Annotated in this window: 54 protein-coding genes (2 of these 54 only partly in view); 27 read left to right on the top strand and 27 right to left on the bottom strand. The window is 66.7% G+C overall.

The genetic code is table 11. From position 1 onward, the window contains the following. From ACOZ4N_RS09245 to ACOZ4N_RS09235, 3 genes are all read right to left on the bottom strand, one after another. Positions 1 to 224, bottom strand: partial view of a DUF7504 family protein gene (locus tag ACOZ4N_RS09245; protein ID WP_424019638.1) — the 5' portion only. Its footprint begins 433 nt before the window's first position; the window shows 224 of its 657 coding nt (coding positions 1-224); its start codon is at positions 222 to 224; its stop codon lies off the left edge, out of view. Then, positions 221 to 1117 (bottom strand): GAF domain-containing protein, encoded by an 897-nt coding sequence (locus tag ACOZ4N_RS09240; protein ID WP_424019637.1) that lies wholly within the window; start codon positions 1115 to 1117, stop codon positions 221 to 223. The genes ACOZ4N_RS09245 and ACOZ4N_RS09240 overlap by 4 nt, the downstream gene beginning before the upstream one ends. Positions 1118 to 1259: 142 nt before the next feature. Continuing rightward, positions 1260 to 2033, bottom strand: a complete 774-nt coding sequence (locus ACOZ4N_RS09235) for an enoyl-CoA hydratase/isomerase family protein (protein ID WP_424019636.1) — start codon at positions 2031 to 2033, stop codon at positions 1260 to 1262. A 93-nt stretch (positions 2034 to 2126) separates the two neighbouring features. On the opposite strand from ACOZ4N_RS09235, the gene ACOZ4N_RS09230 reads away from it, so the two are divergent. Then, positions 2127 to 2603, top strand: a complete 477-nt coding sequence (locus ACOZ4N_RS09230; protein ID WP_424019635.1) for a DUF5797 family protein — start codon at positions 2127 to 2129, stop codon at positions 2601 to 2603. A 268-nt stretch (positions 2604 to 2871) separates the two neighbouring features. Here the strand turns inward: ACOZ4N_RS09230 and ACOZ4N_RS09225 are convergent, their stop codons facing one another. After that, positions 2872 to 3936: a DUF5787 family protein gene (locus ACOZ4N_RS09225; RefSeq protein WP_424019634.1), complete on the bottom strand. Its 1065-nt coding sequence runs from the start codon at positions 3934 to 3936 to the stop codon at positions 2872 to 2874. Between the two features lie 61 nt (positions 3937 to 3997). Next, positions 3998 to 4423: a bis(5'-nucleosyl)-tetraphosphatase gene (locus ACOZ4N_RS09220; protein ID WP_424019633.1), complete on the bottom strand. Its 426-nt coding sequence runs from the start codon at positions 4421 to 4423 to the stop codon at positions 3998 to 4000. Positions 4424 to 4540: 117 nt separating this feature from the next. Between ACOZ4N_RS09220 and ACOZ4N_RS09215 the strand changes: the two genes are divergently transcribed. Together ACOZ4N_RS09215 and ACOZ4N_RS09210 are read left to right on the top strand one after the other, a co-directional pair. Further along, positions 4541 to 4864 carry a 30S ribosomal protein S10 gene (locus tag ACOZ4N_RS09215; RefSeq protein ID WP_424019632.1) on the top strand — a complete coding sequence of 108 codons (324 nt, stop codon included), beginning with the start codon at positions 4541 to 4543 and terminating at the stop codon, positions 4862 to 4864. A gap of 33 nt (positions 4865 to 4897) precedes the next feature. Further along, on the top strand, positions 4898 to 6178 hold the full coding sequence (locus tag ACOZ4N_RS09210) for an amidohydrolase (RefSeq protein ID WP_424019631.1): 1281 nt from the start codon (positions 4898 to 4900) through the stop codon (positions 6176 to 6178). Between the two features lie 25 nt (positions 6179 to 6203). On the opposite strand, the gene ACOZ4N_RS09205 is transcribed toward ACOZ4N_RS09210, so the two are convergent. After that, complete coding sequence (locus ACOZ4N_RS09205) at positions 6204 to 6749, bottom strand: type IV pilin (RefSeq protein ID WP_424019630.1); 546 nt, start codon at positions 6747 to 6749, stop codon at positions 6204 to 6206. A gap of 170 nt (positions 6750 to 6919) precedes the next feature. Further along, positions 6920 to 8332, bottom strand: coding sequence for a geranylgeranyl reductase family protein (locus ACOZ4N_RS09200; protein ID WP_424019629.1), 1413 nt, complete (start codon positions 8330 to 8332; stop codon positions 6920 to 6922). A 146-nt stretch (positions 8333 to 8478) separates the two neighbouring features. Between ACOZ4N_RS09200 and ACOZ4N_RS09195 the strand changes: the two genes are divergently transcribed. The 7 genes from ACOZ4N_RS09195 to ACOZ4N_RS09165 all read left to right on the top strand — a co-directional run bounded on the left by ACOZ4N_RS09195 (position 8479) and on the right by ACOZ4N_RS09165 (position 15248). After that, positions 8479 to 8805, top strand: coding sequence for a 2Fe-2S iron-sulfur cluster-binding protein (locus tag ACOZ4N_RS09195; RefSeq protein ID WP_424019628.1), 327 nt, complete (start codon positions 8479 to 8481; stop codon positions 8803 to 8805). A gap of 74 nt (positions 8806 to 8879) precedes the next feature. Beyond that, complete coding sequence (locus ACOZ4N_RS09190) at positions 8880 to 9227, top strand: hypothetical protein (RefSeq protein ID WP_424019627.1); 348 nt, start codon at positions 8880 to 8882, stop codon at positions 9225 to 9227. A gap of 116 nt (positions 9228 to 9343) precedes the next feature. Next, positions 9344 to 11032 carry an AMP-binding protein gene (locus tag ACOZ4N_RS09185; protein WP_424019626.1) on the top strand — a complete coding sequence of 563 codons (1689 nt, stop codon included), beginning with the start codon at positions 9344 to 9346 and terminating at the stop codon, positions 11030 to 11032. Positions 11033 to 11185: 153 nt separating this feature from the next. Further along, positions 11186 to 12340: a hypothetical protein gene (locus ACOZ4N_RS09180; RefSeq protein ID WP_424019625.1), complete on the top strand. Its 1155-nt coding sequence runs from the start codon at positions 11186 to 11188 to the stop codon at positions 12338 to 12340. A 64-nt stretch (positions 12341 to 12404) separates the two neighbouring features. Then, complete coding sequence (locus ACOZ4N_RS09175; RefSeq protein ID WP_424019624.1) at positions 12405 to 13475, top strand: ABC transporter permease; 1071 nt, start codon at positions 12405 to 12407, stop codon at positions 13473 to 13475. Continuing rightward, the gene (locus ACOZ4N_RS09170) at positions 13472 to 14224 is read left to right on the top strand and encodes an ABC transporter ATP-binding protein (RefSeq protein WP_424019623.1); all 753 of its coding nucleotides are present in this window, start codon (positions 13472 to 13474) and stop codon (positions 14222 to 14224) included. The genes ACOZ4N_RS09175 and ACOZ4N_RS09170 overlap by 4 nt, the downstream gene beginning before the upstream one ends. An 85-nt stretch (positions 14225 to 14309) precedes the next feature. Then, positions 14310 to 15248 carry a ribonucleoside-diphosphate reductase gene (locus ACOZ4N_RS09165; protein WP_424019622.1) on the top strand — a complete coding sequence of 313 codons (939 nt, stop codon included), beginning with the start codon at positions 14310 to 14312 and terminating at the stop codon, positions 15246 to 15248. A 21-nt stretch (positions 15249 to 15269) separates the two neighbouring features. Here the strand turns inward: ACOZ4N_RS09165 and ACOZ4N_RS09160 are convergent, their stop codons facing one another. Both ACOZ4N_RS09160 and ACOZ4N_RS09155 read right to left on the bottom strand, forming a co-directional pair. Further along, the gene (locus ACOZ4N_RS09160; RefSeq protein ID WP_424019621.1) at positions 15270 to 16718 is read right to left on the bottom strand and encodes an amidase; all 1449 of its coding nucleotides are present in this window, start codon (positions 16716 to 16718) and stop codon (positions 15270 to 15272) included. A gap of 165 nt (positions 16719 to 16883) precedes the next feature. Beyond that, the gene (locus ACOZ4N_RS09155) at positions 16884 to 17915 is read right to left on the bottom strand and encodes an NAD(P)/FAD-dependent oxidoreductase (RefSeq protein ID WP_424019620.1); all 1032 of its coding nucleotides are present in this window, start codon (positions 17913 to 17915) and stop codon (positions 16884 to 16886) included. Between the two features lie 240 nt (positions 17916 to 18155). Here ACOZ4N_RS09155 and ACOZ4N_RS09150 point away from each other — a divergent pair, with 240 nt between their 5' ends. After that, on the top strand, positions 18156 to 18749 hold the full coding sequence (locus tag ACOZ4N_RS09150; protein WP_424019619.1) for a DUF7110 family protein: 594 nt from the start codon (positions 18156 to 18158) through the stop codon (positions 18747 to 18749). A gap of 26 nt (positions 18750 to 18775) precedes the next feature. Here the strand turns inward: ACOZ4N_RS09150 and ACOZ4N_RS09145 are convergent, their stop codons facing one another. Beyond that, positions 18776 to 19897, bottom strand: coding sequence for a hypothetical protein (locus ACOZ4N_RS09145; protein ID WP_424019618.1), 1122 nt, complete (start codon positions 19895 to 19897; stop codon positions 18776 to 18778). 66 nt (positions 19898 to 19963) lie between these two features. Further along, positions 19964 to 20209, bottom strand: coding sequence for a hypothetical protein (locus ACOZ4N_RS09140; protein ID WP_424019617.1), 246 nt, complete (start codon positions 20207 to 20209; stop codon positions 19964 to 19966). A 143-nt stretch (positions 20210 to 20352) separates the two neighbouring features. Here ACOZ4N_RS09140 and ACOZ4N_RS09135 point away from each other — a divergent pair, with 143 nt between their 5' ends. After that, complete coding sequence (locus tag ACOZ4N_RS09135; RefSeq protein WP_424019616.1) at positions 20353 to 21321, top strand: phosphoadenosine phosphosulfate reductase family protein; 969 nt, start codon at positions 20353 to 20355, stop codon at positions 21319 to 21321. A 162-nt stretch (positions 21322 to 21483) separates the two neighbouring features. Here ACOZ4N_RS09135 and ACOZ4N_RS09130 read toward each other — a convergent pair whose 3' ends face one another. After that, a complete protein-coding gene (locus tag ACOZ4N_RS09130) occupies positions 21484 to 21693 on the bottom strand; it encodes a hypothetical protein (RefSeq protein WP_424019615.1) in 210 nt (69 codons plus the stop codon). Between the two features lie 147 nt (positions 21694 to 21840). Between ACOZ4N_RS09130 and ACOZ4N_RS09125 the strand changes: the two genes are divergently transcribed. After that, on the top strand, positions 21841 to 22485 hold the full coding sequence (locus ACOZ4N_RS09125; RefSeq protein WP_424019614.1) for a hypothetical protein: 645 nt from the start codon (positions 21841 to 21843) through the stop codon (positions 22483 to 22485). A 12-nt stretch (positions 22486 to 22497) separates the two neighbouring features. Here the strand turns inward: ACOZ4N_RS09125 and ACOZ4N_RS09120 are convergent, their stop codons facing one another. After that, positions 22498 to 22917 carry a VOC family protein gene (locus ACOZ4N_RS09120; protein WP_424019613.1) on the bottom strand — a complete coding sequence of 140 codons (420 nt, stop codon included), beginning with the start codon at positions 22915 to 22917 and terminating at the stop codon, positions 22498 to 22500. 36 nt (positions 22918 to 22953) lie between these two features. Further along, positions 22954 to 24453 carry a DUF790 family protein gene (locus ACOZ4N_RS09115; protein ID WP_424019612.1) on the bottom strand — a complete coding sequence of 500 codons (1500 nt, stop codon included), beginning with the start codon at positions 24451 to 24453 and terminating at the stop codon, positions 22954 to 22956. Between the two features lie 81 nt (positions 24454 to 24534). Here ACOZ4N_RS09115 and ACOZ4N_RS09110 point away from each other — a divergent pair, with 81 nt between their 5' ends. Continuing rightward, complete coding sequence (locus ACOZ4N_RS09110; RefSeq protein WP_424019611.1) at positions 24535 to 24957, top strand: hypothetical protein; 423 nt, start codon at positions 24535 to 24537, stop codon at positions 24955 to 24957. Here ACOZ4N_RS09110 and ACOZ4N_RS09105 read toward each other — a convergent pair. Then, a complete protein-coding gene (locus tag ACOZ4N_RS09105; RefSeq protein ID WP_424019610.1) occupies positions 24954 to 26351 on the bottom strand; it encodes a DEAD/DEAH box helicase family protein in 1398 nt (465 codons plus the stop codon). The genes ACOZ4N_RS09110 and ACOZ4N_RS09105 overlap by 4 nt on opposite strands. A gap of 110 nt (positions 26352 to 26461) precedes the next feature. Here ACOZ4N_RS09105 and ACOZ4N_RS09100 point away from each other — a divergent pair, with 110 nt between their 5' ends. The 5 genes from ACOZ4N_RS09100 to ACOZ4N_RS09080 all read left to right on the top strand — a co-directional run bounded on the left by ACOZ4N_RS09100 (position 26462) and on the right by ACOZ4N_RS09080 (position 32261). Then, positions 26462 to 27064: a hypothetical protein gene (locus ACOZ4N_RS09100; RefSeq protein ID WP_424019609.1), complete on the top strand. Its 603-nt coding sequence runs from the start codon at positions 26462 to 26464 to the stop codon at positions 27062 to 27064. 67 nt (positions 27065 to 27131) lie between these two features. Continuing rightward, positions 27132 to 27839, top strand: a complete 708-nt coding sequence (locus tag ACOZ4N_RS09095; RefSeq protein ID WP_424019608.1) for a nucleotide exchange factor GrpE — start codon at positions 27132 to 27134, stop codon at positions 27837 to 27839. A gap of 185 nt (positions 27840 to 28024) precedes the next feature. Beyond that, on the top strand, positions 28025 to 29959 hold the full coding sequence (gene dnaK, locus ACOZ4N_RS09090) for a molecular chaperone DnaK (protein ID WP_424019607.1): 1935 nt from the start codon (positions 28025 to 28027) through the stop codon (positions 29957 to 29959). 168 nt (positions 29960 to 30127) lie between these two features. Next, the gene (gene dnaJ / locus ACOZ4N_RS09085; RefSeq protein WP_424019606.1) at positions 30128 to 31282 is read left to right on the top strand and encodes a molecular chaperone DnaJ; all 1155 of its coding nucleotides are present in this window, start codon (positions 30128 to 30130) and stop codon (positions 31280 to 31282) included. Between the two features lie 280 nt (positions 31283 to 31562). Next, the gene (locus ACOZ4N_RS09080; RefSeq protein ID WP_424019605.1) at positions 31563 to 32261 is read left to right on the top strand and encodes a hypothetical protein; all 699 of its coding nucleotides are present in this window, start codon (positions 31563 to 31565) and stop codon (positions 32259 to 32261) included. 3 nt (positions 32262 to 32264) lie between these two features. Here ACOZ4N_RS09080 and ACOZ4N_RS09075 read toward each other — a convergent pair whose 3' ends face one another. The 5 genes from ACOZ4N_RS09075 to ACOZ4N_RS09055 form a co-directional block, all read right to left on the bottom strand. Next, positions 32265 to 34007, bottom strand: coding sequence for a histidine kinase N-terminal 7TM domain-containing protein (locus ACOZ4N_RS09075; protein WP_424019604.1), 1743 nt, complete (start codon positions 34005 to 34007; stop codon positions 32265 to 32267). A gap of 59 nt (positions 34008 to 34066) precedes the next feature. Next, positions 34067 to 36085, bottom strand: a complete 2019-nt coding sequence (locus tag ACOZ4N_RS09070) for an AMP-binding protein (protein ID WP_424019603.1) — start codon at positions 36083 to 36085, stop codon at positions 34067 to 34069. Between the two features lie 55 nt (positions 36086 to 36140). Further along, entirely contained in the window at positions 36141 to 36905 is a 765-nt protein-coding gene (locus tag ACOZ4N_RS09065) for a response regulator receiver protein (RefSeq protein ID WP_424019602.1), read from the bottom strand. A 113-nt stretch (positions 36906 to 37018) separates the two neighbouring features. Next, on the bottom strand, positions 37019 to 39169 hold the full coding sequence (locus ACOZ4N_RS09060) for a PAS domain S-box protein (RefSeq protein ID WP_424019601.1): 2151 nt from the start codon (positions 39167 to 39169) through the stop codon (positions 37019 to 37021). Between the two features lie 108 nt (positions 39170 to 39277). Beyond that, positions 39278 to 40132, bottom strand: coding sequence for a DUF7551 domain-containing protein (locus tag ACOZ4N_RS09055; protein ID WP_424019600.1), 855 nt, complete (start codon positions 40130 to 40132; stop codon positions 39278 to 39280). A 155-nt stretch (positions 40133 to 40287) separates the two neighbouring features. On the opposite strand from ACOZ4N_RS09055, the gene ACOZ4N_RS09050 reads away from it, so the two are divergent. Beyond that, positions 40288 to 40869: a GNAT family N-acetyltransferase gene (locus ACOZ4N_RS09050; protein WP_424019599.1), complete on the top strand. Its 582-nt coding sequence runs from the start codon at positions 40288 to 40290 to the stop codon at positions 40867 to 40869. 18 nt (positions 40870 to 40887) lie between these two features. Here the strand turns inward: ACOZ4N_RS09050 and ACOZ4N_RS09045 are convergent, their stop codons facing one another. Next, positions 40888 to 42735: a histidine kinase N-terminal 7TM domain-containing protein gene (locus ACOZ4N_RS09045; protein ID WP_424019598.1), complete on the bottom strand. Its 1848-nt coding sequence runs from the start codon at positions 42733 to 42735 to the stop codon at positions 40888 to 40890. Between the two features lie 159 nt (positions 42736 to 42894). Here ACOZ4N_RS09045 and ACOZ4N_RS09040 point away from each other — a divergent pair, with 159 nt between their 5' ends. From ACOZ4N_RS09040 to ACOZ4N_RS09030, 3 genes are all read left to right on the top strand, one after another. Next, positions 42895 to 44574 carry an acyl-CoA mutase large subunit family protein gene (locus ACOZ4N_RS09040; protein ID WP_424019597.1) on the top strand — a complete coding sequence of 560 codons (1680 nt, stop codon included), beginning with the start codon at positions 42895 to 42897 and terminating at the stop codon, positions 44572 to 44574. A gap of 129 nt (positions 44575 to 44703) precedes the next feature. Continuing rightward, positions 44704 to 45123: a hypothetical protein gene (locus tag ACOZ4N_RS09035; RefSeq protein ID WP_424019596.1), complete on the top strand. Its 420-nt coding sequence runs from the start codon at positions 44704 to 44706 to the stop codon at positions 45121 to 45123. Beyond that, positions 45120 to 45311: a helix-turn-helix transcriptional regulator gene (locus ACOZ4N_RS09030; protein ID WP_424019595.1), complete on the top strand. Its 192-nt coding sequence runs from the start codon at positions 45120 to 45122 to the stop codon at positions 45309 to 45311. The genes ACOZ4N_RS09035 and ACOZ4N_RS09030 overlap by 4 nt, the downstream gene beginning before the upstream one ends. A gap of 12 nt (positions 45312 to 45323) precedes the next feature. On the opposite strand, the gene ACOZ4N_RS09025 is transcribed toward ACOZ4N_RS09030, so the two are convergent. Further along, positions 45324 to 46052 carry an N-acetyltransferase family protein gene (locus ACOZ4N_RS09025; protein ID WP_424019594.1) on the bottom strand — a complete coding sequence of 243 codons (729 nt, stop codon included), beginning with the start codon at positions 46050 to 46052 and terminating at the stop codon, positions 45324 to 45326. A gap of 105 nt (positions 46053 to 46157) precedes the next feature. On the opposite strand from ACOZ4N_RS09025, the gene mce reads away from it, so the two are divergent. After that, a complete protein-coding gene (gene mce / locus ACOZ4N_RS09020) occupies positions 46158 to 46544 on the top strand; it encodes a methylmalonyl-CoA epimerase (protein WP_424019593.1) in 387 nt (128 codons plus the stop codon). On the opposite strand, the gene ACOZ4N_RS09015 is transcribed toward mce, so the two are convergent. The 5 genes from ACOZ4N_RS09015 to ACOZ4N_RS08995 all read right to left on the bottom strand — a co-directional run bounded on the left by ACOZ4N_RS09015 (position 46541) and on the right by ACOZ4N_RS08995 (position 51174). Then, a complete protein-coding gene (locus tag ACOZ4N_RS09015; RefSeq protein WP_424019592.1) occupies positions 46541 to 48367 on the bottom strand; it encodes a histidine kinase N-terminal 7TM domain-containing protein in 1827 nt (608 codons plus the stop codon). The two genes, mce and ACOZ4N_RS09015, sit on opposite strands and share 4 nt — an antisense overlap. A 103-nt stretch (positions 48368 to 48470) precedes the next feature. Beyond that, complete coding sequence (locus ACOZ4N_RS09010; protein WP_424019591.1) at positions 48471 to 49049, bottom strand: NUDIX hydrolase; 579 nt, start codon at positions 49047 to 49049, stop codon at positions 48471 to 48473. A 55-nt stretch (positions 49050 to 49104) separates the two neighbouring features. Beyond that, positions 49105 to 50058, bottom strand: a complete 954-nt coding sequence (locus ACOZ4N_RS09005; protein WP_424019590.1) for an alpha/beta fold hydrolase — start codon at positions 50056 to 50058, stop codon at positions 49105 to 49107. Between the two features lie 41 nt (positions 50059 to 50099). Next, the gene (locus ACOZ4N_RS09000) at positions 50100 to 50480 is read right to left on the bottom strand and encodes a hypothetical protein (protein ID WP_424019589.1); all 381 of its coding nucleotides are present in this window, start codon (positions 50478 to 50480) and stop codon (positions 50100 to 50102) included. Between the two features lie 52 nt (positions 50481 to 50532). Beyond that, positions 50533 to 51174 (bottom strand): FAD-dependent oxidoreductase, encoded by a 642-nt coding sequence (locus tag ACOZ4N_RS08995; protein ID WP_424019588.1) that lies wholly within the window; start codon positions 51172 to 51174, stop codon positions 50533 to 50535. A gap of 142 nt (positions 51175 to 51316) precedes the next feature. On the opposite strand from ACOZ4N_RS08995, the gene ACOZ4N_RS08990 reads away from it, so the two are divergent. The 3 genes from ACOZ4N_RS08990 to ACOZ4N_RS08980 form a co-directional block, all read left to right on the top strand. Beyond that, positions 51317 to 53083 (top strand): 2-oxoacid:acceptor oxidoreductase subunit alpha, encoded by a 1767-nt coding sequence (locus ACOZ4N_RS08990; protein ID WP_424019587.1) that lies wholly within the window; start codon positions 51317 to 51319, stop codon positions 53081 to 53083. Beyond that, positions 53083 to 53946: a 2-oxoacid:ferredoxin oxidoreductase subunit beta gene (locus ACOZ4N_RS08985; RefSeq protein ID WP_424019586.1), complete on the top strand. Its 864-nt coding sequence runs from the start codon at positions 53083 to 53085 to the stop codon at positions 53944 to 53946. The genes ACOZ4N_RS08990 and ACOZ4N_RS08985 overlap by 1 nt, the downstream gene beginning before the upstream one ends. 404 nt (positions 53947 to 54350) lie before the next feature. Further along, on the top strand, positions 54351 to 54544 hold the 5' end (the start) of the coding sequence (locus tag ACOZ4N_RS08980; protein WP_424019585.1) for a helix-turn-helix transcriptional regulator. It continues 574 nt past the right edge of the window; only the first 194 of its 768 coding nucleotides appear in the window; it begins with the start codon at positions 54351 to 54353; its stop codon lies beyond the right edge, outside the window.

Here is a 54544-nt window from a genome sequence, read left to right as displayed (position 1 = left end):
TCGGCACCGCGTTCGGCGCGCCCGAGCGCCTGCTTGACCGAGCGCCCGTCGGCGTCCGTCGCCAGCAGGACCGCCATCTCGTCGTCACGGGGTGCGGTCAGTCGGTAGAAGACGGCTTCGAGCGCGTCGCTGTCCTCGCCGGTGAGGAGGATGCTCGTCCCGCCGTCGATGGGATCGAGTCCGAGTGAGTCGACGGTGAAGCCCGATCCGGTGGTCAGACTCATGCCTCGACCTCCGTCTTCTGGGCGTCGAGTAACTGCTGTCTGAGGTCGAGAATCTCCATGGCCGTGTCGGCGAAGTCCTGCAGGTCCTGCTTCTGGCTCTCGTCGTACTGTCGGGGTTCGTGGTCGATGAGACACACCTGCCCGATGATCTGGCCGTCGTCGGTCGTCATGTTCGCGCCGGCGTAGGAGACGATGCCGAGATTCTGTAGCTTGTCGTTGTTCGCGAACCGCTTGTCCTCGTTGATGTCTTCGACGACCATCACGTCCTCCTGCAGCATGCTGTGGGTACAGATCGTGTCCTCTCGCGTCAGCGAGTCCCAGTCGGCACCGGTACACGCGAGGAAGTCCTCTTTCTCCTCCTCGATGAGGCCGATGAAGGCGACGGCCGCGTCGAAGTGACTCGTGATCAGGTCGGTCAGCCGCGAGAAACTCTCCTCGATGGGCATCCCGTCCACGTCGTACTCCGACAGCGCCTCGAGGCGTGACCCCTCGTCGTCCGGGGCGAGAAAGCCCACCTGTGCGCTGTGGGTGATCACGTCGTCGACGACGAACCCGAGCCGGTCGGTCGCGTCCGGCAGGTCCCGGTTCAGGTACTCGACGACCATCTCCTCGAACGACGCCGTGTCGATCTCGCCGGGCCTGGTTCCCGTGAACAGCACGACGGGCGTCTGTGGCTGTTCCTCGCGCAGCGCCTCGACGATCTCCAGCCCGCTCCCGTCTCCGAGGTCGTACTCCGTCACGACACAGTCGACCGTCTCCGACTCGACGAACTCCGTCGCCGCCGCAACACTCGTCGCTTCGACCGGCGTCAGGCTCTCCTCGGCAGACACCGCTGCAGAAATCGTCTCTATGTCGTCGGCTGTATCGACACAGAGAACTGTTCTTTCAGTCACGGTAAACTACTCACGACTGTCGCGTAAATACTTCCGCCCCTAATTATCATTGATGATCATCCCAATCACTGGTGAACCAGATTACCAAAGAGGCCCTCAAATAACGGTGAATATTTAATCTTCCGCTCGCCGTCAATTATCGCTACTGAAATTCTGGCTCGCGGTCCTCGACGAACGCTTCCATCCCCTCCCGCTGGTCGGGGTGACCGAACAGGCCGCTCCAGACGCGCTGTTCGTACTGGAGGCCGGCGTCTAAGTGCATCCGGTGGACCTGGTTGAGCGCTTCCTTGGCCGTCTGCAGGGCGAAGGCGGGCTTCTCGGCGAGGTCTTCGGCCATGTCGCGGACGAACGAGTCGAGCTGGTCGTGCGCGACCACGTCGCCGACGAGTCCGAGGCGGTCGGCGTCCTCGGCGTCGACGCGCTCGCCGAAGAAGACGAGCCGACGGGCGTTCTCGTCGCCGACGAGGCGAGCGAGGCGCTGGGTGCCGCCCCAGCCCGGGACGATCCCGAGGTCGATCTCGGTCTGGCCCAGCACCGCGCGCTCGCTGGCGACGCGCATGTCGGCCGCCAGCGCGAGTTCACAGCCGCCGCCGAACGCGTAGCCGTTGACCGCCGCGATCACCGGCGCGGGGAAGGTGTCCACCCGGTCGATGACGTGGTGTCCCGTCTCGGCGTACTCCTTGGCCGACTCGACGCCCATGTCTTTCATGTAGGCGATGTCCGCACCGGCGACGAAGGCGTCGTCGCCCGCGCCCGTGACGACGAGGACGCGAGTGTCGAGGGCCTCGGCCTCGTCCAGGGCCTCGTCCATCGCGTCCAGGGTTTCGACGTTGAGCGCGTTCAGGCGGTCGGGGCGGTCGACGGTGAGCGTCGTGATGCCGTCCTCGTGGTCGAGGGAGACTGTGTCCCAGTCCATAGCCTCTCTCCGGCAGGCGAGGGGATAAGCGCTGGCCCCCACGTCCGGCCCGATGCAGAACATCAAAATACGTGCTCGGTGTAGCGACGGGCGATGACGCTTTCGGAGGAGGCCCGCGAGCGACTCGCGGACGTCGTCGCGCTCCAGCCGACGAAAAACGCCGAACTCCAGGATCGGTGGGACCTGGAGAGCGGCAGCGAGGTCCACCAGTACCTCGAAGACGAACTGAAGGAGTACTACTACCGCGACGAGAACAGCCTGATCTGTGCCACCGAGGACGCCGCCGCGCTCGTGGGTGCCGACGACCCCGAGGGCGAGCGCGTCCTCCGCGTCCCGCCGCTGCAGGCCGCCGTGATCGAGGTGCTGGCCGGTCCCGAGGACCGCTCACAGAGCGTCGTCTCGGTCCTGCACGCCCTCCGGGACGCCGGCCACGACCCCGAGGTCGACGACGTGCGGTCGGCCCTCCGGAGTCTCTCGGACAAGGGCATCGCGGAACGCATCCAGCGGACCGTCCCCACCTTCCGACTGGCGATGGCTCGCGAGGAGTTCACCGTCGAAGAACTGGACTGATCGCCGACGCGGTGGCTACCGCCGCGTCTCACGACCGCCCGTTCACCACTCCTCTCGTGGCGGTAGTTCGTCCCCGCACCGGCGGCAGTACCGCATCGGTGCGCGGGATTCCTGGCCCTCTCGGCCGACCGTCGCCTTCCGGCCACAGTTCTGGCATTCGATTTTCATGGTCGCCTCCCGACACGCCGGCCCGCACCAGCGAGCGAGATGCTATCAGTAGGGCGGCCAGTGTGATAAAGTCCCGCACGCGACGGATCGCTGTCGTGTTCTACAGCCCCGGCCGTCGCCGCCGGCGCTGGGCGTCGAGCAGGCGCTTGATCGCCTTCCCGGGCCCGCCGTCGATGGGCCAGTCCCGCTGTCGCCAGGTCGGGGGCTCCGGGGCGAAGTCCGGACAGGAACCGGCGCACTCGCCGGCGGTCTGGTGACACGCTTTCTCGTCGCACCACGGGAGGGCGTCGCCGGTCTCGGTCCGCAGTTGGAAATGTCGGCAGTCCGGTCGCATCGTGTCCGCGTACGCCCGCCAGCCCCGGCCGTAGGCCCGCTCGGCGATCTCGCGGCGCTTGTCGGCCTTCCACCCTGGCTCGGCGTACTCGAAGCGCGCCGCGGAGGCGTCCCGGGCGCTCCCCGTCGGTCGATCCGTGATCCGCGTGCCCGGCTCGTCGGGCGCGAGCGTCCGTGGGTTCCAGGCAACGTCGACTGCCGCCTCACCCGCCGGCGCGTTTGCCGTCGGATCGACCGTCAGGATGCCCGCCTCGACGGGCACGTCCTCCAGCAGTGCCGGCTCGACGGTCCCGCCAGCCCGCGCGGTCGCCACCCACACCTCGTCGGCCAGGCCCAGTGCCACGTCGCGTTCGAGTTGCGGCGCGAGGTCACGTGCCGCGGACCGGTCGAGGTCGGGCTTGTTCTCGATGGCGACGATCCGTTCGACCCACTCTGGGTAAGGCTGGTGTCGGCGCAACTCGATCCGGCCCCGCTCGCCCCGCCGTTTCTCGATCAGGTCCCGGTCGGCGGCGTCGTGGACCGCCTCGCGGACGTACTGCCAGGGGTAGTCCGGCTCCGGGAGCGCGTCCCGGTACCACGCCCAGTCGGCGGGCGCGTGGCGGACGACGCCCAGCAGGTCCGAGTTCAGCCCTTCGGCCCCGAACGCGGCCCGTTCGCGGAGCGCCGTCCGGTCGGCCTCCACGACGATGGTGTCCCACCGGCGGTACTTCGTCCCCAGTTGGCGCGCGACGAGGACGGCGGTGTCGGGGTCGCGGTCGCCGCCGGGCGGCCAGTTGCGCTCGGCCCACTGGCAGACCCGTAACTCGAAGACGAACTCGGGTTCGCTCGACACACGGCCCTCTCCGGACCGGTGGCTCAAACCGTTGTCGCCCCGCCGCGCTGGCCCGCCGGGCCTAGAACTCGGTCTCCTCGTTCAGAAACTCGTGGGCCTCCTCCAGGATCTCGCGGGGACCGTCCTGCGTGACGGTGTTGACCGCCTGCTCGTAGTCGCGCCACTGCATGTCGCGGTGTTCGTTCGACAGTTCGGCGCTCGCCTCGAACGACTTCGCGATGAACAGGTGGACTGTCTTGTGAATCGTCTTGCCGTTCGCCTCGAACACGTAGTCGTAATCCTCCCGGAAGCCGTCCAAGAGCCGGAAATCGCTGATCCCGGCCTCCTCTTTCACTTCGCGTATCGCGGTTTGCTGGAGTTCCTCGTCGCCCTCGACGCCGCCCTTGGGGAATTCCCAGTCGCCGGGGCGGCTCTTGAGCAGGAGGTACTCCCTGCGGCCACGCGTATCGCGAAAGAGGATGGCTCCCGCGCTCGTGGCCTCTATCATTACCCTACGATATTCGACCAGTACTTAAGAGAATATCGGAGGGATCACGCTCGGCGGTCGGTCGCGGGCGAGCGCGGAGAGATGGGTTTTTGCCTGTCGCCGTTCTCGACCCGGTATATGCCGTTCGTCACGAAGCTCACGCTCGAAAGCGGCGATCACCACCGCCTCGAGGACGTGGTCACCACCATCAAGGAGACCGCCGCGCGCAAGGGCGTCGAACTGAAAGGCCCCCACCCGCACCCACCGGAGGACAAGCGCGTCCCCCAGTGCAAGCGCCTCGTCGACGACGGCGACCACTTCCAGCCCTGGACCTACACCGTCTACACCCGGACCATCGAGATCGTCGGCCACGACGAGTTCGCCCGCTCGGTCGCCGAACGCGACTTCCCCGACGGCGTCCACGTCTCCGCCGAGATCGAACAGCGCCGCCAGATGAACTGATTTCTTAAGTCCCTCGCAGTCCTCGGGACCAGCATGAACCCCGTCGACCGCGACCGCCTCGTCTCGCTCCGCCGCGCGTTCCACCGCCACCCCGAACCCGCCTGGCGGGAGTTCTGGACCACCGCCCGCGTCGTCGACGAACTCGACCGGATCGGCGTCGACGACACCTTCGTCGGCCCCGACGCCCTCGACGCCGACGCCCGGATGGGCCTCCCCGACGACGCCGATCTCGACGCCTGGCGCGACCGCGCCCGCGACGCCGGCGTCGACCCTGACCGCCTCGACCGCCTCGCGGGCGGGAACACCGGCGCGATCGCCGTCCTCGACGGCGACCGCGACGGCCCGACCGTCGCGCTCCGGGTCGACATCGACGCTCTCCCCCGCGAGGAGTCCGAGGCCCCGGACCACCACCCTGCGGCCGAGGGCTTCCGCTCCGAAACCGGCGCGATGCACGCCTGCGGCCACGACGCCCACGCCACCATCGGCCTGGGCGTCCTCGAAACCCTCGCGGACCGGGACTTCGCCGGGCGACTCAAGGTACTCTTTCAGCCCGCCGAGGAGGTCGTCGGCGGCGCGGCCGCGATGGCCGAGAGCGGCCACCTCGACGACGTGGACTACCTGCTGGCCCTCCACATCGGCCTCGACCACCCGACCGGCGAGGTCGTCGCTGGCATCGAGGGCTTCCTCGCGGTGAGCCACTTCCGCGCCGAGTTCGAGGGCGAACCCGCCCACGCCGGCGGCCACCCGGCCGAGGGCCGCAACGCCGTGCAGGCGATGGCCACCGCCGTCCAGAACCTCTACGCCATCCCCCGCCACGAGGACGGCGCGACCCGCGTCAACGCCGGCGACGTGGGCGGCGGAACCGCCGCGAACATCGTCCCCGAACGGGCCTACATCGAGGGCGAGGTCCGCGGCGAGACGACCGACCTGATGGAGTACATGCGCGAGCGCGCCGACCGCGTCCTCGACCACGCCGCCGGGATGCACGACTGCGAGGTCGAGATCGGCACCAGCGGCCAGGCCCCCAGCGCCGAGAACGACCCGGAACTCGTCGACGTGGTCGAAGCCGTCGCCGGCCGAACGGAGGGCGTCGAGTCGGTCCTGCGCCACGACGACCTCGGCGGTAGCGAGGACGCCACCTACCTCATGCGCCACGTCCAGGAACAGGGCGGCAAGGCGGCGTTCGTCTGTGTGGGGACCGACCACCCCGGCGGCCACCACACCGCGACCTTCGACGTGGACGAGGACTCCCTGCCCGTCGGCGTCGCGGTGCTGGCCGATACGATCACGCACCTCGGACGCGAGGCTCCCTGATCGGGAAAAAACGGAAAACGCGGCCTCAGTTCGTCCAGCTGTTCAGCGTGAACGTCGAACTGCTCCCCGGATCGTCCCAGACGATCTTGACCGTCGCGCCGTCGAGGTCGAGGCCGTCGATGGTCGGTGAGAACGAACCTGCGGAATTCAAATTGGGCTCTGATAGCTTCACGTTCGTTCCCCCGGAAACGCTATCGTCCGCGCCGATGCTGCTATCGAGTTCGTTCCACTGGTACCGGGTGTCGAGAGCGTCGTTACTCCCTGTCCCTCTCGTGACCGTTGCTCCCGACACGACGATGTCGAGGTTCTTGGCGGTGATCGTGTCACCGCTGTTGTGGCTGATCTTCAGCGTGTCGTTCCGGAACTCGTTCGATGCCCCGGGGTTCTCCGTGTCCTGCGTGTAATCGAAGTTGAATGCGGCCTGTGGCTTCGTGTTGGTGTTCTCCTGGCCGATGCCCAGGAAGAAGGTTGCGGCCGTCGCGGCCAGCAACACTGTGATCGCGACCATCAGCACGACGCCGATGACCGGTGACACTGCCGAATCGTCCGTGAATAGTTTCTTGACGTTCATCGTTGTCCCCCACCGGGACGGAACCTGTCGTCGAACCCGCACCGCACCACGTGCCCACGTCGGTACCGTCCCCGTTGTGCCCCCTTTGTTTATAGTTTAGACTGATAAATCTTGAGCGATTGATCGACGGGGGTTTAAGTACAAGCGGCGGAGAGCGCCGCTCGCGGCGCTCAGTACTTCGGCTCGGCACCGGTCGTTTCGTATATCTCGTCCATCAGGTCGTCGCGGTCGGCGCGCCAGGTCTCGAAGCCACCCGGCGAGTCGGGGTAGTCCTCGTAGTGATCGAGGAGTCGGTCGGCGAGGTTCTTGGTCTGGTAGAGATCGTAGATCGTCTTCCAGTGGCCGAAGGTCTTGATCGCCGTCTTCACCTTCAGCGGGAGGCTGATGTCGGTCGATCCCTCGTAGAGGGCTTCGGCGAGCTGTTCGCCGGGCATCGCCGCCAGCAGTGCCATCAGGTCGTCCAGATCGTAGGCGGTCGTGAAGATGTTGTACACGTCCAGCGCGGCGTAGCGCCCGCCGAAGTGGTCCATGATGCGGCTGTTGTACTCCCAGAGCGCGCCCTCGCCGAGGTCGCCGTCGCCGATGGCGTCGATGGCTTCCTGGGCGGCGTACTGGCCGGCGTAGGCCGCGCCGGCGATGCCGCCGCCGGTCGTCGGGTTGACGTGGCCCGCGGCGTCGCCGACCGCGAGGAAGCCGGGCGCGACCGCCGAATCGTAGGGCCGGCGGGTCGGCAGCGCCGCGCCCAGCTTGTCCGTCACGCGGGCGTTCTCGAACTCCGGTCGGTTCTCGATGTCCTCCTTGAGGTCCTCGACCAGCTGCATCGGCTGTTCGTTCATCTGGAAGCCCAGACCGACGTTGATCTCCGTCGCCGTCCGCGGGAAGTACCAGAGGTAGCCCGAGGCGCGCTTGGTCGGTTTGAAGACGAGCGCGTCCGACCAGTCCACGGGCTCGTCGACCTCGATGATCTCCCGGTAGCCCGAGGAGAACTGCGAGTAGTCGACGTTCGTGTCGAACGTCGCGTCCGAGAGGTCGGCGTTGTCCTGCAGGATCGACAGCGCGCCCGCGGCGTCGATGGTCACGTCGGCCTCGTAGGTGACGGCCTCGCCCTGCCGCATCGCGTCGACGCCGGTCACGCGCCCGGTCTCGTCCTGGCGAACGTCCTGCACCACCGTGTCGTAGTGGAACTCGACGCCCGCCTTCTCGGCGCCCTCGATGAGGAGTCGGCCGTACTCCCACCGGTCGATGACGGCGAGTTCGCCCGGCACCGGGATGTCGAGGACCGCGTCCTCGGAGGGAATCTCGAAGCGGCCGTGATCGACGACGGTGTTCGTGAACGCCGGTTCGATCTGGGACTTGGGAATGCTGTCCGGGAACTTGTCGGCCCCCTTCAGGGCGTCCCCGCACGCGATGTGTCCGGCTTCCTGCTCGGACTTGCGCTCGATGATGACGACGTCGAGCCCTTCGCGTGCGGCGGTCGCGGCCGCGTAACACCCTGACGTCCCCGCCCCAACGACGACGATGTCGTACGTCCGGGTTCCGCCACCGACGCTCGAATCGCCGGCGTCGGACTCCTGTGTAGCCATGTCCGTCCCTGATTGCCCCACCGAGAAAACTCTTTATAGAAGTCACACCGCGACCGCCGCCGCAGCTCGACCGCGCCAATCCGTCCTTCGAGCGGGAACTGATCGGGGGATAAAGACCTTTGACAGGTGGTGCCCAATCGGGGAGCATGACCGACTACACCGTCGAATTCGTGGGGACGGGGGAACAGATCACGGTCTCGGAGAAGGAGACGATCCTCCGCCGGTGCATCGAGGAGGGAATCGCTCAGGAGTACTCCTGTCGTGTCGGGATGTGTCTGGCCTGCTCGGCGAAGATCGTCGAGGGCGAGGTCACCCAGCCCGCGGCACACGGGTTTACCGACGAGGAGAAAGAGGAGTACGCCCTGACCTGCATGGCCCGGCCCACGTCCGACCTCGTGCTGGACCGCGGGCAGTACCCGCCCAGTATCGACGAGGACGCCGAGGGCTCGGCCAGCGCGGCCGCGGACGACTGACTTCCGGGCCGCGGGTGTGGGCGCTGAGCCGATCCAAAGCTACTCACGCGTCGCGTGCCTCCAGCGGGTAGGCGATGCGTGACTCGGCAGTCGGGACGGCGCTCGACGGGTTCGTCGAGATGACTCCCTGGCTCTGGTGGCTGTCGATCACCTTCTACGGCATCGGTGACGTTCTCACGACGGCGACGACGCAGTTGGCCGGCCCCGTCGCCGAGGGCAGTCCGGTCGTCGGCTGGGCGGCGGGGTCGTACGGCCTCCTGGGACTCGTCGGCCTCAAACTCGTCGCGTTCGCGGTCGCCTACGCCGTCTGGCGCTCCGTCGACCATCCGCACAACGTCGGCGTGCCGCTCGCGCTCTCCGTTCTCGGCGTGGGGCTGACGACGTGGAACCTCGTCGTCATCGGCGCAGTCTTCTCTGGTTGACAGGTTTCCCCGGTCGTCATTGAAACGCCGAAAAAGTCAGGGGTATCCGGTAAACCGGCTGTCGTTGGTGGCTAATCATGCGGATTTAAGCCACGGGGGATGGGAAATAAATGTAGATGTCAGACGCAACCGAGCTACCCGAGAAACCGTGGTTCGCCGAGTACGAGAAGTTCGGCGTGCCGGAGACGCTCGAACCGTACCCCGACCAGCCGGTTCACCAGTTCCTCTACGACTCCGCCGACGAGTACCCCGAACAGGGGCTCGTCCAGCTGGGGCAGAAGTACACGTACCCGGAGCTGGTCGACGACGTCGAGCGGCTGGCCACGGCGCTTCGCGACCGGGGGGTCGAGAAGGACAGCCGTGTGGCGACGGTACTGCCGACTTCGGTGCAGTTCGTCGTCGCGGAGAACGCAATCTCTCGGGCCGGTGGGGTCCACATCCCGAACGACTTCCTCGACGCCGAGGAGGACCTGATCTACCGGCTCGAACAGGGCCAGCCCGAGGTCCTCATCGGCCAGGACAAACACCGGGACCTCATCATGAGCCTGAAAGAGGAACTGGGCCTCTCCGACGTGATCCTCACCACCGTCGACGACTACGGCGAGGACCCGCCCGAAGACCACGAGGACGTCGAGGGCGTCGAGTGGCTCACCGACGTGATCGAGTCCACGGAGCCGAACCCGCCGGAGGTCGAATTCGACGTTGCGGAGGACGTCCACACGCTCCTCTTTACCGGTGGCACGACCGGCCTCCCTAAGGGCTGTCAGCTCACCCACCGCAACCTCGTGGCCAACGCCCTGCAGGCCAACGCCGCCCAGTCCCGGATGGCGGACATGATGCGCGGTGACGAGGGGGCCGTGATGGCCCTCCCGATGTACCACGCCTACGGCTACTCCGTCCAGCACTCGCTGATCGAACTCGGCCTGGAGATGCTGATGGTGCCCGACGCCCGGGACACGGAGATGATGGTCGAGCTGATCGAGGAACGCGAGCCCCTGATTATGCTCGGCGTCCCGACGCAGTTCATGGAGATCGTCAACGAGGACCTCGATCAGGACGTGGTCGGCCTCTCCGGGTCCGCGCCGCTGGCCACCGAGACCAAAGAGCAGTTCGAGGAGAAGTCCAAGGGCGTCTCCCAGGGCTACGGCCTCTCGGAGATGTCGCCCGTGACGCACTTCAACACACGCGGGCTCCAGGACATGCTGCTGGGCGAGGACACACGCGAGGAGGGCTTCGACATGCCGACCATCGGCGTGCCGGTGCCCGACACGGAGGTCAAACTCGTCGACGTGGACTCCGGCGAGGAGATTCCGCTCCAGAAGGCCATCGACGAGGAACTCGAAGGCGAGATGCTGCTCAACGGGCCCCAGCGGATGAAGGGCTACCTCGACGAGAGCAAGTCACCGTTCGACAAGGACGGGTTCGTCGCGACCGGTGACGTGGCCAAGATCGACTCGAAGGGTCGCTTCTACATCGTCGACCGCGTCAAGAACATGATCAACGTCTCCGGGCTGAAGGTCTACTCCGAGGAGGTCGACGAGGTGCTGTTCTCGCATCCGGGCGTCCACCGCCCGGCGACCATCGGCGCGCCCGACCCGGACCGGCCCGGGAGCGAGATCGTCGTCATCTACGTCGAACCCGACCCGAACTACGACGGCGAACTCACCGAGGACGACATCCGTGACCACCTCGAAGGCAAAGTGCCGAAACAGGCCATGCCCGAGGAGATCAACATCGTCGACGAGGTCCCGACGACCGACGTGGGCAAGACGGACAAACACTCGCTGAAAGGTCGCCACGAGTAAGCCGCCGTCGAGTCCCGCCTCACGTCCCGAACCGACGAAAACTTCTTTGCGCTGTTGTCGAGGATATGTAAGTATGATTGTGGATAGTCGCGCGCCCCGCCGTGGGGTATGCGCTGCCCGACCCCAGACTGTGTGGTCGCTGGAGGTGCCGTGATGGCGCTCGCCGAGACGGTCCTGGCGAACAAGCTGAAGGTCGTCGGCGTCTTCCTCGCTGGCGGCACCGTCGTGACGGCCCTCGCGCTCGGCGGGTTCCTGCCCGTCCTCGACGGTGGCGACGAGATGATCGACCGCGTCCCCGGCGAAGCCGATACCGTGGTGTACGTCGACCCCGGTGTCGTCTCCGATCCGACCACAAAACGCATGATCAACGCCACGCTGGAGCCGTTCGCGGCCCAGGAGTCCTACGAGGGCCCCGCGGACTACGGGGAACTGATGGCCGAGTACGACAACGAGACCGGCGAGAACGAACTCGCGCTCTCGAAACTGAACAGCGTCATGGTCTACGGCTCGACGGCCCGGAACGAATCCGGCGACGAGTACTACGGCGTCATCGTCGACTCGGAGTGGGAGAACTCCAATTTCGTCGAGACCGTCCGGAACGACAGCAACCTCTCGGAGACGAGCTACGAGGGCTACACGGTCTACGTTAACGAGTCGGGGGCCGACGGGCAGGCGGAACTCCTCGGCGTGCTGGGCGAGGGGCTGTACGTCATGGGCACCGAAGCGGCGGTCGAGGACGCCATCGACGTCGACCGCGGTGCGTCCGACCCGATCTCGGGCGATCTCAGACGGACCTACCGGAACACCCGGGACGGGTACATCCAGTTCGCCACCTCGCTGGAAGCATCCGACATCAACGACAGCACACTCCCCGGGAACGCCGGCGGCTACTCCCGCGAACAGGTGCGTGATATCTTCGAGGACACCCACACCGTCGCCGGTTCGTACTATACCGACGGCGACACTATCGGGTTCGAGACCCGGTTCGGAACGAACGGAGAGGGGACGGCCAGCGACCTGACGAACCTGATCGACGCCGGCGTCGTCAGGGCCAAGAACAACGCCACCAACGAGAGCGTGGTCTCCTTCTACGACTCCGTCTCGGTGAACCAGGACGGGGCCGACGCGGTCATGCGAATCGAGGTCGACAGCGACACGGTCGCCGAGGCGATCCAGTCCATCGTCGAACCGTTCGCCCGGCTCCTGGGCTCGTTCGGCCAGAGCGGCGAGACGACCGCTGGCGGTCCGTCGTCCGGCCCGACCGCGGAGAGCGATTCGAGTTCGTACGCCATCCCGGCCCCGCCGTAGAACGGGGATCGCGGTTCCGGTCCCCGTCAGCCTCAAGGCCCCCGGATTCGATACCCCGCCGTCGATGGACATTCCGTCGCTGTTGCGAAAGGAGGTGCTCTGGTCGCGGCATCGACTGGTGACGCTTTGCTTTCTGCTCCTGATCCTGCCGGCCTTCTTCGCGACGACGACGGCCGCCTTCGGCACCGTGATTCCGGAGGACGCCCCCGTCGGCATCGTCGCCGAGAACGAGTCGGTCACCGACGACGAGATCGCACTGATCGAGGGCGGGCTGACGCTGTTTTCCGAGCCTCGTGTGTACGAGAACGCCTCGGCCGCCCGGCGGGCGTTGCACCGCGAACAGGTCTACGCCGTGCTGGAGGTCCCACCGGGGCTGTACGACGAGGGGGCCCGGAACGCGACGTTCACGCTGATCGTCGACGGGAGCATGGTCCCCTTCGAGCAACCCTCGAAGGCCATCCAGGGCATCGCCGGCGGATACCTCGACCGGGAGTTCGACGCCGACGTGACGGTCGAGCGCGAGGTCGTCGGCGGCACACACTCGCTGTCGGAGTATCTGCTCCCCGTCTTCCTGCTCGGGATCGTCATGCTGTTCGCGTTCACGTATCTGCCGTACAATCTCGCCCGGGAACGCGACGTGCTGGACCGGTTGCTCGTCGAGTCCTCGCTCGATGCCGTCGTCGCGACGAAGATCGGCTACTTCGCCGTCCTCATGCTGATCCCGACCGTCGCCTTCGGCGCGGCGGCCGCCGCCCTGAACTACTCGGTGACGCTGTTCGTGCCGGGGGCCATCGCCGTCCTGCTGTTGACGTTCGTCTATCTGGCGGCGATCAGCACCTCCATCATGATCCTCACGGACTTCGACACGGTGGGGCGATTCCTCAACGTCGCCGTCCTGCTCGCCGCGATCACCTTCTCGAACCTGGTCTACCCGGTCGGCTTTTTCTCCTCGGTGCGCCGGGAGATCGCCCGCTGGATTCCGCTCCACTACTCGATGATCGTCACCCGGAGCCTGACGCTCAAGGACACGCCCCCGTCGCTGTACGGGGACTACGTCCTCGGACTCGTCGGCTTCACCGTCGTGACCCTGCTCGTACTGAAACTGTCCATCGAACGGTACAAACGAACCATATGACCCGAACCACGGACGACGACCGGACCAACGACGAGGACGAGCAGGACCCGATCCTCGAACTGCGCGGCGTCAGCAAGGCCTACGGCGACGTGACGGCGCTGTCCGGCGTCGATCTCTCGGTCCGACCGGGCACGATCCACGCGCTCGTCGGCCCGAACGGTTCGGGGAAGACGACGCTGTTCCGCATCGCGCTCGGGTTGACCCGGCCGTCGAGCGGGACCGTCGACGGGCCCGCCGAGGGGATCGGCCCGGGGTTCCAGCGCGCGAACTTCTATCGCGACCTGACCGTCGCGGAGAATCTGGACGTGTTCGCCGCGCTGACCGGCGCCGAGGACGAGGCCTGGCGCGAGGAGGTCTGTTCGACGCTTCGACTCGACCGCGTCCGCGACCGGCGGGCCGGCGACCTCTCGGGTGGGTTCGGGAAGAAACTCGACCTGGCCCTGTCTCTGCTGAACCGCTCGCCCGTGGTCTGTCTCGACGAACCGATGGGCGATTTGGACGACGTGTCGAAGGCGAACCTGCTCGATCTGCTGGCCGAGTACCGCGACGCGGGCCACGCGGTCGTCGTCTCGACCCACCACCTCGGGGCGTTCGCGGACGTGATCGACCACCTCACCGTGCTCCACGACGGCGAGGTCTTGCTGGACGACCCTCGCGGGGCCATCGACCTCGGCGACCACGACTCGCTACAGGACCTGTACGTGGCCCGCTCCCTGGCGGCCGACCGTGGCTCGACGAGCGATACTTAAACACCCGTAATACTGCCCTGTTTTAAATGGCCGAAGGTATCTTGCAACGGGGCTATGTGGTGTACTACCAACTGTACTGTGGATCATGACGCAGGTGGAGGACACTTCCCGGGACATGCGCCTGGACCCGGATTCGTTCGCACAGGGGTATTTCAAGAACGCCGTCTACCGACACTGGGACCCGTACGACATCGAGGGGCTGGAGGAGGACAAGCGGAAGTTCCTGGAGTACGAGCCGACCGAGAGCGAGATGGAGGAGAGCCGGATGGCCGTCGCCCGCTTCGGCGCGGGCGAGGAGGCCGTCACGGAGGACCTGATGCCGCTGGCGATGGTGCTGGAGGACATCAACGACCAGATGTTCATCTCCAGCCAGATCTACGAGGAGGCCAAACACACCCAGTTCTTCGACCGCTACTGGCGTGAGGTGTTCAACCCGGTCGCCGAGGAACTGGGGCTGGAAGTGACACAGCCGACCGATCAGCGCTACTTCAACGACGACTACATCGCCGTCTTCGACAAGACCGAGGACGCGATGAATCGACTGCTCGAAGATGACACGCCGGAGAACCGCGTCCGCGCGTACTGTCACTATCACCTCGGCGTCGAGTCCGTCCTCGCACAGACCGGCTACTACGGGATCACGTCGTCGTTCAGCGATCAGGGGAGCGACGAGATCGCGCTGGGTGACTGGCCGGACTCGGACGGTCTGGTCAACGGCATCGCGAAGATCCGCTCCGACGAGGGTCGCCACGTCGGCTTCGGGATGCAGAAAGTCCGTGGCTACGTCCAGTCCGGCGAGGTCGACGAGTCCGTCGTTCAGGACGTGCTGATGGACCTGATGCCCCACATCGCGGGCACCGTCTCGGACTTCGAGGAGAACGTCAACCCCGTCCCGCTCGTGGAGTACGCCCGGGACAAACTCATGCGCCGGATCGACATCATCACCGAGGAAGACGCCGAGATTCCCGGCGTCGAGGAACTCGTCAAACTCGACGACGGCGAGTCGAGCGCGACCGCGGACTAGCTCGCCGACCGCCGCTCTTTCTCACGCGTCGGGGTAGTCGTCGGCCCACGGATTGGCGTCTTCGAGCGCCGCGGCGATCCCCAGCAGGTCGGCCTCGGCGTACCGCGAGCCGACGATCTGGAGGCCCACGGGCAACCCGTCGTCGGTGAGGCCCGCGGGCGCGGCCACGACCGGGTGCCCGGTCATGTTGAACGGCCAGGTCAGCCCCCAGTCCATCGGGAGGCCGCCGGCCCGCTCGCCGTCGATCTCCGAGGGATAGGGCTCGTCGTGGGTCAGCGGCGGCGTCGAGAGGGTCGGCATGACGAGCGCGTCGTGATCGTCCAGCACGGCCTCGACCGCGTCGTACAGCTCCGTCCGCACTTCGTTGGTCTTCAGGTAGTCGACGGCGTCGTACCCCTCCCCCATCCCGACGGTCTGGACGAACGAACTGGAGAGGTCGTCGGCGTCCTCGCCGGTCACGTCCACGCCGTATTCTTCTTCCAGATACTGTGCCATGACGGCGAACAGCGGCGTCGCCTCGGTGCCGTACGCGTAGTTCAGCGTCCCTTTGTCCGGACCGTCGACATCGACCTCCGAAACCGTCGCGCCCGCGTCGGCCAGCGCGTCGACGGCGTCCCGACAGAGAGACGTGACCGACGATGCCACCGGGAACGTATCGAGGTCCGGCGTGAACGCGATGTCGAACTCGCTCGCGTCGCGGTCGGTCGCGTCCGTGTAGTCCTCGGTGGGTGCCCGGACGCTGTACGGGTCGCTGTCGTCCTGCCCGACCAGCACCGAGAGCATGAGCGCGAGGTCGTCGACGGTGCGCGCCATCGGGCCGAAGACACCGACCGGTGTCGTCGAACTGAACGCGTCCGGTCGCGTGTCCATCGGGACGAGGCCGAACGTGGGCTTCACCGAGACCACGTGACAGCACGACGCCGGATTCCGGAGCGACCCACCCACGTCCGAGCCGGTCGCGAGCGGGGCCAAGCCCGCCGCCAGCGCCGCCGCCGACCCGCCCGAGGACCCGCCGGCGTTGTAGTCGAGATCGAACGGCGTCGCCGTCGGCCCGAGCAACTCGTTGTACGTCTGCATCGTGTGGCCCAACTCGGGCGTGTTTGTGGTCCCGAGCGGGATCGCGCCGGCTTCCTCCAGCCGCTCGACCACGACGGCGGACTCCTCGGCCACGTTGTCGGCCAGCGGCGCGAGCCCCATGGTGTGGGGAACGCCCTCGATCTCCATGTGGAGGTCCTTGATCGCGACGGGCACCCCGTGGAGCGGGCCGAGGTCCTCGCCGTTCTCGACGGCCTGCTCGGCCTCGCGAGCCTGCTCGCGCGCCCGCTGTTTCAGCACGTTCACGTAGGCGTTCAGTTCGTCGTTGTGCTCGTCGATGCGGTCGAGGTACGTCTCGACCACTTCGACCGGTGATACATCCCCCGTCCGGATCGCGTCGGCGAGCTCGGTCGCCGACTGAAACCCTGCGGACATGGGTGGTCACGCGAACGGTGTCCGAATAATAGCTTCGCCTAGTGGCTGTCTTCCGGTTCCTCCGTTCCCCGCTCGCACATTCGTCGGCCTCCCTGCGGTCGGCCGACCGACTCGCGGCTTCGCCGCTCGCTCGTTCGGAGCCGCTCCCTTCGGTCGCGGCTCCCGTCAGTCGTCCGCACTCGCTTCCTCACCCTCGCTCCGGTGCGCCTCGGCCGACGCGCGAATCTCGTCCGAGACCGCCGGCACGTCGTCGCCGTCGATGCCGCCCTGCGCCTCGATCTCATCGACCGACATCGGGTAGGTCCGCAGATCGTAGTGGATGTCGATGCCAGCCTTGGCTCCCTGGCCCATCGCGACCGGAATCTGGTTGTGGCCGGGCACCACGTCGCCGACCGCGTAGACGCCTTCTGCGCTGGTGTTGCCGTGGTCGTCGACCGCGACGGTCCCGTCGTCGTTCAACTCGACGCCGAGTTGCTCGGCCAGATCCGTGTTGTACTCCGCGCCGTACATCGCGAAGCCGCCGCGGTACTCCCGGCGGGAGCCGTCTTCGAATTCGAGGGCTTCGAGCCACCCGTCGTCGCCGTTCTCGACGCCCGTGACTTCTTCCTCGACGATGTCGACGGGGTGAGCGCGGACCATCTCGTCCGTCTCGTCGCTCCAGGTCGGCTCGTCGCCGTCCAGGAGCACGTCCACGTCGTCGGTGAAGTTGAGCATGATCATCGCGACGTGGGCGGTGCTGTCGCCGTGGCCCATCACGTACACCGACTCGTCGACGAACATGTAGGCGTCACAGTGCAGACAGTAGTGGAGGCCCCGCCCCGTCCGTGGGGCCGGCGGGTCGGGACGGCCGTCGGAGAACCCGGTCGCGAGGACGACTCGGTCGGTGACCGCGGTCACGTCGCCTGCCTCCAGTCGAATCCGACCGTCGTCGAGGCGCTCGGCGTCGGTCACGAAATCGCGGTGGTAGTCCGCGCCGTAGCCTTTGATCTGCTCGATGGCGGTCTGGAGCAACTCGTTGCCCGACGTGTCTTCGGTGATCCCGATGACGTTGTGGGTGTCCTGCATCATCGCGGCTCGGCCGCCGCCGCGGTTGATGACGGCGGTGTCGTGGCCCAGCCGTGTCGTGTACAGCGCCGCGGTCAGCCCCGCTGGCCCACCGCCGACGACGACGACTTCGTACTCGCGTTCCTCGCTCATTGGTATCCGTCCGTAGGACCGCGCGACACAAAACTGTCTGGTTACCCGTCGGTTATCGTGTCTGTGTCACGTGGCCGCCCGAATCCGGCCACTCCCGAAATCCCCCGTAGCAGGCCTATGGGGGCAGTTACCACGGGTCATACTCTCCATAGGTCACACGAAGGACAGGCCATATATGACTGGGGTGCGTATATCCCGACGAACAGACCCGGTGTCAGCCGACCGCCACTCATTCAAATCATGACAAGCCGTGTATTCAGACTCCATTCGACACTCGAATTGCCGCTCGAAGACGTGTACGAGTATTTCGAAGACCCCGATCTCCCGGTGGAGATGGAGGACATCGACATCACTCGTCGCAACAACACACTGATCATCAGTGCTGTGGCTGCCGACGAGTCCATGAGCAAGTACACGCCGACAGCACAGTTGAAAGCCAGCATCACGGAAAACAGGGTGTACGAGGAAGAGCCCGAAGACCGACCCGGCGGCCCCGGTGGCGGTGGAGGCGGCAGCCCACAGTGGGGCACACTCGAAGAAGAGGAAGAAGAAATCGAGTCCGAACTCGTCGAATACGCCTGTTTCAAGGGCGACCGCGAAACTGTTCTTCAGAACACTGCGCTCCAGTACCCGATGTTCGAGGTCCTCTGTGGCATCGCCAAGATCGCCGAGAAGGGGACGCTGACCGCCGTCGTGGCGGTCGACGGCGAACTCCACGCGACCCGCATCGTCGACGGTGAGGACCGGCCCGCCTCCGTCAACGTCGTCGAAGAGCCCAAAGAGGACGACGGGGCAAACGGCGTCAACTGGCGGGACAACAAGTTCATCAGCTGAATTCGCGGCTCCGTCTCCGCTTCTCGCTACGACCCGTCGCGTAGCGCCGCGCTCGCCGTCGCACTCGAACTGGTCGCCATCCCGGTTCCCGATGCACCCTCGCGAACGCTCTGAGGGATCGCCGTGTCGACCGGCGTGTCGAACTCGACGAACTCGGTGTACATCGTGAAGTTGCCGCTTCCGGTTGAGCCGCTGACCTCCAGTCCGTCGATCTGCATGTCGAACTCGACGTACGAGAGGTAGTTCGTCTCTCTGTCGACACCGATCTCGAAGCGCATCGACTCGAACTTGTCGAGGGCGTTCTCGCCCGGGCCGCTACTGGAGTTGGCGAAGATGCTCGCGAGGCCCAGCAGACTATCGAGGTTCCCCCGGACGATCACGGTATCGTCGGTGACCGTCGCCCGCGACCGGTTGGTCAACTCCAGCGGGATGTCCGTGGTCGGTGCCACGTCGTCGAACGTCGTCTCCTCGGTCTCGTACTCGTACTCCATCTCGTTCTCGTTTTTCGACCGTTCGTACTCGGTCCCGTTCGCGTACCACGTGTCGACCTGCTGGACGAAGCTGAATCCGCCGAACTCGATGTCGTTCTCCATGGTGGTATACGACTGGTTCGCAACCATGTCGTACCGCCCGGTCCCCTCGCCGCGCATGATCATCCGGCCGTTCTGCTGCCCCTGGAGCGTGAGGTTCATCGACTGGCGCTTCTCCGCCACGATGGTCTCGACGCCGTCCATCCGCTCGCGTGCCGCCGGTAGGGGGTTCTCGATGGCCGTCACCGTGGTCGACTCCCCGGCGACTTCGACAGTGTACTCGCCCGGTCCCGGGAAGACGTGCCGGAGCGTGACACTCCGCTCGCCGTTCGCGTCCACGCGGACCGTCTTCGAGGCGACCTGTTCCCCGTCGACGCTGAGGCCGACCGTGTGGTTCCCGGCCGCCTCACCCTCGTTCACTGCGTCCACCGTGACGGCGTAGCCGATTCCGGCGACGGCCTCCGCGTCGAGCGTCGCCGATGCCTCGACCGACGCGGCCGGACTGTCTTCGGTCCCGTTCTCGTCCGTGGCTGTCGGCGTCTCGGAGCCCGTGAGCCCCGAACACCCTGCCAGCAACACCGTCCCTGCGACTGCCAGTACCAGCAGTGATTGCTTCATACGAACACGTCAACGAACCGTCGTAAAATACCTGCTGTTCCATCGAAGCGTGAGCGGGGGAAGGCGTCAACCCCGGTGGCGGAAGGTGACGACGGTACTCAGCCCCTGCCCGTCGACCGACTCCGTCGTCACGTTCATCGTGAGCACGTCGTCCTCGTCGACGACGCCGTAGGTGATCGCTTCGAGGTCACTCGCGCTCTCGCCTTCGGCCAGCAGGACGACCCGTACCTGGTCGCGGTTGACCGTCACGTCGTCCACGTCGTAGCCCTCGTCCTCGAACGCTGCTCGCAGGTCCGCTTGCAACTCACTCATGGCCTCGCCTACGGCGGCCGCCCTTAAAATACAGGGGCCCGCGACCGCTCGCCGTCGACCGACCGGACGGATATGGTAGGCTGCCCCACACGAACTGAATCCCGAAAAACACTTACCGGGGAGTAATTATATCTCATTACACCATGGCGGAATTCCCAGACTACCTGGACGTCGATTACACCGACGGCGAAGGCGAAGACCCGTCGGACTATCCGACCATCGAGGACAAGATAGAGAAGGCCATCGAGGTCACCCGTGAGGGCCTCGAACAGTACGAGAATCCCGTCGTGATGTGGACCGGTGGGAAGGACTCGACGCTGACGCTGTACTTCATCAAGGAAGTCGCCGAGAAGTACGACCTCGAGGTCCCCCCGGCGGTCTTCATCGACCACTACCAGCACTTCGACGAGCTGTTCGACTTCGTCGAGAAGTGGGCCGACGAGTGGGATCTGGAACTCATCTACGCCCGCAACGAGGACGTGGGCGAGTACGTCGAGGAGAACGACCTGACGCCGGGCGACGACATCCCCGTCGACGAACTCTCCGAGCACAACCAGCACCACATCCGGAACATCCTGGAGTACGAGGAAGACACCTTCCCGTTCCTGCTGGACACCTACGTCGGCAACCACCTGCTCAAGACGGTGGCGCTCAACGACACCATCGAGGAGTACGACGTGGACGGCATCCTCAGCGGCGTTCGCTGGGACGAACAGGAGGCCCGCGCCGACGAGACCTTCTTCTCGCCCCGGCACGACCCGGACATCTACCCGCCCCACGACCGCATCCAGACGATCCTGCAGTTCGCCGAACCCGACGTGTGGAACGCCTACTGGCACTTCGTCGTCCCGGACACCGTCGACGAGTACCCCGACGACGGCTACGTCCCCCAGGGCCAGGACGACATCCCCGGCGACCTCACGAAGGACGACCTCCCCGTGAGCCCGAAGTACTTCGCCGGCTTCCGCTCGCTGGGGAGTGAAGTCTCGACCGACAAGTCCGCCGAAGAACCTGCCTGGCTGCAGGACATGGAGAACACGACCGAGCGCGCCGGCCGCGCCCAGGACAAGGAGGACCTGATGGAGCGCCTGCGCGACCTCGGCTACATGTAGGACCCTAAATTTTTACTTCGAGGGGTGCGCGGAGCGCACCCCCGCTCGCAAAAATTTAGTACAAAAACTTCCCGGACGCTCGCTCCGCTCGCGTCCGGTGAACCGGCGGCCGAAGGCCGCCGGATGCTGGACTCTACAGCCCCGCTTACCGCCCAGCCCCGCCTACAGCCGTATTTTCGTCGGATTTTCGGCTCTGATGAACGCCTCGCCACTATCGGGGTCGGCGAAGACCAGTCGGCCCTCGGCGTCCCGGCCCTCGACCCACTCCGGGAGGTCGGGGATGCCGTAGTCCGCGGGGTCGTAGAACTGTGCGGCGATGGTCCAGGTACGGGCACGCATTCGCCCGTCGCTCGCGTCCGCCTTCTGGTTCATACCGGAGGTTCCCGAGGCCACCGATAAGGGCACGCAAACGGCCGGCAACGGCCACGGCGGTGGCGTTTGCGAGGGTTGACGGGGAGGGCTCCCGGATCGCCCTCGCGTCCGGAACACCTACGGCGGTCGCTCTCCCAGCCACGGCCAATGACCGACGGCGTTCCGGACGACTCCGGTGTCGACTACACCGACGGCGCGGGCGAGACGCCCGCGGACTACCCGACGCTGGCCGCGAAGTTCGAGCGCGCGAGCGAGGTCTTGGGGACGGCACTCGACGCCTACGACGCGCCCGCAGTCGTGTGGTCCGGCGACCGCGACTCGACACTCGCGCTCTATCTCGTCCGCGAGGTCGCCGCCGACCGGGACCGCCCGCTCCCGCCGGTGATCCTCGCCGAATCCGTCGCCGCCGACGCCTTCGTCGCCCGCTGGGTCGACCGCTGGGGACTCGATCTGGTGATAGCCGGTGACGACCGCCTGGCGACCGTCATCGACGACCACGGCTTCGACGCCGTGATCGCACCGGACCGCGGCGACGACCCCGACATCGCGGCCGACGAGTCATTCGTCGCGCCGATGCGGGACGGTGCGGTCACCTACGACCGGATTCGGCCCCTGCTCATCTTCGATGGGGAAGCCACTTGGAACGCGACCTGGGGGTTCGTCGTGCCCGATACCGTCGACTCGTTCCCGGCCGGCTACGTCCCCGACGGTCCCGACGACCTGCCCGACGGCGTGGACCTGACCGACATACCAGTCAGTCCCGGCACGCTCGACGCTCTGTGCGGCGAGTGACTCCGCGCGGTGCTACAGCTCCAGCACTTCGACCAGGTGCCCGTCCGGGTCTCGCAGGAAACAGATCCGCGTCCCGCTCTCGGTGGTCTGGGGTTCGCTGATCGTGGGCACGTCATCGGGCAGGTCGGCGTAGAACGCGTCGAGGTCGTCGACTTCCAGCCCGAGGTGGGTCACGCCGGGCTTGTTCAACCGGCCCTCGGGATGTCTGTCACTCTCGGGTTCGTACTCGACGAGTTCGACGCGCGCCCCGTCGGCGTCGAGGTGGGCGAAGTCCGCCGACGCACCCGCGATGCCGACGCCGGTGGCGAACCCCTCGCCGCCGACCGAGAACCGCGAGAGTACGTCGAGTCCGAGCGTGTCCCGGTAGAACTCGACTGCGCGATCCAGATCCGACACCGTCAATCCGACGTGGTGGGCCGTGAGATCCTGCATACCGGTGCATCCGCCGAGGGCGTCAAAACCGCTTCGCTACTTCTCCCGGACCGTGCCCCCGCCCAGTCCCTCCCACTCGACTCTGTATCCGAGCCGCGAGAGGACCGCGCTGGCGTCGTCGAGCCCGGACTCGGAAAGGACCGTCTCGGCCTCGGACAGTGCCATCCCGGCCTCGATCTCCGCGGCCACCTCGTCCAGCACGGCGGGCCGCACGAGCGTCCGCCCGACGAGTTCGTGGGCCGGGAACGACGTGCCTTCGAGGGCAGATTCGCTGACCCCGTGGCGCTCGGCCAGGTCGTCGAGCGTGATCGCGTCGTCGTCGGGGTCGAGTTCGTCCGGGAGGTCCGCGGCGGCCTCGGCGGCGAGGTCGTCCTCGTAGCGCCGGAGCGCGGCGCGCACGTCCTTGAGCCGGACGGTCCCGGAGTAGGGAATCGCCCGGTGGTCGCGAGCTTCGATCTCCTCGCCCACGCCCAGACTTTCGTCGACGGCGACGAGCATCTCCACGTCCTCCAGATCGGCCAGCCGGTCGAGTTTCTTCGCGACGTACTCGGGCGTCCAGAAGCCCATGATCTCGAAGAAGACCCGGAAGTCGGCGTGCCGGTAGTCGAACGCGAAGTCGGGGATGACGACGTGGGCACCGGCCGCCAGGGGCTCGGGTTCCCGGACCAGTTCCCAGTCGAGGTCCAGCGACTGGAACCGGGTGGCGAAATCGGCCTCGACGCCGCTGTCGAAGGTCATCTCGGTCACGGGCTCGGCGTCGGGCACGGACACGTCCGCGTCGGTCAGCGTCATCTCGCGCTCGGTGCCGCGGTCGTCGACGGTCGCGGTGAGGGTCCACTCGGCGGTGCCGGCGACCGTCCGGAGCAGGCGGGCGAAGCGCGTGCCGTAGCGGCGGGTCGCGCGAAAGAGCGCGTCGGGGCCGGTGACGACCACCTCGCGGCCCTCGTCGGTTCGCCGGATCTCGTACATCAGGCGGAGCCGCTTGACCGCCGAGACCACCGTTTTGGGATCGGACGAGCGAACACGGACCTCGGTGGCGTCGAACAGCGCGGTCTGGGCCAGCGAGAGGTTGTATTGGGCCACGAGGTCGGCCGGCTCCCAGCGAACCTGCAGGTCGGCGAGGACCTGCTCGCACTCGCGGTCGGCGTACAGCGACGCCTCGACCGCCTCGGGCGAGCAGTCGAGACGGTCGGCCGCGGTCGCGAGCGCCTGCTCGCGCTCCTCGCTCGTGACGACGCCGTCCGGTGCGGCGGCCTCGAAGGCGGCTTCGCGGGCGCGCCGAGGGTCGACCGGCGCGCGGGTCTCGAAGGTGGCCTCCCGTTCGAGGAGTTTGGCGAACCCCCGGACGAGCTTGAAATCGGACGCCTCGCGTTCGAGGTCGGTGAGCGCGTCCGAGAGGACCGTGCGGGACTGGTCGACGTGACCCTGATAGACGCCGATCACGCGGGCCGCCAGCGCCTCGTCCTCGGTGTCGGCGAAGCGGGGCTGGTAGCCGCCGCCGGCCCGGGACACCCGGAGCAGGTCCTTCGTCAGCACGGCCGGAGGTGGGCGACCGAGCGACAAAAAGCCCCGCAGTGAGAGAGAAGATTCATGCCCCGCCGCCGTCGACCGACCTGTATGCATCGCCGACAGGTCCTGTGTGTGCTCGTGGTGGTCGTCGCCCTCACCGCAGGCTGTATGAACACGCCGCGGCCGACCCTCCAGCCCCAGTCCGGCGACGTGGCTGCCGGCGGTAGCGACGAGCAGCCGGCCGACACGCCGGAACCGGACCGGTTCGCCGTTCCCGACTGGGACATCCGGGCCGGCGACAACACCACCATCGTCGACCTGCAGGTGTGGAACAAGGCCGACCGGCAACGGGGCGTTCGGGTCACCGTCTCCCGCCGGATCGGCAACCGGACCGTCGAAGGGTCGACCGATCTCGTCCTGGGCGCGAACCAGACGGCACCCACGGAAGTCACCCTCGACGTGTCGTACGACGAGTTCTGGGAGGGCTCGAACCTGGACTTCGACCTCGAAGAACGGTCGGTCGGGGCCTAACGCCGCCGCCGCGCCACCCGTTCTTCGGCCGTCTCCTCGCTGACGATCTCGTAGAGGAGCGCCCGGCCGGGGCCGGACCCATCGCCGTCCCCACTGCCTCCGCCTTTCGGCCGGAGGATTCGTCCGAGTCGCTGGGTAAACTCGCGCTCGCTCCCGCTGCCCGAGAGGACGACCGCCACGTTCGCGTCGGGCACGTCGATGCCCTCGTTGAGGACGTTCGCGGTCACGACCGTCGAGTACGTTCCCTCACGGAACCGCGAGAGGATCGCCCGGCGCTCGTCGGCACCCGTCTCCCCCGTGATCGCCGGCACCAGGAAGCGCTCGGAGAGCCGGTAGACGAGATCGGTGTGGGCGGTGAAGACGATTACGCGGTCCTCGCGGTGGCGGTCGAGGATGCTCGCGAGTTCCGCGACCTTCCGGTCGGCGTTCATCATGATCTCGCGGGCTCGCTGTTTGGCGAGCAAGGCCTCCCGCGCTCTGGGGTCGGTCCCCGAGCGCTTGACGAGTTCCTGGTAGTCGCTCCCGCTCCGGAGTTCGATGTTCGACTGGGCGAGGTAGTCGGTGAAGGTGCTCTGGTAGCGTTCGTATTCCTCGCGTTCCTCCGGGGTGAGCGCGACCTCGATCCGCTTCAGGTCGTACTCGGCGAGGTGGTCGCCCGCGAGGTCGTCGGCGTCGAGGCGGTAGACGACCGGACCCACGAGGTCTTCGATCACCTCGTGTGCGCCGTCGGGGCGCTCGAAGGTCGCGGTCAACCCGAGGCGAGCGGGGGCGGCGAACAGGCGGCCGATGTCGCGGTAGCCCTCGCCGCCGAGGTGGTGGACCTCGTCGAGTACGAGCAGGCCGAACCGGTCGCCCACGTCGTCGGCCCGGAGGTACGCCGAGTCGTAGGTCGCGACCGTCAACGGTTCGGACACCTGTTTTCCGCCGCCGAACTGACCGACCGGCACGTCGAACTCCTGTTGTAGTTCCTCGCGCCACTGCTCCAGCAGGTCGATGGTCGGCACGACCACGAGCGTCGGCACGCCGAGTCGTTCGATGGCCTCGATGCCGACGACCGTCTTCCCGCTCCCGGTCGGGAGTTCGACGACGCCGCGGGGGGCAAGTCGCCGGTCCGCGCCGCCAGTTCCAGCGTCGTCCGTCTCCAGCCAGGCGTCCAGCGCCGCCCGCTGGTACTCGCGGAGTTCGTAGGTGGACCCCAGATCGAGGGGCTGGAGATCGAGGACGCGGTCCTCGTACTCGACGCCGCGCTCGTCGAGGGATCGCCGGATCTCGTGGTACTGGACGGCCGGGGCACGCCCGGTCCGGGAGCGCTGGTCGCGCTCGACGCCGGGCAACCCCGTCGGCACGTCGCCGGCCAGTCGGACCGTCCCGTCCTCGAAGGTCAGCGTCAGCACGGCCGCGCCTACGTCGGGACCCGGAATGAACCCACCGCCTGGCGGCGGACGGCCGCGCTGGCCCCACTCGCGCCGAAACCGACAAATGTTGCCGAATCGTAGTCGAACGTATGCCCTGGGTCGATCCCCACGAGACGGACCCCGCGCAGTGGGCCGGGGACGCGGCCGCCGAGCGGTCGTGTGCGTCGGTCTACGAGCGGGCGCTGGAGACGGGGCGGCCGTTCGAGCGGACCGACAAACTCGTCTTGCAGGGGCCGACGGTCGCCGACGAGTTCCGAACCAGGGGGTACGAACGGGCGCGGGTCGACTACCACCTCGCGGTCGAGACCGACGGGCGGGTGAAACTGCTCGCCCGGGGGCACCTCTGGGGCGGCGACGAGCCACACCAGCGGTTTCGCGCACAGTACCGGCGGGAGGGTGAGCCGACCGAGACGGTGCCGTTCGACGAGTATCTGACCTGGACGCGCTACCAGTACGGGACCATCGACGTCGAGGGCGGACGGCTCACGTTCGAGGCCGAGAGCGACCGACAGGAGCGGATGCGGCGACTCGACTGGACGGACCTGTACGCGCCCGACCGGTTGCGGCTGGCCGAACTCGAACTGGTCCGCAATCCCGCGCTGGCCCGATACGTCCTCGGGGACCGAGGTGACTGGCGCGACGTAGCGGACGCACTGCGGTACAATCCCGAGGCGTTCGCGGTTCGGCCATGAGGCGGGCCGTCCGGGTGCGGGGACGGATTTCTGAACCCTTTTACCCATCGCGGGGCACTGTACGCACATGAGTGAGCAGGACGCCTCCGGAACGGACGACGCCGACGAGCCGGCAGCCGACGACGCGGCGGACCCATCCTCCGACGACGGGGCGTCCGCCGCCGAGACGACGGCCGACGAGTGGGACTCGCTCGACGACGTGGCCGAGGACGGCGAGGGTGACGCAGGCGAGTCGTTCGAGGCCGGCGAGGACCTGCTGGAACGCGTCGCCGCGACCGACGACGAACAGCTGGCGAACGAGATCGCGTCGCTCCGGATGCGCGTCGACTCCCTGGAGTCGGAACTGGAAACTCGCGAAGACGAAGCCGAGGAGCTCGAATCCAAGCTCGCCCGGACGAAGGCCGACTTCCAGAACTACAAAAAGCGGATGAAAAAGCGCCGCGAGGAGGAGAAACAGCGCGCGACGGAGGACCTCGTGGAGCGCCTGCTCGACGTGCGGGACAACCTGAAACGCGCCCTCGAACAGGACGAGGACGCCGACATCCGCGACGGGATCGAGGCCACGCTCCGACAGTTCGACGAGGAACTGCAACAGGAGAACGTCGAGGCGATCGAACCCGAACCGGGCCAGGAAGTCGACCCCCAGCGTCACGAGGTCCTGCTCCGGGTGGAGTCCGACCAGCCCGCCGGCACCATCGCCGAGGTCCACCGCCCGGGCTACGAGATGGCCGAGAAGGTCATCCGGACGGCACAGGTCACCGTCAGCGAGGAGTGACGTGCCGACCGCGGTGACGGCGACGGGTCACCGCCCCGCTCCGCGCTGATTGCGGTGCGTAATATAACTCCCGGTCAGTGCCCGTCGTCGCGGGCTAAAACGCCGGAAGCGGTGGGAGCGGTCGGGTTCGTTCCTCTCCAATCTAGCAACTTTTAACCGATTCAGACCGGTAGGTGGGGGCAACAATGGCGAGCAACAAGATTCTCGGTATCGACCTCGGTACCACCAACAGCGCCTTCGCGGTGATGGAGGGGGGCGACCCGGAGATTATCGTCAACAGCGAGGGTGACCGAACCACACCGTCTATCGTCGCCTTCACCGAGGACGGCGAGCAACTCGTCGGGAAACCGGCGAAAAACCAGGCCGTCCAGAACCCGGAGAACACGATCCAGTCCATCAAGCGCCACATGGGCGAAGACGGGTACACCGTCGAGATGGACGGCGAGGAGTACACGCCGGAACAGGTCTCCGCGATGACCCTCCAGAAGATCAAACGCGACGCCGAGGAGTATCTCGGCGACGAAATCGAGAAGGCCGTCATCACGGTTCCCGCGTACTTCAGCGACCGCCAGCGCCAGGCCACCAAGGACGCCGGCGAGATCGCCGGCTTCGAGGTCGAACGCATCATCAACGAGCCGACCGCGGCCTCGATGGCCTACGGACTCGACGACGAGTCCGACCAGACCGTCCTCGTCTACGACCTCGGGGGCGGCACCTTCGACGTCTCTATCCTCGATCTCGGCGGCGGCGTCTACGAGGTCGTCGCCACCAACGGTGACAACGATCTCGGTGGCGACGACTGGGACGAGGCCATCATCGACTATCTGGCCGACGAGTTCGAGGCCGAACACGGCATCGACCTCCGGGACGACCGGCAGGCCCTCCAGCGGCTGACCGAGGCCGCCGAGGAAGCCAAGATCGAACTCTCCAATCGGAAGGAGACCACCGTCAACCTGCCGTTCATCGCGGCCGACGACGACGGCCCGAAGGACCTCGAACAGAAGATCACGCGCGCGAAGTTCGAGTCCCTCACCGAGGATCTGGTCGAGCGGACGGTCGGCCCGACCGAGCAGGCGCTGGAGGACGCCGGCTACTCCAAGAGCGACATCGACGAGGTCCTGCTCGTGGGTGGCTCGACCCGGATGCCGATGATCCAGGAGAAAGTCGAGGAACTCACCGGCCAGGAGCCGAAGAAGAACGTCAACCCGGACGAGGCCGTCGCGCTGGGCGCGGCCATCCAGGGCGGCGTCCTCTCCGGTGACGTGGACGACATCGTCCTGCTGGACGTGACCCCGCTCTCGCTGGGGATCGAGGTCAAGGGTGGGCTGTTCGAGCGGCTGATCGAGAAGAACACGACCATCCCGACCGAGGAGTCGAAGATCTTCACCACCGCGGCGGACAACCAGACCTCGGTGCAGGTCCGGGTGTTCCAGGGCGAACGCGAGATGGCCGAGGAGAACGAACTGCTCGGCGAGTTCCAGCTGACGGGCATCCCGCCCGCGCCGGCCGGAACGCCCCAGATCGAGGTCGGCTTCAACATCGACGAGAACGGGATCGTCAACGTCGAGGCTGAGGACAAGGGCTCGGGCAACGCCGAGTCGATCACCATCGAGGGCGGTGCCGGCCTCAGCGACGAGCAGATCGAGCAGATGCAGGAGGAGGCCGAGCAACACGCCGAGGAAGACCAGAAGCGCCGTGACTTCGTCGAGGCGCGCAACGAGGCCGAGTCGGCGATCCAGCGCGCGGAGAAACTGCTCGACGAGAACGAAGACGAGATCGACGCCGATCTGGAGAGCGACATCGAGGCCGAGATCGACCGCGTGCAGGAGGCCCTCGAGGAGTACGAGAACGTCGACAGCGAGGAACTCGAGACGGCCTCGGACGCGCTGGAGTCGGCGACCGAGAGCCTCTCGGAGGAACTGCAGGAGATCGGCAAGCAGATGTACCAGCAGCAGGCCCAGCAGGCCGCGGGCGGTGCCGGTCCCGGCGGCGCTGGCGCGGCAGGTGCGGGGCCCGGTGGTGCCGGACCTGGCGGTGCCGGTCCCGGTGCGGGTCCCGACGGCGGCGACGAGGAGTACGTCGACGCGGACTTCGAAGATGTTGACGAAGACGAGGACTGAAGGGACGAGTCTTCGTCAGCACGTCAGAGCTCCGCTCTGACGGCGTCTCGAAAAGTGAGCGAAGCGAACTTTTCGAGTTAGACGACGAGTAACGCGAGCCCGGTTCGTCGGTCGGGGTGACGGACCCGTTCTTTTCAAGTATCTCAATCGAATAGGGTGGGACAACGAATGAGCGAGGATTTCTACGACGTACTCGGGGTGTCACGGGACGCCAGCGAGGACGAGATCAAGCAGGCCTACCGGGAGAAGGCACGGGAGTACCATCCCGACGTGAGCGACGATCCGAACGCCGAAGAGAAGTTCAAGAAAGCCAAGACGGCGAAGGAGGTCCTGACCGACGAGGAGAAACGGCAGGCCTACGACCGACTGGGCCACGAGCGGTTCGAGCAGGCCCAGAAGCAGGGCGGGTTCAGCGGCGGTGGCGGCGGCGCACGCGGCCAGCGCGGAGCCGGCGGTGACCCGTTCGGGCAGGGCGGTCCCTTCGGCGACATGGGCGACATCTTCGAGCAGTTCTTCGGCGGTGGCGGCGGTCGCGGCGGTGCCCGACAGGGGACCGACCTCCGGACGGAACTCTCTATCACCCTCGAAGAAGCCGCCAGTGGCGTCGAGAAACAGCTCGTCATCACCCGCCCGGAGAACTGTCCCGACTGTCACGGCGACGGGCATCCCCCAGACAGCGACTCGCGGACCTGTCCCGAGTGTGAGGGCCGCGGGCAGGTCACTCGGGTCCAGCAGACGCCGATGGGGCGGGTCCAGCAGACGACGACCTGCCGCCGCTGTGAGGGGGAGGGGACGCTCTACAGTGAGACCTGCGACACCTGTCGCGGGAAGGGGCAGGTCCGCAACGAGGTGACGCTGTCGGTGGAGGTCCCGGCCGGGATTCAGAGCGGTCAGACCCTCCGGATGGAGGGCGAAGGGGCACCCGGCGAAGGCGGTGGCCCCAACGGCGACCTGTTGATCGAGGTGTCCATCGAGGACCATCCCGAGTTCGACCGGGAGGGCGAGGACCTCTACCACGAGTACGCTATCTCCTTCCCGCAGGCGGTGTTCGGCGACACGGTCGAGGTGTCGACGCTCGACGGGTCCGTCGAACTCGAAATCCCGAAACACACGCAGAGCGGCGAAGTCTTCAGGCTGGACGGCAAGGGGATGCCGAAACTCCGGGGTCGCGGCCAGGGTGACCTGTTCGTGCGGGTCCGGGTCGTCACGCCCGAGAGTCTGAACGACGAGCAACGCGACGCACTGGAGGCGTTCGCCGAGGCCGGTGGCGAGGAAGTCGACGTCGAACAGGGCTTCTTCGAGCGGCTGAAAAACAGCTTCTGAGCCACCAGCCCGCGGCCGGTCCGCTCGGCGTCCGCTCGTCCGATAGTTCCGTCACAATTAGACTTAATATTATGAGGTATATAACTACAAGCGGCGCGGGGTCGGTATCGGTCACTCGACCGCTATTGGTTACCCCACCCCTTCCCCCCTTGGCGGCCTCGCGCCGTTTTTCGCTTTCACGAAATTTGTCCCAGGGAGTCCGTCGGATCTGGAAGCCCCGAGCACGATCCGGCCCGGACTGTGGCAGACGACTTAAGCGGACACGGCGGTTACGGCCGGTATGGACGTGATCGGCGATCTCGTCGCGCGTGAGCGCCGGGTGAAAGAACCGCAGGTGTACGGCGACGGGTCACAGCCCTACACCGCACACAAGTTCTGTACCGACGCCTGGAAGACGGCGAGCCTGTTCCGGTACCACGGCGTGGGTCCCGAGCGGGGCGTCGCCGTCGCGGCCGACCCGGCACCGCAACCGCTGCTTTCGTTTTTCGGCGCGGCGCTTCTGGGCGCGCCGGTCCGATTCGGCCTGCCCCCAGAGGGGGACCCGCGGGTGGTCGTCGGTCCCGCCGCGGAGATCGAGGGCCTGACCGTCGAACCAGGCACCAAACGCGTGATCTACGGCGACGAACCGTCCGCGCCGGACGTGATCCACTTCGAGCGGGACATCTGGAGCGAGAACCCGACGATGCCGCCGGACACGGTGGATCCAGACCAGACGGCGCTCGTGGCGGCCGACCGGACGTACACGCACGAGGACCTGCTGACCGCTGCCGAGCGTGTCGTCGACGGGCGAACCCTGACCGAGGACGACGCCGTGGCGGTCCGTGCGTCGCTCACTCGACCGGGGACGCTCGTCGCGGGCGTCCTCGCACCTCTGCAGGTCGGTGCGTCGGTCCTGCTCGCCGAGACCGGGCCGGAGCCGACGGTGGTCGTGGGCGGTGACGGGTCGTCGGGTCTCGACCCCGACGGCGTCCTCGACTGAGGATCACTCGGTCGTTGTCGGTCGCACGGGGTCCGTGGGCTGTTCGCCGGTGACGAGTTCGATCCGGGCCCCGCCCGACTCCGAGTCGGTGACGCGCACGTCCCAGCCGTGTCCCGCGGCGATGTCCGTGACCACGGACAGTCCGAGGCCGGTCCCGTCCTCGCTCGTCGAGAAGCCGTCTTCGAGGACGCGCTCGTGGTCGTCGGTCGGGATCCCGTCGCCGTCGTCGGCGACGAAGATACCCCTCGCGTCGCCGTCGGTGAACGATCCGACCCGGACCGTCAGGTCCTCCCCGCTCCGGTCGGCGTCGTCGGCCGCTGGTCGGTTGCCCGTCGAACCGTGTTCAATACTGTTGCGAAAGAGGTTCTCGAAGGCCTGCGAGAGCTGTGACCGGTCCGCGCGGATCGTCTCGTCGGTCGTCACGGCCAGGGTGGCATCGTCGGACTCGATGTGGGCCCAGGCCTCCGTCGCGAGGTCGGCGACGGCGACGGGTTCGCGGGTCAGGTCGTCGTCGCGGGTCAGCGCGAGGACGTCGTCGATGATCTCGCCCATCCGGTCTGCGCTCTCGACGATGGAGTCGAGGTGTGGTTCCACGTCGTCGGCCTCGCGGGCGACCTCGGCCCGACCGCTGATGACGCTCAGCGGGTTCCGGAGGTCGTGTGAGACGACGCTGGCGAACCGTTCGAGCCGCTCGTTCTGACGTTCGAGTTCCTGCTCGCGCTCTGTTCGGTCGGTCACGTCCCGGACGATGATCGTCTGGCCGACGTGGCGGTCGCGCGCGTCGTTCAGCGGGAACGCCTCGATCTCGTAGTACCGGCCGTCCAGGCCCGCCTCGAACTGCACTTCCTCGCCGAGGTCGGCGACTGCGACGTAGTAGTTGCGAACCGTCGGGTAGTCGGCCAGAACCTCCCCCACGTGTTTCCCGACGACCCGCTCGTCGGGATCGAGTCGGAAGAATCGTCGTCCCATCGGGTTGATGTCGACGAGTCGACCCTGCCGGTCGACGGTGAACACGCCCGCGCTGAGGTCGTCGATGACGCGGTGGCGACCGACGGGCACGAGGTCGAGCAACTGGGCCCGGAAGACCGCCCAGACCAGCGCACCGCCCGTGACGGCGAACGCGATGGGCGTCGTCCCGGCCGGGACCAGTCCGGCAGTCCTGAGGACGTGGCTGAGCCAGGGAACGGCGACCGCGACGAGGATCGCCCCGGTCTGGTAGCGGTACGTCGCGGCGGCGTCGATCGCAAAGCCCAGCAGCATTACCGTCCCGGCGACGAGCAGCGCGTAGTTGTAGACCGTGTTCGCGACGAATCCGAACGCGGGCTCTATCGCGTACCCCATCGGGCGCGCCGCATCGAGACCGTTCACGTCGAAAAAGAGCCCGTGGAGCGGGTTCGTGAACGCGACGACGGTGGCCGCGACGGGGACGACCGACAGTGCCAGCAGGTACCGGGGTCGCACCCACTTCTCGCGGTTGGTGTACTCCAGGACGAACACGAAGAAGCCGACGACCACCAGGTTCGAACCGGGCACGACGAATCGGTTGGCGAGCAGAGCCGTGGGCGTCCCCCGGGCCACCGTCGCGACGAGCAGGGCGCCGATCCAGACGAGTTCGCCGACCATGGTGGCACACAGCGGCAGTGCGCCGATCCGCTCGCGGTTGCGCCAGGTGTAGTACGCGAGCAACGCCGACAGTCCCCCGGCGAGAACGAGCGCCGCCTGGAACAGCACAAGCCAGGGGGGCATACCAGATACCGATTCGGGAATCGGGGTAAGTCTTCGTCCTCGATTCTCAGATGTTGTAACTATCGGGCGTCCTCGATAGCTTCCAGTGCCGCGGGGTTCTCGATGGACGAGAGGTCGCCCAGGTCCTCGCCCTCGTAGGTGGCTTGGACCGCGCGTCGGATGATCTTGCCCGACTGGGTCTTCGGGAACGCCTCGACGAACAGGACCTCCCGGGGGCGGAACGGCTTGCCGAGTTCTTCCCCGACCTGCTCGCGGATCTCCTCGCGGAGAGCGTCACTGGCCTCGAACTCGTCTTCCACGATGACGTAGAGGACGACGGCGGTGCCGGTGGTGTCGTCGTCGGCACCGATGGCGGCGGCCTGGTTGACCGCGTCGTGGTCCATCGCCGCGCCTTCGACCTCGGCCGGGCCGACTTTGCGGCCGGCCACGTTCAGCGCGTCGTCGGCCCGGCCGTGGAGGAACCAGAACCCGTCTTCGTCCTTCTGGGCCCAGTCGCCGTGGTCCCACAGGTCGTCCCAGGTCGACCAGTACTCGTTCAGGTAGCGCTCGTCGCCGCTCCAGAGGGACTTGGTCATCGAGGGACAGGAGTCACGCGCGACCAGATAGCCCCGTTCGTGGGTGTCGGCGATGGACTCGCCGTCCGAATCGACGATGTCGATGTCCATGCCGAGGCCGGGCCCACCGAGGGTACAGGGCTTGAGGTCGTTGATCGGCATGGGCATCAGGAAACAGCCACAGATCTCGGTCCCGCCGGAGATGTTGATGATGGGCGTGTCGCCGCCGCCGACGGTCTCGTGGAACCACTGCCAGGACTCGGGGTCCCACGGTTCGCCCGTCGAGCCGAGCAACCGCAGGCTGGACAGATCGTGGCCCTCCACCCACTCGTCGCCCTGCTTGCGGAGCGCGCGGATCGCGGTGGGGGAGATGCCGAACTGGGTGAGGTCGTGGCGGTCGATCATCTCCCAGAACCGGTCGGGTTCGGGGTAGTCGGGCGCGCCCTCGTACATGAAGATGGTCCCGCCGAAGGTGTGGTTCCCGATCAGGGTCCAGGGCCCCATCATCCAGCCGATGTCGCTGACCCAGAAGAAGCGGTCGGCGGGCTGCAGATCGAACCCGAAGTACAGTTCCTTGGCACACTGGGTCTGGACGCCGGCGTGGGTGTGGACGATTCCCTTCGGTTTGCCGGTCGTGCCCGACGAGTAGAGGAGCATCGACTCCTGATCGCTGGGGAGCGATTTGGTGTCGTAGTCGTCGGACTGGGTGGCGACGGCCTCGGCCCACCACTCGTCGCGGCCCTCGGTCATCGGGATCGAGAGGTCCGTGTCCGGGTCGCTCGCCCCCAGTCGGTCGTAGACGATCACCGATTCCACGTCGGTGTCGGCCTGTGCGATGGCCTCGTCGGCGGTCTCTTTGAGCGTGACCGGATCGCCCCGCCGGAGGAAGCCGTCGCCGGTCACGAGGACCGAACACTCGGGGTCCTCGATGCGGGTGGCGGTGGCGTCGACGCCGAACCCGGAGAAGATGGGGACGGCGATAGCGCCGACCTTGAAACAGCCGTAGAGGATCGAGACGACCTCGGGGACCATCGGCATGTACAGTCCCACGGTGTCGCCGGTCCCGATGCCGCGTTCTTCGAGGGCGTTGGCGACCTGGTTGGCCTGACGGTGGAGTTCGTGGAAGGTGACCTCCCGAACCTCGCCGTCTTCGCCCTCCCAGATGGTCGCGACCTTGTTCCGGCGCTCGTTGTCCGTGGCGGCGTGGCGGTCCACGACGTTGTGGGCGATATTGAGCTCGCCGCCGGGGTACCAGTCGGTGAACTGCGGGCCCTCCGAATCGTCCCGGACTGTGTCGTACTCCTCGTAGAACTCGATGCCGAGATAGTCGACGAGTTCGTCCCAGAACCAGTCGACGCCGGACTCGGGCACGCCGTCGATCTCGGTCGTGGTTCGCTCGATCAGTGCCTCGTAGTCGTCGATGCCGTAGGTCTGCATAAACTCCCAGACGTTGGTCGACTCGACGAACTCCCGGCTCGGCTCGTGGACGATCTCGTCGAGGTCGGCGAGGGACTCGGATGCCATGGTCCGGTATTCCGCCGACCCGCTAAAGTAGCTTCCCCCGCCGGGTGCGGACGTGTCAGTGGTACGGGGCGAGCCGCCGGTGGCTGGGGTCGGTCTGCATCTGGACGTGGCCGCAGTCGGTACAGCGCCAGACGTACGAGCCGAGTCGCCTGTACCCGCGTGAGGGGTCGTCTCCCGGCCCGACGCCCCACTGCCGGCCGCAGTTGACGCACTTGTCGGGTGCGTACTTGCTCTCGTCGTCGCTCGCGGGCTCCGGTTTCCGGTTCTGGCTGATCGAATCGAGGACGGCGCGGATGTCGTCGATGTCCATTCCCTGCTGGAGTCGTTTGAGTCGCCGTTTGAGCCCCCTGACCCGCCGTTCGAGGGCAGTGCAATCGTCGCCGTCCGATTCGCCGGCGGTCACGCCGACTTCCGCCGAGGCCAGCTGGGTCGTTCGCTTGTAGTACTCGATCACCGCCGCCCGGTACCGGGATCGGCGTGCGAGCCGGTCGACCAGCGACCGGAGTTCGTCCTCGAACACCGGCTTCGTGAGGTGGTGGTCCACGTCGAGTTCCGGGAACACCCGGTTTCGGTCGGCCGTCGTCGTCACGACCTCACAGTAGCCGCTGTGTGAGCGGATCTTCTCCAGTACCGTCGGTGCCGCCCCGTCACCGAACTCCTCGGACAGCACGACCACGTCGACCGCCTCGTCGAACTCCTCGGCGACCTGCCGTTTCGTCGACGCGATCCGGACTGCACACTCCTCGAGCCACAGTTCGTACAGCTCCGCCCGTGTCGCGTTGTTTTCGATGACGATAACGACCGGTTCTGTCTGTGTCATGGCCCCGTCTCGTGGTTAAACGGTTCTCAACTCGCCCTAGGTTGTGTCGCTACTAATACGTTCGCTCGTTACTATCAGGGGTGATAATACAAACTCAGTGATCGGTCGGGTCGTTACTCACTGGTGCTCGAGCCACGCCGTGCGGCCTCGGAGATGTCGCGGGACTTGACCGAGAACGAGTGGACGGTCGTCAGGTCCTCGAGGAGGTTCTCGGCGCGGTCGAGCCAGTCCGCGGCGGCGTCCAGCGCCTGCTCGTCGCCGGTGTTCTGGGCCGCCGCCAGTTGGGCCTGTGCCTCCTGCAACGGTTCCCGGAGGTCCTCCGCGAGGACCTCGCTGAACTCGTCGAAGCGGCGTTCGATCCACTGTTCGTACTCTTTGGGTTCGGTGATGTCCTGCTGGAACCCGACGGTGTGGGTCACGTTGCCGTCCTCGTCTCGCACTGGCGCGACGCTGACCCGACTCCAGAACGGCGTCCCGTCCTTCCGGGCGAGCATGAGTTCGACCGTGGCGGGTTCGTCGCCGTCGATGGCCGCGTCCAGTTCCGCTCGTTTGTCTTCGTCGGTCTCCGCCCCGACCAGATGGGTCAGCGACCGCCCCTCGATCTCCGCTTCGTCGTAGCCGGTGAGTCGCTCGAATCCCTCGTTCGCGTAGACGACGGGCGTGTCCGGTCGCGTCCGGTCGGCGATGGTGATGCCGATGGGGGCCTCCGCGATGGCCCGGTTCCGGAGCTTCAGCTCCTGTTCGCGCTCCTTGCGCTCGGTGATGTCCCGGGTCGCGACGACCAGCTGTTCGACCTCGTCGTCGACCACGACCGGCGCGATCCGCGTGTGCCAGTGGGTCGGAATCCCGGGGATGTCGAAGGTCTCGTCGTAGGAGAGCGCCGTCTGTTGCTCGATACACTCCTCGAACCGGGCTTCGATCCGGTCGCCGATCTCGCCGTCGAGTATCTCCCGGGGTGTCCGCCCGATCATCTCCGACGCCGACAGTCCCGACATCGACTCGTAGGCCGGGTTGACGCGCTGGATCTCGAACCGCCCGTCGTCCGTGACGTCGACGAGGATGATCCCGTCCTGTGCGTTCTCGAACGTCGTTTCGGCTTTCCGGAGCCTCCGTTCGCGTTCTTTGCGCTCGGCGATGTTCCGGAGGACGCCGACGGTCCCCCGGAAGCCGTCGTCGGAGGGCAGGACGGCGATGTGGTTCTCGAAGGGAATCCGGTCGCCCGATTCGGTGACGAGATCCATCTCGAACGACCCGCGCGTGTCGTCGCCGGTGATCAGGTCACGGATCAGCGCTTCGGCCGTCTCGATGTCGTCTTCCTCCATGACCGTCGAGACGGGTTCGCCGACGAGGTCGTCGGGTTCGTAGCCGGCGACGGTCAGGTCGCGACCGGCCGGCGGGACGACCGACGTGATGACACCCTCGTCGTCCAGCGTGTAGACTTCGTCGGGAATCGTTTCGACGACCGTCTCGTAGCGTTCGAGTTCCCGCTCGCGTTCCCGCCGGTCGGTGATCTCCCGGGAGTTGAAGACGTACCCGCCGACGGTCGTGTCCTTCCGGTTGCTCCCGACACTCTCCACCCAGACCCACGACCCGTCGGCCCGTTTGAACCGGAACGTGACGTTCTCGATGACGGTCCCCTCCCGTTCGGTGAGGTCGATGAACCGCCTGCGAACCTCCTCGCGGTCGTCCGGGTGGACGTAGTTGAACACGTACTCGCCGACGAGTTCGCCGGAGTCCCAGCCGAGAATCCGCTCGACGGAGGGGCTCTGGTACTGGATCGTTCCGTCGGGCGCGATGACGGTCACGATGTCCTCGGCGTGTTCGATGAGCGTCCGGTACTGCCGCCCCGTCACCGCCGCCGCGTCCGGCGCGTCGTCACGCCGCAGCGCCCCCTCGATGCGACCGGCCAGGAGTTCTTCGCTGGCGGTCGCCAGCCCCATCGTGAGGGAATCCGTCGCACCCGCCTCGACGCTCTCGGCGGCGTCCGCGGCGTCTTCGGCGAGTACGAGAACCGGGAGTGCGGGGTACTCCTCGCGGAGCCGTCTCACGAGGTCGGTCGCAGTCCCGTCCGGAAGGTCGTACTCGCTCACGACGCAGTCGACCCCGGTTTCGACTACTGCCGTGAGTGTGTCTTCGATCTCCGACACGACCGTGACCGTCGCCGTATCGCCCGCCTCCCCGAGGTCCGGAAGCGCACGCTCGACGACACTCCCGTCGGCACCCACGTAGAGGACAGTCGTCGACGCCGACCCGAAGGCTGCCATGTCTCGGGGTAAGCTAAGATAGTTGATAAACACTTGGGCCGAATTATCACGGTCCGAATTGGCGGTCCGGCGCGGTGGTCGGGGACGGCCGTCCGCTCGGCGGTTTCGTCAGCCGGACTCCGCCCGGACGCGAACCAGCCCGCCCGACTCTCCGTCCTCGGTCACCGCGAGGTCGAACCGCCACCTCCCGTCGTCGAGTCGCCGGGGGTCCGACAGCGTCAACGCCGGGCCGGGAAGCCGTCCGAGCAAGTCGATGGCGATCGGCAACGTCGGCAACGACGCCGACCGCGAGGTGAGCGCGTAATCGGTGATCGTCACCGTCCAGGCGCTACCGGTCGCGGTGTCGGCGTGGGCGTCGACGGCGTACTCGTCGACGATATCGAGGCGCTGTAACCGCTGGAGGGTCGCGTCCAGTGGCCGGTCGCTGTCGTCGGGCTCGGCGAGTTCCGTCGCCGCCGCCCGGAGGATGGCGGTCTGCTCCGACTCGGACAGTCTGGCCCCGAGTTCGAAAGAGAGGGTCCGCAACAGGTGCAGACAGAGGTCGTCGGGGTCGTCGATAGCGTCGGCGGTCTCGCAGTACACGTCCATGATCGACGACTCCAGGTCGGCGTACCCCTCGGCCGACAGCGTCTCGAACACGGCAGCGGCCACGTCGTGACAGAACCCCGTCAGCGACGCCGTCTCGCCGGTCGTCGGCGGCGTCACCGTCCGCGTCGCGCGGCTCGGCTCCTCGCAGGCGATGAAGTCGTAACAGGGCGCTCGCGGGTCCCACCGGCGCAAGACGGCGCGGTAGGCGGCCGCTGCCTCCGCCGCTTTCTCCGCGGTCTCCCGATCCGGGAACCGCGCGCCGGCGACCGGCACCGGACACACGCCAGTCCGCCCGCAGACGACCCAGTACTCCCCGCCGTCGACCGCCAGGTCCTCGATCCGCGCCCTGATCTTCGAGAGTGTCTCCCCGACCATTTTAGGCCTACCTAAAACGACGCGGTGAAAATAGGTTACGGTCGGGGATGGCGGGCCGTCGGCGAGTGGCCCGAGACCGCAGGTGGGGACGGGGCGTCCCGTGTGGTGTCTGACGCCTGCCAACGTTTTTAGCCGGGCGTGGCCAAGGACCGGGTATGTACGTCCGGGACGCGAAAAACCGCGAGGAGGTCTGGCTTCTGGATCACATCGAGGACATGGGCCTGGACGAGACGGCGTTTCGCTCGCGCGACTACGTCATCGCCATCGACGAGGAGACCAACGAGAAGGCGGGGTTCGGGCGAATCCGCGTCCACAAGACCGACGACGAGGCCGTCTGTGAACTCACCTCCATCGGCGTCCTCGACGACTGGCGCGGGCAGGGCGTCGGCGCACACGTCGTCGAACGGCTCATCCAGAAGGCCGGCGACGACGGGTTCGAAACCGTCTACGCGCTCACGGACGAGCCCGACTACCTCCGGCAGTTCGAGTTCGACCCCATCGACGCCGGGTCGCTCCCGGAGAAACTCCAGGATCGCCTGGAGGAAAAGCGCGAGACGACCGCACCCGACGCCGTCCCGATGGCACTCACCGTCGCGGAGTTCCGGATGCCCCGGAAGTTCCGGGAGGCGTTCAAACGCGCCGCCGCCGACGAGGGCGAGGCCGAACCCGAGGAAGGGCCCGAGGACTTCGGCATCGACCCCGAGGAAGCGACCTACAAGTACGACACCGGGCGCTGACGGCGCTCCGTCGCCCCGCTACCGCGCGCCTTCGATATCGAAGCGAGCGCCCCCATTCTCGCTCTCGGTCGCCGTGATCGTCCAGTCGTGGGCCTCGACGATCTCCTCGACGATGGCCAACCCGAACCCGGTGCCGTCGTCGTCGGTCGTGTACTCGCTCTCGAACACCGCGTCGCGCTCGTCGTCCGGAATCCCCTTCCCGTCGTCGGCGACGTAGAAGCCATCGCGCTCACCGAGTTCACCGACGGTCACGGTCACGGCCGGATCGCCGTGTTCGATGGCATCATCGGACGGAGTCCGATTGCTCGTGGAGCCATGCTCCAGGGCGTCATCGGACGAAGTCCGATGGCCTGCCGAGGTTTCCTCGGCAACGTCACCGGAACGCTCTGCGTTCCGGTTGCCTGTCGAACCGTGTTCGACAGCGTTGCGAAAGAGGTTCTCGAAGACCCGCTGGAGGCGGTCGCCGTCGCCCGTGATCGCCGTGTCACTCTCGACGGACAGCGCGGCCTCCGGGGCGTCGACGTTGGCCCACGCGCGTTCGGCGAGCGCCCGCAACGACAGGTCCTCGGTCGTCTGGACCTGCTGGCCGCCGCGGGCCAGTGCCAGCACGTCGTCGACGATGGCGTCCATCCGCTCCAGCGACGACGACGCGCTCGCGACGTGCGCCCGCATCTCGTCGATCCGCTCGCGGGCGTCGTCGAGGTCGTCGATCCCGCCTTCGCTCGCGATCATCGCGAGTTCGAGTTCGCCCGAGGCGACGCTCAACGGGTTCCGCAGGTCGTGGGAGACGACGCCGGCGAACTCGTCGAGCCGTTCGTTCTGGCGCTGTAACTCGCGCTGGCGGCGCTTCTGTTCGGTGATGTCCTCGATGAGGACCAGCCGGCCCAGCCGGCGGCCGTAGCTGTCGTTCAACGTCGTCGCCGTGACCCGGAGGTCCCGACCGCGAGCCCGGACCTCCGACTCCGTTCGCTGGACGACCTCGGTAACCTCGCCGACGGCGTCCCGGACCTGGGGCACGTCCGAGAGGACTTCGACGCCCTCGCGGCCGACCACGTCGACGCCCGCCAGCCCCAGCAGGTCCCGCCCGCGCGGGTTCAGGTCGACCACCCGGTCCTGCCAGTTGAGGACGAGGACGCCGGCGTCGATGTTCTCGATGACGGTACTTTTCGCGACCGGCATCACGTCGAGCAGGTCGTCGGCGTAGATGGCCCACCAGATGGCCAGGCCGGTCACGACGAACCCCAGCGCCGTGAGGTCGACGGGTGCGGGACCGAGCAAAAAGAGGGCGTTGCCCGCCCAGGGTGCGGCGATCCCGATCACGATGGCCGTCGCCTGCCGCTGGTAGACGGGATCGGCGCGGACCGCGAACTCGAGGAAGAGCCCGGTCGCCATCGCCAGCAGGAGGTAGGCCCAGATGACGTTCGCGTAGAGAAACCAGCCGTAGGTGACCTGGTACCCGTAGAACGCAGACGGGTCCACGGCCCCGAACCGGAAGGCCTGCCGGGCGACCGACGGGAACTGCATCGCGACCCCGACGACGACCGGCTGGACGGCGAGGAAGGCCCCGAGCCAGCCGTTGATGTACTGGTCCCGGCCCGTGTACTGCAGGGCCGCGAGCAGGGCGAACACCGGCACGAGCGTCATGCCGAAAAACTGGGTCTTGATGATCGTCCGGGCAATGGGTGTGCCCGCGAACAGCGTCGTCAGCAGGGCCAGTACGATCCAGCCGTCGATGGCGAGAAACAGGCCGATCAGTTCCCGCTGCCCGCGTGTCGACTCCATCCGCCAGGCGTACACTGCGATACCCAGACAGGCCACCCCCGCGACGACGAGAACTGCCTGGTAGACGGCGGTGATCGACACCATCCTTCGGAGGTACTCCGTCGTTTATCAATAAATTATGGTGTGGGTTGACACACGATCTGCCGGCCCGTCGGAAGCGTCGCAGTCGGCCCCTCCCAGACACATAAATTCCCGGAAACCTCAAACAACGCTTATACACGGCTCCTCCGTTTCTTGAAGCACATGTTCGACGACGAGGACCTCCAGGAGATCCGCTCGGGGAAGGCCGACTGGGACGAGGAGTCGGTCCAGCCGACCGTCGAGCGGTTCGGTGAGCGCAAGGAGACGTTCACCACCGACACGGAGGGACAGACCGTAGACCGCCTGTACACGCCCGCGGACGTGGCCGATATCGACTACGACGAGGATCTAGGTTTCCCCGGCGAGGAACCCTACACACGGGGCGTCTACCCGACGATGTACCGCGGCCGGCTCTGGACGATGCGCCAGTACGCCGGTATGGGGACGGCGCGCGAGACCAACGAGCGGTTCCACTACCTGCTCGACGAGGGGCAGACCGGCCTCTCGATGGCCTTCGACCTGCCGACACAGATGGGGTACGATTCGGACAACGCGATGGCCGCGGGTGAGGTCGGCAAGACCGGCGTCGCCATCGACTCGCTGTCGGACATGGAGACCGTCTTCGAGGGCATCCCGCTCGACGAGGTCTCCACGTCGATGACGATCAACGCCCCCGCGTCGGTCCTGCTCGCCATGTACATCGCCGTCGGCGACAAGCAGGGCGTCGACCGCGAGGAACTCCGGGGCACCATCCAGAACGACGTGCTCAAGGAGTACATCGCGCGCAACACCTACATCTACCCGCCCGAGCCGTCCATGCGGATCATCACGGACATCTTCGAGTTCTGTGCCGAGGAGGTCCCCAACTTCAACACCATCTCCATCTCGGGCTATCACGTCCGGGAGGCCGGGTCGACCGCGGCCCAGGAGATCGCCTTTACGCTCGGCAACGGCATCGAGTACGTCGAAGCCGCCATCGAGGCCGGACTGGACGTGGACGAGTTCGCCCCCCAGCTGTCCTTCTTTTTCGCCTCCTACAACAACATCCTCGAAGAAGTCGCGAAGTTCCGCGCGGCCCGGCGGATGTGGTACCAGATCATGGAGGAACGCTTCGACGCGGAGAATCCCAAGTCCAAGCAACTGAAGTTCCACACCCAGACCGCCGGATCGACGCTGACGGCCCAGCAGGTCGAGAACAACGTCGTCCGGGTCGCCTACCAGGCGCTCGCTGCCGTCCTCGGCGGGACACAGAGCCTCCACACCAACGGGAAAGACGAGGCCGTCGGCCTCCCGACCGAGGAGAGCGTCCGGACCGCCCTGCGGACCCAGCAGATCCTCGCCCACGAGTCGGGCGCGGCCGACACCATCGACCCGCTGGGCGGCAGTTACTACGTCGAGAGCCTGACCGACGAACTGGAGGAGGAGGCCTTCGAGATCCTCGACCGGATCGACGGCAAGGGCGGGATGCTCCCGGCCATCGAGGACCAGTGGGTCCAGCGCGAGATTCAGGACGTGGCCTTCGAGCGCCAGCGCGAACAGGAGGAAGGCGAACGCATCATCGTCGGCGTCAACGAGTACCAGGTCGAGGAGGAAGACGACGTGGACATCGAGGAAGTCGACGAGGCCCTCGAAGCCCAACAGCAGGAGACGCTCGCGGAAGTCCGCGACGACCGCGACGACGAGGCCGTCGAGGCCAAACTCGACGCCGTCCGCGAGGCCGCTCGCGAGGGCGAGAACCTCATGCCGTATCTCATCGACGCCGTCAAGGTCTACGCCACCACCGGCGAGATCTGTGACGCCATGCGGGACGTGTTCGGCGAGTACCAGGGCGGCGGTATCTGACGACAGGGGACTTCTCGACTCGATTTTCGGCTTCCGTCCGATCAGCGACAGAACTAAGTAGCCGTGTAAAGTCTCCTTTACTGTAAAGCGACCTTTACGGAAACGTCGCTTTACACCGCCCTGAAAACCATGACGACGACACAGGACCATCCAGCACGGAGAGGACAGCGCTACAATCGCATCATCATGGCCGTCTTCGCGGTGGGGATCGTGAGTTTCTTCGCCGGCATGTTGCTCGATCAGACCTTCGTCGGGCTGGTCGTGTACGCGGTCGCCTGTCTCGGCGGCATCACGGCCCTGCTGTACCTGCAGTTCGCGAGTACGGTCCAGCTGAGCGACGAGCGCGAACAGCGGCTCCACGAGCGGGCCAGCGGCGCGCTCATCATGATCGCCGCCTACGTCGGGCTCCCCGTCGTGATCGGTCTCTACCTGCTCGACAACCTCGGCTACTACACGATCCCCCCGGTCGTCTGGGGCGGGATCTACGCCTACTCCGCGCTCTTCCTGCTGTGGGGGGTCGTCTACACCGTCGTCCGCTACAACGCATGAAAAACGATCTCCGCGACCGGCGCGAGCGACACGACCTCAGCCAGGCCGACCTGGCCGCAGAGGTCGACGTGACCCGGCAGACGATCAACTCCATCGAGCGCGGCCGGTACGACCCCTCCCTGGAACTGGCTTTCGCGCTCGCCGCCTACTTCGACTGCCGGATCGAGGACATCTTCGACCCCGAATAGGTCCCCCTGACGCTACAGCGTGACCGCCATCATCACCTCGTCCACCGGTTCGCCGTCGATGCGGTAGTGGTCCTCGCGGACGGCTTCGACCGCCCCGCCGTGGGCCTCGAAGAACTCGATCGCGCCCTCGTTGGTCGCCGGGAAACTGTTGTACACCTTCGTCAGTCCCATCTCCTCGGCCCAGTCGAGGCCGTGTTCCAGCAGGCGACTCCCGATGCCGTGGCCGCGGTGGGCCTCGACCAGCCCGATTGTCAACTCCGCGGTGTGGTGGAGTTTGTCGAGTTCGGGAATCTCCAGGTGGACCCACCCGACGACCTCCTCACCGACCGTGGCGACGAAGAAGACGCGGGACTCGAACTCGTTGTGCCGGAGCAGGGAGTCCTCGTAATCCAGTTGCTGGGCGACGCTTTCGGCTTCGATGTAGCTCCCCTCGCCGGCGACCTGTCGGAGCGTGCCCACGATGCCCGCGATGTCGTCCTGCCGGGCCGGTCGGATCGTCACGGTGAGTCCGTCGGTCTCGTACTGCTCGGCCGTGCCGGGGTCCATCGCGATCTCCAGTTGGCCGTCCCGCTCGGTCAGGTAGCCGTCGCGCTTGAGCATCGAGAGATGGTGGCCGAAGCGTCGGTGTTCGAACCCGAGCGCCGCCCGCGCCCGCTCGGGGTCGACGCGCCCCTCACGCTCGACGTACTCGTAGATCCGTTGCCTGTCGTCGTCCAGTCGCCCCGGTTTCGGTGCGTCCATACCCCACGGTCACGGCGAACCGTCTTAGTTATTGATGACAGTTACCACACCGCACACACCTGCGGCCGTCGCAGGGCTGATTGTCCCGCCGCTCCCAGCCGGGGTATGCAGTTCGATCACGCGGGTATCGCGACCGACGACGCCGACGCGGTCGCCGAACAGTACGCGACGCTGTTCGACGCGACGGTCGCTCACGAGGAACAGTTCGACGGAATGGCGGTGGTCTTTCTCGACCTCGGGAACGGCTTCTTCGAGGTGCTGGAACCGCTGGACGACGAGGGTGCCATCGCCAGCTACCTCGACCGGTCGGGCCCGGGCATCCACCACCTCGCGGTGGCGACCGAGGATATCGAGGCGGCCCTGGCCCGCGCTCGTGAGGCCGGCGTCGAGTTGATCGACGAGGAACCGCGGGGCGGAGCCTGGGGCCACGACGTGGCCTTCCTGCACCCCAAATCGACCGGTGGTGTCCTGCTCGAATTCGTCGAACACTAGGCCGCCGCCGTCCTCACCTCGACCGGTTCGCGGAAACACTCGATCTCGAAGCGCGCGCCGCCTTCCGGGCTCTCGGCGATGGAGAGTTCCCAGCCGTGAGCGCCCACGATATCGCGGACGATGGCGAGCCCGAGGCCGGTGCCTTCCTCGTGGGTCGTGTAGCCCTGTTCGAGCACTTCGTCGCGCTCGTCCTCGGGGATGCCGTCGCCGGTGTCCTCGACGTAGAACCCGGTGTCGTCCGGGAGGGTACCCACCCGGATCGTGAGGTCGCCGTCGTTGTGGTCCAGCGCGTTCCGGTAGAGGTTCTCGAAGACGTTGAGCAGTCGGTCACGGTCGCTCTCCAGTCGGAGGTCCAGATCGTGATCGAGCGACGCCCGGTCGGTGTCGACGTTCTCCCAGGCCTCGGTCGCGACCGATCCCACGTCCACGTCCTCTGTCTCGGTGATGGCCTTCCCGGAGCGGGCCAGCGTGAGCGCGTCGTCGATGATGTCCCGCATGCGTTCGTGGGCCGTATCGAGTTCCTCGACGCTCTCCCGATGTTCGCCGTCGAGTCTGGCCTCCAGCAGTTCGACGTGGCCGGTGGCGACGTTCAGCGGGTTGCGCAGGTCGTGCGAGACGATGCTGGCGAACCGGTCCAGCCGCTCGTTCTGGTGTTCGAGTTGCTGTTTCTGCTGTTCGAGGTCCTGTTTCTGCTGGCGGAGTTCCTCCTCGCGCTCGCGGAGCTGTTCCTCGCGTTCCTTCTGCTCGGTCACGTCGTACAGCAGGACGCTCTGCCCGGCGAAGTTCCCGTTCTTGTCCTCGATGTCGGAGATGTTGATGTCGTAACAGCGTTCCTCGTCGTCCCCCTGCACCCAGATCTGGTCGCGGCGTTCGCTCAGCAGTTCCCCCTCGACGTAGTCGTCCCAGTACTTCTCGAGTTCGACCATGTCGAAGACGGGTTTGCCGACGACCCGATCCTCCAGTCCGAGCATCTTCCGGGCCGTCGAGTTGATGTCGACGATCCGCCCGTCGGCGTCGAGGATCATGACGCCGCTGTCGATCTCCTCGATCACGAAGTCACGCGCCAGCGGCAACACGTCGTCGAAGCGCGAACTGAACCGGGCGAGGATGGCGTTGATCGGAATCATCTGGACGAATCTGATACTCGTGAAGAGCACGAGCGCGACGGCCCCCCAGAACAGGAACGAGAAGGGGACGAGCATCATGTGCGGGAACGGGCTAAACCCGGCGACGGTGATCATGTTGGTCGTCCACATCGACAGCCCACCGAACCCGAGGACCAGGCTCAGCTTCCGGTAGACGTTCCGTGAGTGGAGCGCCTTCCGGAACAGGAGGACCGTCGCCGCCACCAGCAACGTGTACGTAAATAGGATGAATCCCCAGGCGACCGGCCCCCATGCGTCGTAGGTCAGCAACACGGTTCCGCCCTCCGTGACGAGTCGAGGGTTCACGATCACCAGGTCGCGTGCTGCGTCCGTCAGCGTCGCCGGGACGTACACGAACGGGACGACGAGGAGCGCGTGTGGCAGGTAGCGCGGCAGCTTGTCGTAGTGGCCGGTGTAGGCGGCTGCAAAGAGGAACCAGCAGCTACAGAGAGCGACACTCGAGACGAGAAAGCCCGCGAAGAAGACCAGTTTCAGTTGGTAGCTCGTGCTGGCGACCGTCAGGGCGAGCGAAAGTGACCACGCCGTGATGGCGGCCATGACTCCGACGTACCAGATGGTCCCACGGCGGCCACGCTTTGCGTACCCGAGGTACGCGGCCACCGTGGAGATGCCTGCGACGAGCAACAGCGCGGGAACGTAGATACTGTACTGGAACATTGGCGTGATCGGTGCACCGTCCCCTCGACGACAGTGTCTCTTGGTCGAAAGTGTCCCTCAACGGAGTAAAAGGTATCTCCTGTATTATCGGCAGTGATAACAATTAGCCCCAGTCCGCGGCGCGGAACTCGCCTTCCGGGTGCATCCGCGCGGGTGGCTGGGCGAACCACGCCGCACCGTTGAGTTCGCCGGGCTGGATGGCGAGATGGCCGCCCTCGTACCGGCCGTCGAAGAAGACCCACAGCGTGTGGAGGCGTTCGTCGTGTTCACCTTTCGAAACGCTGACCCGGCGGCGGATCAGGAACGGTTCGACGATCCGACAGTCGATTCCGGTCTCCTCCCGTACTTCCCGGACCGCGGCCTCCTCGTAGGACTCGCCACACTCACGGCCGCCGCCGGGCAGGCCCCACCGGGTCGAGCCCCGCGAGAGGATCATCAGGACGCGCCGATCCTCCTGGATGTCGGCCGGGAGCGACTCCGAGAGCGGGGCCGTCTCAGGGGGTTCGCGGACCACCCAGACGTAGCCGCCGCCGGTGTACCCCTCCGTGGCCAGGTCGCGCAACTCCGGGAACACGTCGGCGGGCACTTCCTCGTGTTCCTCGCGGACGGGCACGTCACCGTACTCCGACAGGAGCCGGTCCTGCCGGCGGTCGACCTCCGTCCGATTCACGTCGCGGGCCATCCTCGTTCCACCCTTTTCGTTCGCACTGAAATGTCCTCCGACCCGGCAGAACGGGTCAGCCAGAGAGCGTCTCGAAGACCTCGCGCTCGGTCTCCGCGACCGTCGAGAGATGTCCCAGATCGGGGTAGAAGTGCGACTCGGCGGTCGGAATGGCGTCCGCGAGATAGTACCCCATCGCCGGCGGAACGACGGTGTCGACTTTCCCGTACCACAGCCACGTCGGGACGGAGATCGTCCCGAGGTCGAAGCCCCACGACTGGCCGAACAGCGCGGTCTCGGCGACCAGCGGATCGAGGCCGTGGTGGCGGCGCGACTCCACCATACTCGCGTGGACGACTTTCCCGAGTTCGCCCGTCCAGACCGGGCCGTCGGCGGGCGCGGCGCTGTCGGCCATGGATTCGAGGAAGGCGTCCCGGTCGTCGAGGGCCTGCTTCCCGCCGAGCCACAGCCCGAGCTTCGCCGCCGGCGGCAGGAAGCGGGCGCTGTAGTACCAGAGTCGATCCCGGAGGCCGACCGCTTCCATCGGGCCGAGACCGCAGACGATCCCCGCCCGCTCGACGCGCTGGTCGAGGAGTGCCGCCGTCGCCGCGGCGTAGGGGCCGCCGGCAGAGATCCCGAGGACCGGAAAGCTATCGAGGTCGAGCGCGTCGGCCAGATCCGCCACGTCGGCCGGCCAGTCGGTCAGCGTCCGGTCGGGGTCCGGGTCGGAGACGCCGAACCCCGGGCGCTCCGGCGCGATCACGCGGACGCCCTGCTCGCGAGCAACGTCGTCGAACGCCGCCGCGAACACGCGCGAGTTGGGGAATCCGTGGAACAACAGGAAGGGGTCGCCGTCGGGGTCGCCGACGGTCGCGTAACCCAGTTCCCGGCCGTCACGGAGCGTGACGGTCCGGGGGTTCTCGGCTATCTCGGCGGCGAGGTCGAGCGCCGCGGACTCTCCAGTGGCCACGTCCGTCGTCCGTTCCGCCTCGCCCCCGAACCAGTCGCCGAGCGCGTCGCGCAGTCCCATGGCCCACCGTGGTGTCGCCCCCCGAATAACGGTTCGGGACGCTAGTCGTAGTACTCCAGATACAGCGCGATGATCTTCAGACCGAGGTAGATTCCCAGCGGAATCCCGACCAGCGCGTGACCGATGGTGCTGTCCAGAAAGCCGGCGATTGCGCCCACGATACCGCCGAGGAACCCGAACACGCCGCCGACGAGGCCCAGCAGGGTCCCGACGATGCCACCGCCGCCGTCGTCGCCGTCACTCGCGGCCGTCTGGAGCTGGGAGCCGTTGCCGGTCGCGTTCCCCGCAGTGGCCGTCCCGGTAGCGGTCTCCTGTGCCTGGACGGCGGCCGAACCCGACACGACGAGTGCCGTGACTGCACTCACGACGAGCAGGCAGGCACCGACTCGGCCCGCGAGGCGGGCCCACCGACGCGCTCTCATCGCCACCGAGTACCGACCGACGGGGGTTAAACCTCACCCGCGTTTCGCCGCCCTAGCCGAAGTTCTCGACCTTCGCTCCGTCGGGGTCGCCCCCGGCGGCGTCGATGGCGGTGGTCGCGGCGTCCAGAAAGTCCGCGAAGCCGTAGACGAACACCTGTTCGCCCTCGTCGTGGGTCAACACGTCGGTCGTCGCCTCGGTCATGTCGTCGTCGGCGTCCAGCACGTGGATCGTGACGCCCTCGGCGGCGAGTTCGTCGAGGGCGTCCTCGTGGATGGGGTCGTCGTCGCGGTAGACGATGGCGGCCTCGTTGCCGTCCGCGAGCGCGCGGCGCGCGATGCCGACCGCGGGACCGACGCCCGGACCGCCGGCGAGAATCACGGCCCGGGGTTCGTCCTCGTAGTAGGCGTTGCCGTAGGGACCGGAGATCGTCATGGTGTCGCCGGCTTCCAGCTCCGCGAGGATGGGCCCGAGCGCCCCGTCGGGGTCGATTTCGACGGTGACCTCGAAGGTGTCGTCCACGTCCGACGAGGAGATGGTGTAGAAGCGACTCTCGCGCTCGCCGTCGACCTCGGCGACGAGCTTGACGAACTGCCCGGGACGGGCCGAGAAGTCGGGGGGCGACTCGAAGGCGATGGCGACGGCGTTCTGACCGACCGACGACACGGCGGCGACGGAGAGGGGTTCGTCTTCCATATTTCCCCTCTGCGGGCCCTTGCCGAAAGGTGCTTTCGATCCGCATATAACTGGACGTACAGTCACCGAACTGACCGGTAGAGCGGTGGGAACACCTATTGCAGAAGGCTTTTGCGTCGTGGCTGGGTAGCTGGTCGCTAGTATGCCCGCGGACCTCAATTGGGCCATCGGCGGTGAAGCTGGCGACGGGATCGACTCTACGGGCAAGATTTTCGCACAAGCTCTGTCCCGTGCCGGTCGCCACGTCTTCACCTCCAAGGACTTCGCGTCGCGTATCCGTGGCGGGTACACGGCGTACAAGGTACGTACCTCGGTCGACCGCGTCGAGAGTGTCGTCGACAGACTCGACATTCTCATCGCGTTGACCGAGCGAACCATCGACGAGAACCTCGAGGAGCTCCACGAGGGCAGCGTCATCATCTACGACGGCGAGCGCACCACGATGCAGGACGTCGAGATTCCCGACGGGATGATCGGGCTCGACGTGCCCCTGAAGTCGCTGGCCGAAGATGCCGGCGGCGCGATCATGCGCAACATCGTCGCGCTCGGTGCCGCCTGCGAGGTGACGAACTTCCCCATCGAGAACCTCGACGAATCGCTGGAAAAGCGGTTCAAAGACAAGGGACAGGCCATCGTCGAGAACAACAAGAAGGCCGCCCGACTCGGCCAGGAGTACGTCGCCGAGGAGTTCGACCACGACTTCGACTACGACGTCGAGACCACGGACAACGACTACGTCCTCCTGAACGGCGACGAGGCAATCGGCATGGGTGCCATCGCCGCCGGCTGTCGGTTCTACTCGGGCTACCCCATCACCCCCGCGACGGACGTGATGGAGTACCTGACCGGCCGGATCGACCGCTACGGCGGGAAGGTCGTCCAGGCGGAGGACGAACTCGCCGCGATCAACATGGCCCTCGGCGCGGCCCGCGCGGGAGCCCGCGCGATGACGGCTACCTCGGGGCCCGGCATCGACCTGATGACCGAGACGTTCGGGCTCGTGGCGACCAGCGAGACCCCCCTCGTCATCTGTGACGTGATGCGGTCCGGGCCGTCCACCGGGATGCCCACGAAACAGGAACAGGGCGACCTCAACCAGCTCCTGTACGGCGGCCACGGCGAGATTCCGCGCTTCGTCGTCGCGCCGACGAACATCTCGGAGTGTTTCTGGAAGACCGTCGAGGCGTTCAACCTCGCCGAGAAGTACCAGACACCGGTGTATCTGGTCGCGGACCTGGCGCTCGCGGTCACCGAACAGACGTTCCCGCCCGAGGCCTTCGACATGGACGAGGTCGAGATCGAGCGCGGGAAGGTCGTCGACGAGGACGACATCGACGCCTGGCAGAACGAACAGGGGCAGTTCCAGCCCCACTTCCCGACGGCCGACGGGATCAGCCCGCGCACCTTCCCCGGCGTCGAGGGCGGTGCCCACATGACGACGGGCCTGGAGCACGACGAACTCGGTCGCCGGACCGAGGACACGGACGTGCGCATCGAGCAGGTCGACAAGCGCGAACGGAAAGTCGACACCGCTCGCGAGGAAGAAGACTGGGACTACCGGGAGTTCGGCGATCCCGACTCGGACACCCTCGTCCTCTCGTGGGGTTCGAACGAGGGCGCGATGCGGGAGGCACTCGGCTTCCTCGAGGAGGAGGGCACCGACGTGCGCTTCATCTCGGTGCCGTACATCTTCCCCCGTCCCGACCTGTCCGAGGAGATCGAAGCCGCAGACGACGTGATCGTCGTCGAGTGTAACGCGACTGGACAGTTCGCCGACCTGATCGAACACGACTCGCTGACGCGGGTCAAGCGCGTCAACAAGTACAACGGCGTGCGATTCAAGGCCGACGAACTCGCAGAGGAAATCGAGGCGAAACTCGGCGAACCGACCGAGGTGGAGGCAGAATAATGAGCTCCGATATCAGATTCACGGACTTCAAATCCGACAAGCAGCCGACGTGGTGTCCCGGATGCGGTGACTTCGGGACGATGAACGGCATGATGAAAGCCCTCGCGAACACCGGCAACTCCCCGGACGACACCTTCGTCGTCGCCGGGATCGGATGTTCCGGGAAGATCGGCACCTACATGCACAGCTACGCGCTCCACGGTGTCCACGGCCGCGCACTCCCCGTGGGCATCGGGACGAAGCTGGCAAACCCCAACCTGGAAGTGATGGTCGCCGGCGGGGACGGTGACGGCTACTCCATCGGTGCGGGCCACTTCATCCACGCCGTTCGCCGGAACGTCGACATGACCTACGTCGTCATGGACAACCGTATCTACGGCCTCACGAAGGGGCAGGCCTCGCCGACCAGCCGCGAGGAGTTCGAGACGGCGACCACGCCCGAGGGCCCCAAACAGCCCCCGGTCAACCCCCTCGCGCTGGCCCTGGCGGCGGGCGGCACGTTCATCGCCCAGTCCTTTAGCTCGGACTCCCAGCGCCACACCGAGATCGTCAAGAAGGCCATCGAACACGACGGCTTCGGCTTCGTCAACGTCTACTCGCCGTGTGTCACCTTCAACGACGTGGACACCTACGACTACTTCCGGGACACCATCGTCGACCTCAGCGAGACCGACCACGACCCCAACGACTACGACGACGCCAAGTCGGCCATCCTCGACGCCGACAAGGAGTACCAGGGCGTCATCTACCAGGACGACGGCTCCGTCCCCTTCGACGAGCGTGAAGGGCTGACCGACTCCATGGCCGACATCCCCGAGGGCGCGCCCGAGGACGCGATGGACCTGGTCAGAGAGTTCTACTAACCCACCTTTTTCGCCGGGGGTTCGCTGGGCGAACCCCCCGGCCAAAAACGTGGTTCTCGCGAACGAAGTGAGCGGGGTCCACGAAAACCGCCGGTTTTCGGTATGCCACGAGAGCGAAGCTCTCGTGAGCACTCGGAAGACGAGCGAAGCGAGTCTTCCAGTGGCCAAAAAGGCGGAGCGCGCCGACGGCGCGCTCCGCACGACGACCGTGCCCGCGAGCGACCGCCACGCACCGCGACCGTCGCCGAACCGGTGATGCGGCCGCTCACGGGCCCGAGCGTCGAGGGGGATTCCGTCGCCCGTCGGTGGGCCGTCGGAGACGGCATTGCAGACCGCCCGTCGACGCTACCCGGAGAACGTAACGACCAGAATACTTTACTCGGTAAGGACGGAGTTGTGGGGTGATGAGCGAAGATTCCGTCGCCGGGATTCTTCACATCTTCTACAAGCGCCACGACGTGTTCCAGTGTCTGTGTGACGACGAGTTCGACAAGCGGCTGGTACAGGAGCGGACGGGGGCGTCCCGGCCCACGGTCGACCGCGCCTTCCGCGAACTGGAGGACGCGGGCATTCTCACCTCGACGGGGACTGCCTACGA

Origin of the sequence: Halorientalis pallida, assembly GCF_049605515.1 — an archaeon.
GTDB lineage: Archaea > Halobacteriota > Halobacteria > Halobacteriales > Haloarculaceae > Halorientalis > Halorientalis pallida_A.
This window is presented reverse-complemented; position numbering and strand designations above follow the sequence as displayed.

Excerpts from the sequence above, each read along its gene's own strand:
- ACOZ4N_RS09235 (WP_424019636.1), bottom strand. The coding sequence starts at position 2,033 with ATGGACTGGGACACAGTCTCCCTCGACCACGAGGACGGCATCACGACG.
- ACOZ4N_RS09230 (WP_424019635.1), top strand. The coding sequence starts at position 2,127 with ATGACGCTTTCGGAGGAGGCCCGCGAGCGACTCGCGGACGTCGTCGCG.
- ACOZ4N_RS09220 (WP_424019633.1), bottom strand. The coding sequence starts at position 4,423 with ATGATAGAGGCCACGAGCGCGGGAGCCATCCTCTTTCGCGATACGCGT.
- ACOZ4N_RS09215 (WP_424019632.1), top strand. The coding sequence starts at position 4,541 with ATGCCGTTCGTCACGAAGCTCACGCTCGAAAGCGGCGATCACCACCGC.
- ACOZ4N_RS09210 (WP_424019631.1), top strand. The coding sequence starts at position 4,898 with ATGAACCCCGTCGACCGCGACCGCCTCGTCTCGCTCCGCCGCGCGTTC.
- ACOZ4N_RS09205 (WP_424019630.1), bottom strand. The coding sequence starts at position 6,749 with ATGAACGTCAAGAAACTATTCACGGACGATTCGGCAGTGTCACCGGTC.
- ACOZ4N_RS09200 (WP_424019629.1), bottom strand. The coding sequence starts at position 8,332 with ATGGCTACACAGGAGTCCGACGCCGGCGATTCGAGCGTCGGTGGCGGA.
- ACOZ4N_RS09195 (WP_424019628.1), top strand. The coding sequence starts at position 8,479 with ATGACCGACTACACCGTCGAATTCGTGGGGACGGGGGAACAGATCACG.
- ACOZ4N_RS09190 (WP_424019627.1), top strand. The coding sequence starts at position 8,880 with ATGCGTGACTCGGCAGTCGGGACGGCGCTCGACGGGTTCGTCGAGATG.
- ACOZ4N_RS09185 (WP_424019626.1), top strand. The coding sequence starts at position 9,344 with ATGTCAGACGCAACCGAGCTACCCGAGAAACCGTGGTTCGCCGAGTAC.
- ACOZ4N_RS09180 (WP_424019625.1), top strand. The coding sequence starts at position 11,186 with ATGGCGCTCGCCGAGACGGTCCTGGCGAACAAGCTGAAGGTCGTCGGC.
- ACOZ4N_RS09175 (WP_424019624.1), top strand. The coding sequence starts at position 12,405 with ATGGACATTCCGTCGCTGTTGCGAAAGGAGGTGCTCTGGTCGCGGCAT.
- ACOZ4N_RS09170 (WP_424019623.1), top strand. The coding sequence starts at position 13,472 with ATGACCCGAACCACGGACGACGACCGGACCAACGACGAGGACGAGCAG.
- ACOZ4N_RS09165 (WP_424019622.1), top strand. The coding sequence starts at position 14,310 with ATGACGCAGGTGGAGGACACTTCCCGGGACATGCGCCTGGACCCGGAT.
- ACOZ4N_RS09160 (WP_424019621.1), bottom strand. The coding sequence starts at position 16,718 with ATGTCCGCAGGGTTTCAGTCGGCGACCGAGCTCGCCGACGCGATCCGG.
- ACOZ4N_RS09155 (WP_424019620.1), bottom strand. The coding sequence starts at position 17,915 with ATGAGCGAGGAACGCGAGTACGAAGTCGTCGTCGTCGGCGGTGGGCCA.
- ACOZ4N_RS09150 (WP_424019619.1), top strand. The coding sequence starts at position 18,156 with ATGACAAGCCGTGTATTCAGACTCCATTCGACACTCGAATTGCCGCTC.
- ACOZ4N_RS09145 (WP_424019618.1), bottom strand. The coding sequence starts at position 19,897 with ATGAAGCAATCACTGCTGGTACTGGCAGTCGCAGGGACGGTGTTGCTG.
- ACOZ4N_RS09140 (WP_424019617.1), bottom strand. The coding sequence starts at position 20,209 with ATGAGTGAGTTGCAAGCGGACCTGCGAGCAGCGTTCGAGGACGAGGGC.
- ACOZ4N_RS09135 (WP_424019616.1), top strand. The coding sequence starts at position 20,353 with ATGGCGGAATTCCCAGACTACCTGGACGTCGATTACACCGACGGCGAA.
- ACOZ4N_RS09130 (WP_424019615.1), bottom strand. The coding sequence starts at position 21,693 with ATGAACCAGAAGGCGGACGCGAGCGACGGGCGAATGCGTGCCCGTACC.
- ACOZ4N_RS09125 (WP_424019614.1), top strand. The coding sequence starts at position 21,841 with ATGACCGACGGCGTTCCGGACGACTCCGGTGTCGACTACACCGACGGC.
- ACOZ4N_RS09120 (WP_424019613.1), bottom strand. The coding sequence starts at position 22,917 with ATGCAGGATCTCACGGCCCACCACGTCGGATTGACGGTGTCGGATCTG.
- ACOZ4N_RS09110 (WP_424019611.1), top strand. The coding sequence starts at position 24,535 with ATGCATCGCCGACAGGTCCTGTGTGTGCTCGTGGTGGTCGTCGCCCTC.
- ACOZ4N_RS09100 (WP_424019609.1), top strand. The coding sequence starts at position 26,462 with ATGCCCTGGGTCGATCCCCACGAGACGGACCCCGCGCAGTGGGCCGGG.
- ACOZ4N_RS09095 (WP_424019608.1), top strand. The coding sequence starts at position 27,132 with ATGAGTGAGCAGGACGCCTCCGGAACGGACGACGCCGACGAGCCGGCA.
- dnaK (WP_424019607.1), top strand. The coding sequence starts at position 28,025 with ATGGCGAGCAACAAGATTCTCGGTATCGACCTCGGTACCACCAACAGC.
- dnaJ (WP_424019606.1), top strand. The coding sequence starts at position 30,128 with ATGAGCGAGGATTTCTACGACGTACTCGGGGTGTCACGGGACGCCAGC.
- ACOZ4N_RS09080 (WP_424019605.1), top strand. The coding sequence starts at position 31,563 with ATGGACGTGATCGGCGATCTCGTCGCGCGTGAGCGCCGGGTGAAAGAA.
- ACOZ4N_RS09075 (WP_424019604.1), bottom strand. The coding sequence starts at position 34,007 with ATGCCCCCCTGGCTTGTGCTGTTCCAGGCGGCGCTCGTTCTCGCCGGG.
- ACOZ4N_RS09070 (WP_424019603.1), bottom strand. The coding sequence starts at position 36,085 with ATGGCATCCGAGTCCCTCGCCGACCTCGACGAGATCGTCCACGAGCCG.
- ACOZ4N_RS09065 (WP_424019602.1), bottom strand. The coding sequence starts at position 36,905 with ATGACACAGACAGAACCGGTCGTTATCGTCATCGAAAACAACGCGACA.
- ACOZ4N_RS09060 (WP_424019601.1), bottom strand. The coding sequence starts at position 39,169 with ATGGCAGCCTTCGGGTCGGCGTCGACGACTGTCCTCTACGTGGGTGCC.
- ACOZ4N_RS09055 (WP_424019600.1), bottom strand. The coding sequence starts at position 40,132 with ATGGTCGGGGAGACACTCTCGAAGATCAGGGCGCGGATCGAGGACCTG.
- ACOZ4N_RS09050 (WP_424019599.1), top strand. The coding sequence starts at position 40,288 with ATGTACGTCCGGGACGCGAAAAACCGCGAGGAGGTCTGGCTTCTGGAT.
- ACOZ4N_RS09045 (WP_424019598.1), bottom strand. The coding sequence starts at position 42,735 with ATGGTGTCGATCACCGCCGTCTACCAGGCAGTTCTCGTCGTCGCGGGG.
- ACOZ4N_RS09040 (WP_424019597.1), top strand. The coding sequence starts at position 42,895 with ATGTTCGACGACGAGGACCTCCAGGAGATCCGCTCGGGGAAGGCCGAC.
- ACOZ4N_RS09035 (WP_424019596.1), top strand. The coding sequence starts at position 44,704 with ATGACGACGACACAGGACCATCCAGCACGGAGAGGACAGCGCTACAAT.
- ACOZ4N_RS09030 (WP_424019595.1), top strand. The coding sequence starts at position 45,120 with ATGAAAAACGATCTCCGCGACCGGCGCGAGCGACACGACCTCAGCCAG.
- ACOZ4N_RS09025 (WP_424019594.1), bottom strand. The coding sequence starts at position 46,052 with ATGGACGCACCGAAACCGGGGCGACTGGACGACGACAGGCAACGGATC.
- mce (WP_424019593.1), top strand. The coding sequence starts at position 46,158 with ATGCAGTTCGATCACGCGGGTATCGCGACCGACGACGCCGACGCGGTC.
- ACOZ4N_RS09015 (WP_424019592.1), bottom strand. The coding sequence starts at position 48,367 with ATGTTCCAGTACAGTATCTACGTTCCCGCGCTGTTGCTCGTCGCAGGC.
- ACOZ4N_RS09010 (WP_424019591.1), bottom strand. The coding sequence starts at position 49,049 with ATGGCCCGCGACGTGAATCGGACGGAGGTCGACCGCCGGCAGGACCGG.
- ACOZ4N_RS09005 (WP_424019590.1), bottom strand. The coding sequence starts at position 50,058 with ATGGGACTGCGCGACGCGCTCGGCGACTGGTTCGGGGGCGAGGCGGAA.
- ACOZ4N_RS09000 (WP_424019589.1), bottom strand. The coding sequence starts at position 50,480 with ATGAGAGCGCGTCGGTGGGCCCGCCTCGCGGGCCGAGTCGGTGCCTGC.
- ACOZ4N_RS08995 (WP_424019588.1), bottom strand. The coding sequence starts at position 51,174 with ATGGAAGACGAACCCCTCTCCGTCGCCGCCGTGTCGTCGGTCGGTCAG.
- ACOZ4N_RS08990 (WP_424019587.1), top strand. The coding sequence starts at position 51,317 with ATGCCCGCGGACCTCAATTGGGCCATCGGCGGTGAAGCTGGCGACGGG.
- ACOZ4N_RS08985 (WP_424019586.1), top strand. The coding sequence starts at position 53,083 with ATGAGCTCCGATATCAGATTCACGGACTTCAAATCCGACAAGCAGCCG.